Source organism: Serratia sp. JSRIV002 (genome assembly GCF_019968725.1).
GTDB classification, from domain to species: Bacteria; Pseudomonadota; Gammaproteobacteria; order Enterobacterales; family Enterobacteriaceae; genus Chania; species Chania fonticola_B.
Genome location: NZ_CP074143.1, coordinates 1210274 through 1267944, shown reverse-complemented (window position 1 = coordinate 1267944; position 57671 = coordinate 1210274). Strand labels below are relative to the sequence as shown.

Below are 57671 nucleotides of genomic sequence, written 5' to 3'. Positions count from 1 at the left end.
CAGCGCCCCATCACGCAGGATCAGGTTATAAACCAGGTTGTTGACGGGTACCGAGATGCCAAGGACCAGCGTCACGGCGATCCCCAAGCCAAACGAGGTAGAGACCTTCTTCGACACCGCCAGGAAGGTACACATCCCCAGGAAGAACGCCAGCGCCATGTTCTCAACGAACACCGCACGCACAAACAGGCTGATATAGTGAGCCATCGGCGGTTACTCCTTTTCTATCTGCGCTGGCTTGAGGGAACGCAGTCCCCAAATCAGCAGGCCGATGATAAAGAACGCACTCGGCGCCAGCAGGAACAGGCCGTTGGGCTGATACCAGCCGCCGTTCTGCACCGTTTCCAACACCGTAATGCCAAACAGCTTGCCCGAGCCGACCAACTCGCGCAGGAAGCCCACCAGGATCAGGATCACGCCATAGCCCAGCCCGTTGCCGATACCGTCCATAAAGCTCTCAATCGGTGGCGACTTCATGGCGTACGCCTCGGCGCGGCCCATCACGATACAGTTGGTGATGATCAGCCCGACGAACACCGAAAGCTGTTTGGAGATTTCAAACGCATAGGCACGCAGCAACTGATCGACCACGATCACCAGCGAGGCGATGATCGTCATCTGCACGATGATGCGCACGCTGTTGGGGATATGGTGGCGGATCAGCGAAATAAAGAAGCTGGAAAACGCGGTGACCAGGGTGACCGCAATCGTCATCACCACCGCCGTTTCCAGCTTGGTGGTCACCGCCAGCGCCGAACAGACGCCAAGCACCTGCAGCGCGATCGGGTTATTGTCAAACAGCGGCCCCAGCAGGACCCGTTTAACCTCTTTGGAATCAGCCATTTTTCAGCGCTCCTTCACGAACTTTCTGCAGGAATGGGCCAAAGCCGTGCTCGCCCAACCAGAAATCAAACGTATGCTGTACGCCGTTAGCGGTCAGCGTCGCGCCGGACAGGCCATCCACACCGTGGATATCCCCTTGCCGCGCTCCGCCCTTCACAATGCGGATTGCCGGGTTGCCGTTGTCATCAAACAGCTGCTTGCCAATCCACTGTGCACGCCAGTTGGCGTTCTGGATCTCGCCGCCCAGCCCCGGGGTTTCACCATGCTGATAGAAACTCAGCCCGCGCACCGTATTGCCATCAGCATCCAGCGCGACAAAGGCGTACATCATCGACCATAGGCCAGTGCCGTAAACCGGCAACACAATCTTGTCCACCGCTCCGCTTTCGTCGCGCACCAGGTAGATTTCCGCCTGATTGCTACGGCGGCGGATACCGGCCAGATCCTGCTCGGCGGTCAACGCCCGACTCTTGGCATCGCTGCGTAGCGCGGCGGCCAGATCGAAGGTGCCCGCATCGCCAGGCACAAACTCACCGCTGTCCAGATCCAGCAAACGCGGTTCGATGCGCTTGCTAAAGGTGGCTTTCACCTGTTCGCCAGTCATCCCCGGTTGCAGTAAACCGGCTACGTCCAGGATATTGCGCTGCTTATCCAGCAACCGCTGTTCCTGCTGTCTGGATTGCAACCCAACGGCGGAACCCGCGACCACCACAGAACACACCAGACACAGCAGCAGCACTACCAGCAGCGTTTTGCCAATGCTGTCATTTTTAGATTCATTCGCCACGTGCTTTTCTCCGCTTGATGTTGGCCTGCACCACCAGGTAATCGAACAGCGGTGCGAACAGGTTAGCGAACAGGATCGCCAGCATCATGCCTTCCGGATAGGCCGGGTTGACCACCCGTATCAGCACGCACATCACGCCGATCAGGATGCCGTACCACCACTTCCCTTTGTTGGTAAACGAGGCGGAAACCGGGTCGGTAGCCATAAACACCATACCGAAGGCAAAACCGCCCAGTACCAGATGCCAGTACCAAGGCATGGCAAACATCGGGTTGGTGGTTGAGCCAATGGCATTGAACAGATACGCCGTGGCGATCATGCCAATCATCACGCCAGCCACGATGCGCCAGGAAGCGACACGGCCAAACAGGATAATCGCCCCGCCGATCAGGATCATCAGGGTTGAGACTTCCCCGATCGAACCAGGGATGTTACCGATAAAGGCGTCCATCCAACTGATGGATTGTCCGGTGGTGACGTTGGTCAGGCTGTGAGCTCCGCCAGCGCTCCATTGCGCCAACGGTGTCGCACCGGAAAAGCCGTCTGCCGCGGTCCACACCAGATCGCCAGAAATCTGCGCCGGATAGGCAAAGAACAGGAAGGCACGCCCCGCTAAAGCCGGGTTGAGGAAGTTACGCCCGGTGCCGCCGAAGATCTCCTTGGCGACTACCACACCAAAGCTGATGCCCAGCGCGGCCTGCCATAACGGCAGGGTTGGCGGCACAATCAGGGCAAACAGAATGGAGGTGACGAAGAAGCCTTCGTTGATCTCATGTTTGCGTACCATCGCAAACACCACTTCCCAGAAGCCGCCCACCAGGAATACCACGGCGTAGATTGGCACGAAGTAGGTCGCACCGAGCACCATCTTGCTGATCCAGCCCGCATCCGCGCCGAGCGTTGCCCCAAGCATCTGTGCCAACCGGTAATGCCAGTCCCCCGCCAGCACCTGTTGCAGCTGATCGCCACTGTACAGATGGTGCAATGCAGGAATGGTCTGCTGGCCCACGTTATACATGCCCCAGAACATGGCCGGGAACACCGCCAGCCACACCAGGATCATCATGCGTTTCAGATCGATGGCATCACGTACGTGCGAAGCCCCGCGCGTTACCGTGCCGGGGGTGTAGAACACCGTAGCCGTTGCTTCAAACAGCGGGTACCACTTTTCCAGCTTGCCGCCCGGCGTGAAGTGATGCTCAATCTTGTCAAAAAAATTCTTCAGGCCCATCGGTTATCCTTCCTGCTCAATCTTGGTCAGCACTTCGCGCAGCACCGGGCCATATTCATACTTGCCGGGGCAAACGAAGGTACACAACGCCAGATCTTCTTCATCCAGCTCCAGACAGCCCAGCGCCTGGGCACTGTCCGTATCGCCCGCCAGCAGATCGCGCAGCAGATGCGTCGGCAGAATATCCAGCGGCATCACCCGCTCATAATTGCCGATCGGCACCATCGAACGCTCACCGCCGTTGGTGGTGGTCGAGAAAGCGAACAGCTTGTGCTTGAGGAAATGGCCCAGCGTGGTACGAGTGATGGAGAACTTGTCCGATGCCGGAGCAATCCAGCCGAACAGCTCTTTCTCCCGGCCTTCCAGCAACACCGAAACCTGGTTGTGGAAACGGCCAAGCCAGGCACTCGGGCCGCTGGCATGGAAGCCGCTCAGCACCGAGCCGGAAATCACCCGGTTCTCACCGGCCTTCAGGCGGCCCGCCGTCAGTTGATCCAGGCTAGCCCCTAAACGGGTGCGCAGCAGCACCGGCTGTTCCACCTGTGGCCCCGCCAAGGCGACCACGCGCTGGGTATCCAGCTTGCCGGTAGTAAACAGGGTGCCGATGGCGATCACGTCCTGATAACCGATATGCCAAACGGTTTTCTTCAGGCTGACCGGCTCCAGGAAGTGAATATGCGTGCCCACCAACCCCGCAGGGTGCGGGCCAGCAAACTCGTTGTAATCAATCTGCGCGCCGGCAGCCGTATCCAGCCGAGTACCCGCTGCGTGGCAGACGTGCACCTTGCCGTCTGTCAGGCGTGCCAATACCGTCAGCCCGGCATTGAATGCCGCCAATTGCTCGTTGATGATCACCAACGGATCCGCTGCCAGCGGCTGAGTATCGATAGCGCTGACGAAAATAGCGCGCGGTGAAGTGCCAGGCCGGGGGGTTCTGCTAAATGGGCGAGTACGCAGTGCGGTCCACAGGCCACTGGCGATCAGATCGCTTTCAACCTGTTGGCGCTCCAGCATCGGCAAATCGGCCTGCTGATAATAGGCCAGTTCCACCTGCTCTTCGCCGCCGTTGTCGATGTCAATCACCACCGATTGCAGCATGCGGCGTTCGCCGCGATTGATAGCGGCGATCTGCCCGCTGGCCGGTGCCGTGAAGAAAACCCCAGGGATCTTCTTATCTTCAAACAGCGCCTGGCCTTTTTTAACACGATCGCCAACCTGTACCAACATGGAGGGGCGCATACCAACATATTCCTGGCCGAGCAGCGCCACTTGCGTGACCGCTGGGCCATCCTGGATCGCCTGCGAAGGGGCCCCAGCTATTGGCAGATCTAACCCTTTTTTTATTTTGATCATAGGATTTTTACGATGTTTTGAATTTTTACACGCCCAACCAACCCAGAGGCAGGCACAAAGCATGCAGGATGATGAGGTGACCCAAGCCCCCTCCGGATGAACACGATGACCTCATGCCCAACTTGAAATATTCACACTGACCGCCGACATCAAGGTCAATGATTAAGCCAATACTGCAAAATGTTAAAACATTGCTATCAACGATGGTGGAATTGTTGCTATTTCACACAATATCCCCGTACTGATCACCGATTAATAACGCTGCAGCATGGGTAAGATATTAACATTTTCGACGGAATTTTTCCGTGCTATCTAGTGACCTGAGTCGAGGAAATGCAATTAAACAGCTGTTATACCTTGACACTACTCGTTAAAAACGTGGGTTCATTTCACTTTTACCGAAGATTGTAGTTTTTTTATACACTTCGCATATTGCTAAAAAACAACACGCTGGTAATCTGACGGGGTTAAATACGACATCTCGTCAGTGGCATGCTGGCTACGTTCTCTACACCAGCAAATAAATATAAGCAGGATAAATTAAGAATGAGCAAAATCGCGCTGTTGTTTGCGATGCTATTTTGTACGCCGCTGATCACGGCGTGCAGCGCCAGTGAGCCAGCCCCGGCTCCCCAGTCCCCTTTGGTTGCACAGCAGTTATTAGGTTCACCGGTCTATATCCAGATATTCAAAGAAGAACGCAAGCTGGAGTTGTACGCCAAGATGGGTAACGAATTCCGTCTGGTGAATAGCTTTCCTATCTGTAACTTCTCCGGAGGGCTTGGTCCGAAGCGCCGTGAAGGGGATTTTAAAAGCCCCGAAGGCTTTTATAGCGTCGACACCCGCCATCTGAAACCAGACAGCAAATATTATCGCGCCATCAATATCGGTTTCCCGAATGATTACGATAAAGCGCAGGGATATTCCGGTGCCTATCTGATGATCCACGGGGAATGCAAATCGATTGGTTGCTACGCGATGACCAACACCTATATGGACGATATCTATCGTTACGTTGAGGCGGCGTTTGCCCATGGGCAAAGCCGGGTGGACATCAGCATTTATCCGTTCCGCATGACCGAACAGAATCTGCAACGCCACCGTTCTTCAACCTACATCAGCTTCTGGCGTCAGTTGAAACCGGGTTATGACTACTTCGTCAAAAACCGTCAGCCGCCGCTGGTTAGCGTAGCCAACGGCCAATATGTGTTGGCACAGCCGGTGATTGGCAGCGGTCAGCCAACGCAGTACGCCTCAACGATTGAGACCAGCAACAACCCGTTCGCCCGCAGCCAACCGCTCACCGTAGTGAAATAACGCAAACTCGCCTGGTGCAATCTTGTGCCAGGTTTCATTGCCCGTCAGCGGTTGAGTCGCAATGACCGTGACCACGTCATCCGGCGTGGTCTGCCGCTGAAAATCAATCTCTACGTCCTGATCGAGCAAGGTGGCTTTGCCAAACGGTGCTCGCCGGGTGATCCAGTAAAGGTTGGTGGAGCAATAGGCCATCACAAAGCGCCCATCTGACAACAGCATATTAAATACCCCTTTCTCTCTGAGCCGGTCGGCCAATAACGCGATATAGCGAAATACGGCTGGCCAGTTGCTGGGAGTGCGTGGGTATTTCAGTGCCAGCTGGTGTAACAGCCAGCAGAAGGCATATTCACTGTCGGTCTGCCCTACCGGACGGAAGTTGCCGGTCGCCAGTTGGCGATAGCCTTTCAGTTGCCCATTGTGAGCGTAAGTCCAGTTGCGGCCCCACAGCTCACGGGTAAAGGGATGGGTATTTTCCAGCGCCACTTCACCGCGATTAGCCTGGCGGATGTGGGAGACCACGGCACAGGACTTGATCGGGTATTCCTGCACCAGGCGGGCAATAGGTGAATTAAAGCTGGGTTGGGGATCCTTGAATGTGCGACAACCGTTGCCTTCATAGAAGGTAATGCCCCAGCCATCTTTATGTGGCCCGGTTCGGCCACCGCGCTGTACCAGCCCGGTAAAGCTAAAGCAGATGTCGGTTGGTACGTTGGCGCTCATCCCGAGCAGTTCACACATCGATTGCCACCCCTTGAGGACTACTGACATTGGTATAAGGGCGCAGCTTGATACCACGCCCTATATTTAATGCTGATCTCGCCGTTAAGCTTTAACCATCTCTTTTTCGATCAACATGATCAAGATGTGGATCGCTTTGATATGGATTTCCTGGATACGGTCGGCGTAGCCAAAGTGCGGTACGCGGATTTCCACGTCGGCGCTACCGGCCATTTTGCCACCGTCTTTGCCGGTCAGGGTGATCACTTTCATCCCCTTGGCACGGGCTGCTTCAATGGCTTTGATGATGTTGCCAGAGTTGCCGGAGGTGGAGATCCCCAGCAGCACGTCGCCTTCGCGGCCTACGGATTCCACATAGCGGGAAAACACGTATTCATAGCCAAAATCATTGCTGACGCAGGACAGGTGGCTAACGTCAGAAATCGCGATGGCCGGATAGCCCGGGCGATTCTCACGGTAGCGGCCAGTCAGCTCTTCTGCGAAGTGCATCGCATCACAATGCGAGCCACCGTTACCGCAGGAAATCACTTTCCCGCCGGCTTTAAAGGAGTCCGCCAGCAGCACTGCCGCGCGTTGGATAGTATCAATGTTGGCGTCATCGCTGAGGAATTTCGCCAGAGTATCAGCCGCTTCATTCAGTTCACTGCGAATTAAATCGTGGTACATAGAGATCGCCTCAAGTTGTGCGGTGGCATCGTCAATCTTTCGTCTTGCAGTGTAACGGATTGCAGAAAAACCTAGAAGCGTTGCGAAGCAAACAGCGCTAGTGTGAACCGACCCGGCGATTTTTTGACAATTGATGCTGTCAGTTTGTGACTTAAGTTGTAATTAAAGTGTAAATACATTGATAAAAAAATGGGTATGGACTAAAACCATTAGATATACACAACAGGTCAGACCTCTTACTACTTCGGAGCTTCTTATGATGGTTCTTAGTATCGTTGTTCTACTCGCGCTCATTGGTGTGGTGTTTTATCACCGAGTGAACCTGGCTCTCAGCAGTCTGCTGCTGTTGGCCTTTACTGCGGCCATGGGCGCTATCGGCCTCTGGACCTACTGGATGCTGGTACCGCTGGCAATCGTGCTGCTGCCGCTGAACATCGTTTCGCTGCGCCGCTCGCTGCTTTCTGCCCCTGCACTGCGCGCTTTCCGCAAAGTGATGCCGCCAATGTCCACCACGGAAAAAGAAGCCATCGACGCCGGGACCACCTGGTGGGAAGGCGATCTGTTCCGCGGCCAACCGGATTGGAACAAGCTGCACAACTATCCGCAGCCTAAGCTGACGGAAGAAGAGCAAGCCTTTATCGACGGCCCGGTAGAAGAAGCCTGCCGCATGGCCAATGACTTCGAGATCACCCACGAACTGGCCGATCTGCCGCCGGAGCTGTGGGCCTATCTGAAAGAGCACCGCTTCTTTGCGATGATCATCAAGAAAGAGTACGGCGGGCTGGAATTCTCCCCTTATGCTCAGGCCCGCGTCCTGCAAAAACTGGCCGGTGTCTCAGGTATTCTGGCGATCACCGTCGGCGTGCCTAACTCCCTCGGCCCAGGCGAACTGCTGCAACATTACGGCACTGAAGAACAGAAAGATCACTATCTGCCAGGCCTGGCGCGCGGCGACGAAATTCCTTGTTTCGCCCTGACCAGCCCAGAAGCAGGTTCCGACGCTGGGGCCATCCCGGACGTAGGCACCGTGTGCATGGGCGAATGGCAAGGCAAGCAGGTGCTGGGCATGCGCCTGACCTGGAACAAACGCTACATTACCCTGGCGCCGATTGCCACCGTACTGGGGCTGGCCTTCAAGCTGCATGACCCAAGCCGCCTGCTGAGCGATAACGAATCCCCCGGGATCACCTGTGCGTTGATCCCAACCAACACCCCAGGGGTAGAGATCGGTAACCGTCACTTCCCGCTCAACGTGCCGTTCCAGAATGGCCCAACCCGCGGCAACGACGTGTTCGTGCCGATCGATTACATCATTGGCGGGCCAAAAATGGCCGGTCAAGGCTGGCGGATGCTGGTTGAATGCCTGTCGGTTGGCCGTGGTATCACACTGCCGTCCAACTCCACCGGCAGCCTGAAATCGGTGGCTTTGGCGACCGGTGCTTACGCCCATATTCGCCGCCAGTTCAAAATCTCTATCGGTAAGATGGAAGGGATTGAAGAACCACTGGCACGTATTGCCGGTAACACCTACGTAATGGATGCAGCCGCCTCGCTGATCACCTATGCGTTGATGCAGGGCGAAAAACCTGCGGTGCTGTCTGCCATCGTGAAATACCATTGTACCCACCGTGGCCAGCAGGCCATCATTGATGCGATGGATATCACCGGCGGTAAAGGCATCATGCTGGGCGAAGCCAACTTCCTGGCCCGTGCCTACCAGGGCGCGCCAATCGCCATCACGGTAGAAGGTGCCAATATCCTGACCCGTACCATGATGATCTTCGGCCAGGGCGCGATCCGCTGCCATCCTTATGTACTGACCGAAATGGCAGCCGCGCAGAACAACGATCTACACAGCTTCGACCAGGCGCTGTTTGGCCACCTCGGCCACGTCGGCAGCAGCAAAATGCGCAGCCTGTGGCTTGGCCTGACCAATGGCCGCACCAGCAGCACGCCAACCAAAGATGCTACACGCCGCTACTATCAGCAGCTCAACCGTCTGAGCGCCAACCTGGCGTTGCTGTCTGACGTTTCCATGGGCGTGCTGGGCGGTAGCCTGAAGCGCCGCGAGCGTATCTCTGCCCGTCTGGGTGACGTGCTGAGCCAGATGTACCTGGCCTCGGCCACGCTGAAACGTTATGAAGATGAAGGGCGTCAGAAAGAAGATCTGCCATTGGTTCACTGGGGCGTGCAAGACAGCCTGAACCAGGCAGAGCAAGCGCTGGACGATTTGCTGCGCAACTTCCCTAACCGCTTTATCGCCGGGGTGATGCGCCTGGTGGTGTTCCCATTCGGTCGCGTGCATACCGCACCTTCGGATAAGCTGGACCATCAGTTGGCGAAGATTATCCAACAGCCTTCTGCCACCCGTAGCCGCCTTGGCCGTGGCCAATACCTGACGCCAAGCGAGCATAACCCGGTTGGCCTGCTGGAAGCCGCGCTGCTGGACGTGATAGCCGCAGAACCTATCCACCAGCGCCTGTGCAAGCAAGCGGGTAAGAACCTGCCGTTCACCCGTCTGGATCGTCTGGCACAGCGTGCACTGGATGAAGGCAAAATCAGCGCCGACGAAGCCAAGATCCTGGTGAAAGCGGAAGAGAGCCGTCTGCGTTCAATCAACGTTGATGACTTTGCGCCAGACGCGCTGGCGGCGCAGCAGCCGGTAAAGCCCGTAAAGCTGGAAAAACGCCAGAAGCAGACTGAAGCTGCATAACGTTCAGCGGCCGTAAATGCCAAAGGGGCGATACCGTTAAGGATCGTCCCTTTTTCATTGCAGATTCAGATTGGCTCAGCCATGTTGGCGGATACGGGCCAGCAAGGCATCGATGTGTTCTATGTGCGGCGCGTTGACGATCAGCGCGCGGCCCAGATTGAGGGCGTTGCGCTGACATTCGGCACGCATTTCCACATCGGTGATACTGTCCAGATCGGCCACGTGCGCCAGCCCGATAGTACGGCGTATCAGCTCCGTACCGCAGTAACCCACCGCATCCGTCCATACCTGTTGCAGGAACTGCTCGGCATAGCCCGGCAGCGCCAGCGTTGCATCACGACTATGTTGATGGCACAACGCCAGAAAGCGATCGGCAAAGATCAGCCACAGCTCACGCACATCCTGCAACCGCTGCTCACGCCCAGCCGCCGCATCACGCGGGCCAAACAGCCCAGGTAACCCGCAATAGTTCAGCAGCAGGTTGCCCAATGCAGTGCCAATATCAAAACCGATCGGCCCGTAAAAGCCGAACTCGGCGTCGATCGCCTTCAGCTTGCCTTCCGCGACAAAGATCGAACCGCTGTGAATATCACCGTGCAGCAGCGCTTCGGCCTTGCTCAGGAAACGATGTTTCAGCCCGGCCACCGCCAACTTCAGCGCCGCGTCATTGCGTAGCGCCTGCACCTGCGGCAACAGCGCCTCGTCAAACTGATTACGCTCATGATCCTGGTAAGGATCGCTGAAAAACAGATCTTCGGTGATCTGGCACAGCTCCGGGTTGGTGAAACGGCTGACTTCGGCCTTTTTCAGCTGTGCGGTCTGGTAAAAATCAGAGGTGTGGAACAGCGTTTGCGCCAGGTATTCCGCCAGTTGCCCGGCAGCCAGCGGATAGTAACGCCCCTTCACCAGTTCGCTGCGCCAGATGTGATGGTCAGAGAGATCTTCTTGCACCATCACCGCCAGCTCAGGATCGTGATGCAGCACCTGCACCGTGTGGCGCGGGCACAGCGCCCCGTGGATCAGCAGCGTTTCCGCTTCGATACGCGCCCGATCCAGCGTCAACGGCCAGGATTCCCCCACGCAACGCACGTACGGCAGCGCCTGTTTGACAATCACCCGGCTGACGCCGTCAGCATCACGGATTTTAAACACCAGGTTCAGATTGCCATCGCCGATCTCGTCGGCGCTCACCAGCGCCTGTGGATCGGCCAGTTGACCATATTGGCGCGCGTATTCAACGGCATCGGCAGCAGTAAACGTACGATATTGTGACATCCCCCAACCCCTCTGTTCTTTCCCATAGCGATGATTTTTTTATTTTTAGCCGCAAAAGCGTTTGGACGTCTATACATCCGGATGTCATGTTGGCAGAATGGGTTCACAGATGCAATAAGAAACACACAAGGATTTAACCACTGATGCAAGCACTTAACACCACCAGCCTGAGCCTGCAAGACAACCGCCTCCAGATCCTCGACCAGCAAGCTTTGCCGCAGGAAACGTGCTGGCTGCCCTGCGACAGCGTGGACGAATTGGTTGGGCATATCCGCGCCCTGCGGGTGCGTGGCGCACCGTTGATCGGGCTGTCTGCCAGCCTGCTGCTCGCCCTGTTGGCCGAGCGTGGCCTGTCGCAGGCAGAGTTGGAGCAGGCATTACAGACGCTACGCGCCTCACGCCCGACCGCGGTGAACCTGATGAACAATCTGGATCGTATGAAGCAGGCTTTGGCACAACCAGATTGGGTGAGCGCGATGGCCGAAGAGGCGCTACGCCTGGTAGAGGAAGATCGGACCCTGTGCGATCGCATCGCCGATAACGGGGCCGAGTGGGTGAAACCGGGCAGTCGCCTGCTCACCCATTGCAACACCGGGGGACTGGCGACGGCGGGCGTGGGCACGGCGATTGGCGTTCTATTGCGAGCGCATCAGCAAGGCAAGATCGCCCAGGTTTGGGTCGATGAAACTCGTCCGTTGCTGCAAGGGGGCCGCCTTACCGCCTGGGAACTGGGTGAGCTGGGCATTCCTTACCGCTTGATCTGCGATTCCATGGCCGCCAGCCTGATGGCTACGGGCCAGGTCGATGCCGTCTGGGTAGGCGCAGACCGCATTGCGGCCAACGGTGACGTGGCCAATAAAATCGGCACTTACAGCCTGGCGGTGCTGGCCCATTACCACCGTATTCCGTTTTACGTGGCCGCCCCACACACCACGCACGATCCTCATTGCCCGAACGGCGCGGCCATTCCTATCGAACAGCGCGCGGCAGAGGAAGTGACGGGGGTCAGCGGTAGCTTTGGTTCCTGCCAGTGGGCACCGCTCAATGCGCCAACCTACAACCCGGCATTCGATGTCACTCCAGCAGCATTAATCAGCGGCTGGGTGTTGGATAGCGGCGTCATTACGCCAGAGCAGGTTGCCGACGGCATTTTCCAGCGCGCATTGGCATAACCTTTTGCCCCTCAATCTAGCTTTGGATATGCCTCGGCAATCTGGTCGCCGGTGAAATGGGCCACCCAACCTTCCGGATTATCAAATACGCGGATGGCGGTGAAGTTGGGGGCCGAGCCCATATCAAACCAGTGGCGAGTATTGGCCGGCACCGAGATCAGATCGTTTTTCTCGCACAGGATTTGGAAGATTTTGCCTTCGAGATGCAGGCAAAACAGCCCCGCCCCTTCAACAAAGAAGCGCACTTCATCCTCGCCATGAGTATGCTCGGCCAGGAATTTTTCCCGCAGCACTTCACGCTGGGCGTTGTCCGGACGCATGCTGATCACATCCCAGCTCTGGTAGCCCTTTTCCGCCACTAGCCGGTCGATCTCATGCTGATAGGCGGCAATCACCGCTTCTGGCTGTGGGCTCTCGCCCAACTCACGATCGGCCTGCCAACGCTCAAAACGTACGCCAATCTGCGCCAACTGCTGCTGAATAGCCTGTGCATCCTGGCTCTGCCATAACGGCTGCTGCGGCTCTTTATCGCTAAAAATGGTCAATCCACTCATTAGACAAACTCCCCTAACTCGATGTGATCAAAACGGTTAACCTGCCGGTGCTGGCTTTGTGGATCGGCAGCGTCACGGATCAGTTGGCAGGTATGCCAACCTGCCAGCCGCGCCGCGTCCAATTCCTGATGGATATCGGACAGGAACAACAGTTCAGTTGGCTCCAGGCCAATAGCCTTAGCGATATTCTGATACGACTGGTTTTCACGCTTGGCCCCCACGTGCGTATCAAAGTAACCGCTGAACAGCGGTTGCAGATCGCCCGCATCGCTGTAACCAAACAGCAGCTTTTGCGCTTCAACCGAGCCGGAGGAATAGACGAACAGTTTCAATCCTTGCTGCTGCCAAGCGGCCAGCTGTTCGGCCACCTCCGGGTAGAGATGCCCCTGAAAATCGCCGTTCAGGTAACCGCTGCGCCAGATAATGCCCTGCAAGGCCTTCAGCGCGGTCGATTTGCGATCTTCGTCCATAAAGCGATAAAGGGTGGTAATAAGCCGCTCATTATCGGCGTCCGGCTGCGCAATCTCTGCACGCAATGCCACCAGCGGAGCCGCAACTTCGGCGTCGTTGGCATGGCTGCGGATAAACTCCCCCAGCCGCTCACGGGCATAGGGGAACAGCACCTGATGCACAAAGCGGATATCGCTGGTGGTGCCTTCAATATCGGTGACGATGGCGCGGATCATTTAGCCTCCAGTAAACGGCGTTGCAGTTCGCACTGGAACAGGAATTCCAGCCCTTCAAGGTGGCGGCGCGCTTCCTCCACCTGTTTGCCCCAGCAATACAAGCCGTGGCCGCGCACCAGAAAACCGTACTGCAAGGGCGTTACCTCGGCATATGCGGCAACACGCGCAGCCAGCGCCGGAATATCCTGGTCGTTATCAAAAATGGGGATGCTGACGCTGTCGAGATGGCTCTTCTGCCCGCTAAGGGATTTCTGCATTTCATACCCTTGCAGCACCAGCGCTTCACTTTTCTCCACGCGGGAAAGCACGGTGGCATTGACCGAATGGGTATGCAGGATGGCACCGACGGTGGGATAAAGGCGGTAGATCAACGTGTGCAGGCCGGTTTCCGCCGAAGGCGTACGGCCGCTGGGGACATGGTTGTTTGCCGTTTCCACCAGCAATAAATCCTGTTCGCTCAGGCTGCCCTTGTCTTTGCCGGACTCGGTTACCAGGCAATGTTGGGTATCGAGGCGCAGCGACATATTGCCGCCGGTTGCCGGGCACCAGCCTTTCTCACCGATCCAGTGGCAGGCGGCCAATAGGGCAGATAATTGCGGGTTTTCTGTCATTCCGTCTTGTTTCCTGATGGCTACGGACGTCTAAACGTCTTGATTGCTAAACATTAACATCGTGCTATATTATTCGCAACATAAGCGCCAGGAGAAAGAGCCTGAATGAGTACCGCACCTGTCCCAGCCAGCAAGTTACCCGACCTCGGCACCACCATCTTTACCCAGATGAGCGCTCTGGCGCAGCAGCATCAGGCGATTAACCTGTCGCAGGGCTTCCCGGATTTTGATGGCCCGGAGTATTTAAAACAGCGACTGAGCTGGCACGTCAGCCAGGGGGCAAACCAATACGCACCGATGACGGGCGCAGCGCCGCTGCGTGAGGCCATTGCGGAAAAAACCGCTCAGCTCTACGGCTGGCAACCCGATGCCAATAGTGAAGTGACCGTCACTGCGGGTGCAACCGAAGCGTTGTTCGCTGCAATCAGCGCCCTGGTACGCTCCGGCGATGAAGTGATTTGCTTCGACCCAAGCTACGACAGCTATGCGCCGGCGGTACAGCTTTCCGGCGGCGTTCTGAAACGCATTGCCCTGCAACCGCCAGCCTTCAAGGTCGATTGGCAACGGTTTGCCGAACAGCTTTCACCGCGCACGCGACTGGTGATCCTCAACACTCCGCAGAACCCCTCCGCCACGGCCTGGTCGGCAGAGGATATGCAGCAGCTATGGGCCGCCATCGCCGATCGGGAAATCTATATCCTCAGCGATGAGGTTTACGAACATATCTGTTTTGCCAAAGGGGGGCACGCCAGCGTGCTGGCCCATCCGCAACTGCGTCAGCGGGCGATCGCCGTTTCCTCGTTTGGCAAAACCTTCCATATGACCGGCTGGAAAGTGGGTTATTGCGTGGCCCCGGCAACGTTAAGTGCCGAGGTGCGCAAGGTTCACCAGTATCTGACGTTCTCGGTCAACACCCCTGCCCAGTTAGCCTTGGCCGATATGCTGCGCAATGAGCCAGAACACTGGCAGCAGCTACCCGCGTTCTACCGAGCCAAACGCGATCGTTTTGTGCAGGCGTTAGCTAACAGCAGGCTGGAAATTCTGCCCTGTGAAGGCACTTACTTCTTGCTGGCCGATTACAGCACCATTTCCGATCTGGATGACGTCGCCTTCTGCCATTGGCTGACCGAGCACGCAGGCGTGGCGGCGATCCCGCTGTCCGTTTTCTGTGCCGATCCTTTCCCCCATAAACTGATCCGGCTGTGCTTCGCGAAGCAAGATGCCACGCTGGATGCCGCTGCGGAGCGCCTATGTCGACTCTAAAAATTACCCTGTTGCAGCAACCGCTGGTCTGGCGCCAAGGTGAGGCCAATCTGCGCCATTTCGATGCCTTGTTGCCCTCAATGACCGGCCGCGATCTGATTGTACTGCCGGAAATGTTTACTACCGGCTTTGCTATGGATGCCGGGGAAAGCGCATTGCCTGAACAACAGGTGATCGACTGGTTACACACTTGGGCGGTGAAAACCAACGCCTTGGTGGGTGGCAGCGTAGCGTTGAAAACGGCCGAAGGGGCGGTTAACCGTTTCCTGCTGGTGGAGCCCGGCGGCAAGGTGCATGGCTATGATAAACGCCATCTGTTCCGCATGGCCGGTGAACACCAACACTATCAGGCTGGGAAACAGCGCACCATTTTCGAATGGCGCGGCTGGCGTATCCTGCCGCAGATCTGCTATGACCTGCGCTTCCCGGTGTGGTCACGCTATCAGCAGGATTACGATCTGGCCCTGTACGTGGCCAACTGGCCTGCGGCGCGCAGTATGCACTGGCAAACGCTGCTGGCAGCACGGGCGATTGAAAACCAGATTTACGTGGCGGGGTGCAACCGCGTGGGCGAGGACGGTAACGGCCTGAATTATAGCGGTGACAGCCTGATTATCAGCCCGCAAGGGGAACGGTTGGCCAGCGCAGAACCAGGCCAGGCGGCGAGGCTGGATGCCGAGCTTTCGCTGGAAACGCTACAAACCTACCGCAACGCGTTCCCTGCCTGGCGTGATGCGGATGGCTTCCAACTGCATGACTGAGTAGGGGATATCGCGGGCCAATTCGCCACGATTTGGCAATAAGCCTGAACTGCCTGCGCTACGTCGCAGGGGGTTACAGCCTCATCAGGATGATGGCTGATCCCCCCAGCACAACGGACAAACAGCATCCCCACCGGCCAACGGGCGGCGACAGCAATGGCATCATGCCCCGCACCGCTAGGCAACATCGGGCTGCTCCCTTGTACCTGCACTACCGCGTCATACCAACGCTGCTGCAACTGAGGGTCACAAGCGGTAGCCGGTATACGGTAGAACTCCTCGCTGTCGAAGCCGACTCCGCGACGCGCGCCAATGTTCTGCGCATGTGCCAGTAATTCGGCCAGCAACGCGTCTAGCGACACATCCTGCGGGCCACGCACGTCGAGGGATAACCTGACCTGCCCAGGGATCACATTAACAGCCCCCGGTAAGCTTTCGATCTGACCGACCGTGGCAACCACATGCGGATCGTATTCCATGGTGTGCCGCTCAACCGTGACCATCCATTCAGCGGCGGCAGCCAGCGCATCCTGGCGCTGCCCCATCGGCACGGTCCCTGCATGACCAGAATGTCCGGTAAAAGTACAGTTGAGGCGGCGCGCACCGTTAATCGCCGTGACCACTCCCAGAGCCTGACCGGCGGCCTCAAGACAAGGCCCTTGCTCAATATGCAGTTCGAGATAGGCGCAGATCGAGTCTTGTGCACGCTCGGCAGAACCCACAGCCGCAGGATCAAGGCCCACCTCACGCATAGCCTCGGCCACGCTGATGCCCTCAGCATCGGTACATGCCAGCCAATCCTCTGCCCACTGACCGGTGATCCCTTTACTGCCGAGCAAGGTAATGCCAAAACGGGTGCCCTCCTCGTCGGCAAAACCGATCACCTCGATCGCCTGTGGCAAACGCCGATTACGGCTATGCAACAAGGCGACAACTTCGAGCGCGGTCAAAACCCCCAGCATGCCATCGTAGCGCCCCGCGTTGCGCACCGTATCCAGATGAGAGCCCAGCAGCAGCGCCGGTGCGGCCGGTTGCAGCCCTTCGTAACGTCCGCAGATATTGCCCACGCCGTCTTGCCAGACCTCCATCCCCAGCTCACGCATCCATTTCCCAACCAGCTGGTTGGCGCGTAAATGTTCTGGGGAGAGATAAACCCGCGTCAGTTGGCCTGGCGTGCTGCTGATGGCCGCCAATTCGTCGCAGCGAGCCATCACTCTGGCCGCGGCTCGTTCCGCTTCCAGAGGGGTCAGCAGCATTGCCATCAGTTGTGCTCGGCCTCGTAAATGTTCCATGCTGCCTGCATAGCTTCACCCTGCGGGCTAACAAAACCGAGACGGTGCAGTACCGCTTCCAGCGCGGCCAACGTTTGCAGCACGCAGTCTTTCCGCGCGTTATACCCCATGGTGCCAATCCGCCAGATCTTGCCCTGCAACGGGCCAAACGAGGTGCCGATTTCAATGGCGAAATCATTGAGCATCATCTGGCGTACCTGCTCGCCATGGATGCCCTGCGGGATCACTACGCCCAGCACGTTGTTCATCTTGTTGGCGATATCGCCAAAGACCTCCAGCCCCATTCCCTGGATCCCGGCCAACATCGCCGCGCCATTCAATTTATGGCGGGCAATAGCGTTATCCAGCCCTTCCTCCAGGATCACCCGTGCACATTCACGTGCAGCAAACAGCATGCTGGTGGCTTCCGTATGGTGATTCAGGCGCTCCGGCCCCCAATAATCCATGATCATGCCGAGATCGAAATAGTTGGAGTAGATCATCTCGTCGTCCCCGTCTGCATGATCGACGGTACGGATCCCTTCTTCAACGCACTTACGGCGGCGCACGATCTCTTCAAACTGCGGGCTAAGGGTGATTGGAGAACTGCCGGAAGGACCACCGAGGCATTTTTGCAGCCCTGCTGACACCGCATCTAAACCCCAGGCATCGGTTTCCAACTCGTTACCGGCGAACGAGGCGGTAGCATCGGTATAGAACAGGACGCCGTGGCGGCGGCAGATATCCCCTAATTCTGCCAGCGGTTGCAGCATGGTGGTGGAGGTATCTCCTTGCACCGTCAGTAATAGGCGTGGCCGTGCTTTTTTGATCGCATCCTCGATCCGATCGGCACTGAATACTTCACCCCAAGGCGCTTCGATGGTGTGCACTTCGGCACGGCAGCGGCGGGCGATTTCACACAACAGATGGCCAAAACGGCCAAATACCGGCACCAGCACTTTATCGCCAGGCCGAATGGCAGAGACCAGCATCGCCTCGATACCGGCACGCGAAGTCCCGTCTATCAGCATCGTCCAGCGGTTCTGCGTGCGGAACAGGGCGCGATACAGCTCCATCACCTGATTCATATAGCCGGTCATGGCCGGATCGTATTGGCCAATCAACTGGCTGGACATGGCACGCAGCACACGCGGATCGGCATTGATCGGCCCTGGGCCCATCAGTAGGCGGTGCGGTGGATTGATTTGATCGAATTGGTTGATAGCTAGCATGTTCATTCCTTGTCAACTTAATAACTTAGCCTGGAGATTGCTACGTCTGCGACCGGCCGGTTTTTTGTTATTGCTAGATTATCGTCAAGCGAGAAAGGATGAAACAAAAGATTCTTAAATTATTTATCTGCAACTAAAGAATCAATAGACGCAGCATGCAGCACCCGTTTAGCCGCGTGAAAACCAACGCTTCAGCGCTGCTCCAACTCCTCCAGATCGCTGAACAGATTGGCGACCTGATGAATACGCTGCCGCCCTTGCGACAACCTGTCATGCAGCAACGCATTGCTCAGCAGGCTCGCCAGGCTCATGGCGCTAGAGTAACTGTCAAACGCCGAGACGCTATCGAGCGGCGTCATCAAATGCCAGCTAGCCAACGGGATCAGCGCCTGGGCCTGTGGTTCGCAGATCAATAACGTTGGCACCTGCTTGATCTGCAACTGTTGCAATATCTCTCGCGCCAGGCGTGGACGGCGGCGAAACGCGACTACCACCACCATATCCTGTGGCCCCAGATCCACCAGATCTTCGGCCAAGGTCTGGCCCGGCTGCGGTATTAACAAAACCTGCTCACGTACCTGCATCAGTTGCTGGCGCAAATGCATCGCGACGGGATAACTGTTGCGCATCCCCAACAGCAGCAGCCGCCGGGATTGCCCCATGGCCGCGATCACCGCGCCAAACTGTGCCGCATCAATCTGCTGCACCCAGTGCGTCAGATTGGCCATTTCCTGCTGGTAATGGCGAGCCAGCAAGGTATTGCCCTGCACCGCGTCACGGTTCTCGGTCAATGGCATACCGCTTTGGCGCAGGGTGCGCAGCTCGTCACGCATTGCGCGATAGCTGGCATAGCCCAGGCGTTTGAACAAACGGCTGACCGTGGCCTTGGACACCCCGCTCAGGCGCGCCAACTCGGTGCTGTTATAGCTAATCAGGTCGTCAAAGTGATCGAAGATAAAGTCGGCCACCCGCTGCTCTTGAGGGGCCAATTGCGGATATTCGCTGCGCAAGCGCTCATCAATCTGTTTCATTGCCATGTTCCGCTGTAACTTTTGTTTCAGCGGAACATAGCACAGCAGCCAAAGCGGCTGCCAGCGTTGAAATTTGGATAGTCATGCATGCTCAAAAACTAGACAATGGAGTATAAAAGAATTTATAGTAGCCAAAGGTATTACCTTTCACGACTGAGGACGACTTATGGCTACCGCGACGTCAATTAAAATCGATGAAGAACTTAAGCTACGTGTGCAGCAAATTGCCCTAGCACGCCAGCGTACAGCTCATTGGATTATGCGTGAAGCGATCCGGGAATATGTCGAGCGTGAAGAAAAACGCGAAGCGCTACGCAATGATGCATTGCGAGCATGGGAAACCTATCAAGCTGATGGTAAACATCTAACCCAGGAAGAAGCCGATAACTGGCTGGCTAATCTGGAAAAAGGCGATGATACGGAGATCCCGGAGTGTCACAATTAAAATGGTCACCAGCGGCATTAGCTGATGTGCAACGGCTATACCTTTTTTTGGCAGAAAAGGATAGCGACACGGCAAAGCGCGCTATCAGCAAGATCCGCCGTAGCGTAAAAATTCTGGCTCTACAACCACAGGTAGGTCGTCCGGTGGAGGAGATGCCTCACCAATACCGCGAATGGCCTATTGAATTTGGCAGCAGCGGCTACGTGGTACTGTATCACTTTGATGGCACAGTCGCCGTGCTCTTGGCGGTGCGCCATCAGCTTGAAGCGGGTTACTAGCACCAGTACGCCATAAAGTTCACCGTGGAACGGTCCAGATCGCGTTCGCCAATCAGGTAACGTCGCAACGTTTTCACCACCGAAGACTCAGCAGCCACCCAGGCGTAAAAGGTCTTAGCCCCTTCGGCACGCTCCCACAGCAAATCCCCGCCGAGGCTGTTTTCAGCCAGAGACTGCGCTTCAGCCCGTGCCGAGGCAGGGATGTTAACTCGCTGACGCACCGCCTCCACCAGCAGCGTGCCATGCAGTTGCTGATGCCCAACGTCCCGTGGCAGCCAGTAAACCTCGGCAAACGGGAAGTGCGCCATATCGAGGCAGTCCCCCGCTACCGGCACTTCGAAGAAAGCCTGCACACGCGGCGGGTTAACCTGCTGCGCCAACTGCTCGAGGATACCCATCGCCGCCGGCAGTGCCGTTTCATCGGCGATCAGCAGCGCCTGCCGGGTTTGCGCCGGAGGGGCCCACTCATAGCCGCCGCTGTCCTCAGCAAAATCGGCATTCGGCGCTACAGCCTGCAGTTTATCTCCCGCAACGGCATGCGTTGCCCAGGCAGAGGCCGGGCCATTAATGCCATGGAGCACGAACTCCACGTCCATTTCATTCTCAGCAGCACGCAATGCCCGCAACGTGTAGGTACGCATCACGGGCCGTTGCTCCTTCGGTATCGCCATGTAGTTACGGTACCAATCGTCGCTATTCGCCAACGGCTGGATCGGCCCTTCCGCTACCGGGAACAACAGCTTGATCCGCTGATCCGGGGCTTCCAACTTCATGCGCTGGACCTCTGGGCCGGTAAACACGCAGCGCAGCAGCGAGGGGGAAACGTTTTCCTTGTGCTTCAAGGTAAGATCAAAGATGCGATAGCTTGCGGACATATCACTCACTCTCCCGTGCAATGTCTGCCATTCGATGCTGGCACCATAGCCAGCTGCTAATGCCGCCCAACAGGACGGCGGCTACCAGTGCCGCCGCCACCAACTGCGACTCACCGTAAAATTTACTCACCACCGGCACCATCAGCGCGCTCGCGCCGTAGCCCAGCGTATGGCTGGTGGCGATCGCTCCCGCCCCTTTGCCGGTGGATAACTTATCGTTCAGCATCAGTTGATAGCCCGGCGTCGCCATCGCGGCCCCAAACGAAGCCAGCGCACAGCCAAGATAAAACAGCGCCAGCGGAGCGGTACACATCAGCCCCAAGCCAGCGATCATCAACCAAGCGGCAACCATCAGTAGCTGCGGCGGAGTAAGGCGCTGCGGTCGCACCACCAAAAACTGCGCCAACAACGTGCAACCTGCCGCCACGCTGAGCAATACCGCCACATGGTGGCTGACGGTCGTCGCCGAATGACTGAACAGCTGCTGCAAATGCGGAGCCAAGCCCAACTGCATCAGGCTGACACAGCCCGCCAGCAGCAACGCACACAATAAATAGGGCATCATCGTCAGCCGCAGGCGGTTTTGCTGATGTGCCACAGCAGGCAGCGGAGGATCGTTATGCTGGCGGCAGATCACCAACAGCGCGATCAACGGCGCAATCGCCATCAACCACAGCGGAGCCATCGGGTGCAAAGACAGCGCCAGGGCCGCACACAGCGGGCCAAGCAACCGGCCACAGCTCAGGCCGGAACTGATAGTGGCCAACGCCGCCATACGTTGTTCATACCCAGCGCGTTGCAGCGCCCAAGTCTGGCTGGCGGGCACCATGCCCGATACCGTCAGGCCGTAGATAATGCGCGCCACAATCAAGCCAGCCAGCCCCGCCATTTCAGGCAGCCAGCCAGCAGCCAGCCCCCACACGGCCAAGGCCAATAACACAAAGCTGAGCAGGTAACCCGCCAGGGCCATAAGCACCACGTATTTACAGCCGCGAATTTCTGCCTGTCGCCCCCACCAGGGAGAGCCGACCAGAAATAACATCGATCCCAGCGTCAGCAAGCCAGCCCACACCGACAGCGAGAGCTGGGTCAGGCTGACCAACACGGGTAATGCGACCAGCAAGCCATTTTGCCCAATGCCCAATAGCCCGGCACAAAACGCCAGCGGCCAGTTTGAAGGAGAATCATTACCAATTGCAACGATTTTTGAACCCGAAAATAAGCGCATTAAGTAAAATAACCGTTAAAAAAATGATGTTTTTATGTGTAATTAATCAAAAAATTGTATCATGCGGTGATTGATAATAATAAGAACTATTGATATAAGAATCATTCTCAATCGCTCCAGAGTGACAAGGGTCATGACCATCCAGTTAGCAAGCGCAGCAACCGATGTGGCAGCGCAATGTTTCCTCAACGCACTAATGCGTGAAACCCGGGACTGGCACATCGTTCCGGCAACCGATAGCCAACAACCTCAGCTACATCTCCCACTTTCGGATAGCCAGTTCATTCGCATTCCATTACGGCACATCTCGCCAACCCAACATCATCAATATCAGTTCCCCGCCAGCCTGAATGGCAACGGTGAAGCGCTGAGTTTTGAGCGGTTGGTTACGTTGTTGCTGGCCAAACCGTCGATAAAAGGCCATCTGAGTGAGGAGGTTTTGGCACGCTTTCGCCAGCGAGTGCTGGAAAGTCATGACAATACCCAACAGGCGATCGCCATCCGGCTGGACTGGCCAAAGCTACGTGACCAGCCGCTGAATTTTGCCCAGGCAGAACAGGGGTTATTAGCTGGCCATGCCTTCCACCCGGCTCCGAAATCCCATGAGCCCTTCGATCAGAAGCAGGCACAGCGCTATCTGCCAGATTTCGCAGGCAGCTTCCCCCTACGCTGGTTTGCGGTAGATAAACACCACCTGTGTGGTGACAGCCTGGATCTAACGTTACAGCAGCGCCTGCAGCGCTTTGCCGCAGAAAGCGCGCCGCAGTTGTTAGGCCATTTTACCGATGACGTCTGGCTGCTGCCGATGCATCCGTGGCAGGCCGATTATCTGCTGGCACAAAGCTGGTGCCGCGAGTTGGTCGAACAGCACAAGCTGAGCGATCTGGGTGAGGCCGGTGAGCGTTGGCTGCCAACCAGCTCTTCACGTTCGCTGTATCACGCGGGCAGCCGCGACATGATCAAGTTTTCCCTTAGCGTACGGCTAACCAACTCGGTGCGTACCCTGTCGGTCAAAGAAGTGAAGCGTGGCATGCGTCTGGCACGCCTGGCACAGACCTCCCGCTGGCAGGAGTTGCAAGCTCGTTATCCAACGATGCGTGTGATGCAGGAAGATGGCTGGGCCGGGTTACGTTCCGCAGACGGCACGATCCAGGAAGAGAGCCTGATGGCGCTGCGCGATAACCTGCTGTTCGGCCAGGCACAGAACCAGACCAACGTGTTGGTTACCCTGACACAGGCAGCGCCAGACGGTGGCGATAGCCTATTAGCTGCGGCAGTGCGCCGCCTGGCTGCCCGCCTGAACTTACCGTTGCAGCAGGCCGCCCATTGCTGGCTGGATGCTTACTGCCAGCAGGTGCTGCTACCGCTGTTCAGCGCCGAAGCCGACTACGGCCTGGTGTTGCTGGCCCATCAGCAAAACATTCTGGTGGAAATGCAGCAAGACTTGCCGGTGGGCATGCTGTACCGCGATTGCCAGGGCAGCGGCTTTACCCGCGATGCCACGCCTTGGTTGGATGAAATCGGCGAAGCCGAAGCGGAGAACCGCTTTAGCGAGCAGCAGCTGTTGCGCTACTTCCCTTACTACCTGCTGGTGAACTCTACGTTGGCCGTGACCGCCGCAATGGCGGCAGCAGGGTTCGACAGTGAAGAGAGCCTGATGAGACGAGTACGGGATGCGTTAATCACGCTGCGTAACACGGCGAAAAATACCCGCTGCCTGGACTATGTGCTCGACAGCCAACATTGGAACTGCAAGGGCAACTTCTTCTGCTATCTGCACGATCACAATGAGAACACCATTGTCGATCCGGCGGTGATCTACTTTGATTTCACCAATCCGCTGCGCGTGGAGGCCGCCCAATGATGCCCGTTGCCAAGATTGTTCACGCCACCAGCGGATTCCGCTGCGAACTGCTGGGGAAAAACCTGTCCCTTAGCCTGGGATTGGACGGCAGCGCTGCGTTGCATTATCCAGGCTCACTACCGGCAGGCTGGTTGATCCAGGCATTGGATCAGTTGCTGATCGCGGCTCCACAGCTGAGCGGCATTGCCCTGCCCTATGCCGAATGGCGCGAGGAACCACAGGCTCTGGCACTGTTCGCCCAGGCCTGCGGTGATTACCTGGCCCGTGAAACCTTCTATCAGTTGCCGCTGTGGCTGATCGCTGAACGCCAAACCGCTGGCGGCCAGATGCAATACGACGCCGAGCGCGAGCTGTGGTTCCCGCAGCGCCCTGCCAGACCCAGCGGTGAGGTTTATCGCCGCTACGATCCACAAATCAAACGCAGCTTGAGTTTCCGTTTGCCAGAGGTGGAGCGCGACGCCGAGCAGTTCACCCGTTGGATGAACTCCCCCCGTGTTGACGCCTTCTGGGAAATGAGCGGTCCGCTCGAGGTTCAGGCCGCCTATTTACAGCGCCAGCTAGATTCCAGCTATTGCTACCCGCTGCTGGGCTGCTTTGACGACCAGCCGTTTGGCTATTTCGAAGTTTACTGGGCACCCGAAGATCGCATTGGCCGCCACTATCGCTGGCAGCCGTTCGATCGCGGCCTGCACATGCTGGTCGGTGAAGAGGACTGGCGTGGCGCGCAGTACATCCGCAGCTGGCTACGTGGCCTGACCCACTATTTATACCTGGATGAACCCCGCACCACTCGCGTCGTGGCCGAGCCACGCGCAGACAATCAGCGGCTGTTCCGCCATCTGCCCACTGCTGGCTACCACACGCTGAAAGAGTTTGATTTCCCCCATAAGCGTTCACGGCTGATCGTGAACCAGCGTGATGACTTCTTCCGTGAGGGACAGGTATGAGCCGCCACGATTACGCCGATTGGCAACGCGTTAACCTGCAGATGACCGCAAAAATCCTGGCGGAACTGGAGTACGAGCGCACCTTGCAGGCCGAGGAACACGGCGGCCAATGGCAAATAGCCCTCGGTGACGCGACTTACAGCTTTAACGCCAAACGCGGGATCTGGGGTTGGTTGCACATCGACGCCAACAGCCTGAGTTGCGATCGCCTGCCGCTGGCCGCCGATCAAACGCTGCGGCAACTGGCGCAGGTGCTGAAGATGGGCGACGCGCAGATCGCCGAACATTTGGAAGATTTGTATGCCACGCTACGCGGTGACATGCAGTTACTCACCGCTCGCCACGGGATGAGCGCCAACGATCTGATTGCGCTGGATGCCGACGCGCTGCAATGCCTGCTGGCAGGCCACCCGAAGTTCGTCTTCAACAAGGGGCGTCGTGGCTGGGGGCTGACGGCGCTGCAACAATATGCGCCAGAATATCAGGGCCAGTTCCAGCTGCACTGGGTGGCCGCCAAACGCAGCAGCTTTGTCTGGTGCATTGACGAGGACTTCCCGCTAGAAAACTTGCTCAACAGCGCGATGGACAGCGTGGAACGCCAGCGCTTTGACCGCCGTTGGCACGACCTGAAGTTGAACAACGACTGGCTGCCGGTGCCGCTGCACCCATGGCAATGGCAGCAAAAAATTGCGCTGCATTTCCTGCCACAACTGGCCAGCGGTGAACTGGTTGAGCTGGGCGAGTTTGGCGATCGCTATCTGGCTCAGCAGTCCCTGCGCACTTTGACCAATACCAGCCGCCGGGTGCCCTTCGATATCAAGCTGCCGCTGACCATTTACAACACCTCCTGCTATCGCGGCATTCCGGGCAAGTACATCAGCGCCGGGCCTGCGGCTTCACGCTGGTTACAGCAGATTTTCGCCAGTGACAGCACCTTGCAGGCCAGCGGCGCCCAGATCCTGGGTGAACCGGCGGCCGGCTATCTGGCCCACCCAACCTACGGCGCGCTGCCCAAGGCCCCGTACCGTTATCAGGAAATGCTCGGGGTGATCTGGCGTGAAAACCCGTCCTGTTATCTGCAACCGGGCGAACAGGCGATCCTGATGGCAACGCTGATGGAAACCGACAATCAGGGTGAACCACTGATCGCCGCCTACATCGCCCGTTCTGGCCTGAGCGCAGAGGCGTGGCTAGCGCAGATGTTCCAGGCGGTAGTGCTGCCGATGTACCACCTGATGTGCTGCTACGGGGTGGCGCTGATCGCCCACGGCCAGAACATCACATTAGTGATGAAAGACCATGTGCCGCAACGCGTGCTGCTAAAAGATTTCCAGGGCGATATGCGCCTGGTAGATCAGGACTTCCCACAGGCCTCTTCACTGCCGCAGGTGGTAAAAGACGTCACGGTGCGCCTGCCTGCCGACTATCTGATCCATGACCTGCAAACCGGGCACTTCGTCACCGTGCTGCGTTTCATTTCGCCGCTGATGAGCGGCTGCGGCATAAGCGAACCGCGTTTCTATCAAGTGCTGGCACAGGTGCTGGAGCGCTATATGGCGCAGCATCCGCAGCTGGCCGACCGCTTTGCCCTGTTCGACCTTTTCAAACCACAGATTATTCGCGTGGTACTCAACCCGGTGAAACTCACCTATTCAGAGCAGGATGGCGGCAGCCGCATGTTGCCGAACTATCTGCAAGATCTGGATAACCCTCTTTATTTGGTCTCCAAGGAGTTTGCCCAATGAATCAGCCTCTGGATTTCATCGGCATCGGCGTCGGCCCATTCAATCTGAGCATTGCCGCACTTGGCAGTGAGGTTACCGGCTTTAACAGCAAGTTTTTCGAACGCAAACCGCACTTCTCCTGGCACCCGGGCATGATGGTGCCGGACTGCCATATGCAGACCAGTTTCCTCAAGGATCTGGTCAGCGCGGTTTCGCCGACCAACCCGTACAGTTTTCTCAACTACCTGGTGAAAAGGAAGAAGTTCTACCGCTTCCTGACCACCGAGCAGCGCACGGTCTCCCGCGAAGAGTTCGCCGACTATCTCGATTGGGCGGCTAACGGGCTGGAGACGCTCGAGTTCAGCCAAGATATCCGCAGCGTGGATTTTGACGACCAGCAACGCCAATTTGTTGTCTCCACCCAGCGTGATGTCTACCGGGCTCGCCATATCTGCTTGGGGATAGGCAAACGCCCCAAGCTGCCGGACTGCGTCAGCGAGCAGAACGATCGCTGCTTCCATGCCAGCGAAATGAGCCTGCGTAACCCGGATCTTACCGGCAAACGCGTCACCGTTATCGGCGGCGGCCAAAGCGGTGCCGATCTGTTTTTGAATATTTTCCGCGCCGAGTGGGGCCAGCCCAAGCAGTTGAACTGGATCTCGCGCCGCAACAATTACAACGCGCTGGATGAGGCCGCCTTCGCCAATGAATACTTCACGCCAGAATATGTAGAAAGCTTCTACACCCTGAGCGACAGCGCCAAACAGCGCATGCTGACCGAGCAGAAAATGACGTCGGACGGCATCACCAGCGGATCGCTGCTGGCGATTTACCGGGCGATGTATCACCGCTTTGAAGTGTTACGTGAAAAGCCTTGGGCCCACCTGCTGCCTAGCCGTTCATTGGCCGCGATGCACGCATCCGGCAATGGCTATCAGTTGGTCACCCATCACCATCTCGATCAGGGCAAGGAAACCTTCGACTGCGACGTGGTGATCTTCGCCACCGGTTATCAGCAAGACCGCCCGGCGTTTCTCGCACCGCTAGCCAATCGCCTGTTGACCACGGCGAACGATGAGTATCGCATCACGCCGGATTTCACCCTGGAATGGCAGGGTCCGAGCGAAAACTGTCTGTTTGCCGTCAACGCCGGCATGCACAGTCATGGCATTGCCGAACCCCAGCTCAGCCTGATGGCCTGGCGTTCGGCCCGTATTCTCAACCGGGCATTAGGACGCGACCAGTTCGACTTAACGTCCACCCCGGCTGTGATCCAATGGCGTAGCCAGCAGGCAGCGGTCACCGCCCAAACTGCACACGACGCCATCTTTAACTTTAACTAACCATGGAAACGTTTGAACAACAATGAAACGCAGACACCTCTGGGTACTAAACCCTTGCCTGTTGGCCATGCTCGCACCAACAGCCTGGGCAGAAGAACAAAAAAATGATGACCAACTGGTGGTTTCCGCCAGCCGCTCTCACCGCAGCGTAGCGGAAATGGCCCAGACCACCTGGGTGATCGAAGGCCAGGAAATTGAGCAGCAGGTGCAGGGCGGTAAAGAGATCAAGGATGTGCTGTCGCAGCTGATCCCGGGCATGGACGTCAGCAGCCAGGGCCGTACCAACTACGGCATGAACCTGCGTGGCCGCTCGATGATGGTGATGATCGACGGCGTGCGCCTGAACTCATCGCGCAGCGACAGCCGCCAGCTAGATTCAATCGATCCGTTCAACATCGCCCATATTGAGGTGATTTCCGGGGCTACCTCGCTGTACGGCGGCGGCAGCACCGGTGGCCTGGTCAACATTGTGACCAAGAAGGGCCAGGAAGAAAAACAGGTTGAGCTGCAGCTTGGCGGTAAAACCGGCTTTAACAGCAGCAGCGATCACGATGAAAACGTGGCGGCAGCGGTCAGCGGCGGCACCGATAAGGCTTTCGGGCGCCTGTCGGTTTCCTATCAGCGTTACGGCGGCTGGTATGACGGCAAAGGCGACGAGGTGCTGATCGACAACACCCAAACCGGCCTGCAATATTCCGATCGTATTGACCTGATGGGCACCGGCACCATCAACATCGACGATCACCAGCAGTTGCAGCTGACCACGCAATATTTCAACAGTGAGTCAGACGGTAAGCACGGCCTGTATCTGGGGCAAAACTTCTCGGCGGTGACCGGCAAGGGGCAAGCCTACAACAGCGGCAATCTGGATTCGGATCGCATTCCAGGCACCGAGCGCCATCTGATCAACCTGCAATACTCCAACACCGATTTCTGGGGCCAGGATCTGGTGGCGCAGGTGTATTATCGTGATGAATCGCTGACCTTCTATCCGTTCCCGACCCTGAGTGGCGGCAAGGTAACCAGCATCGGCGCTTCGCAACAGAAAACCGACTTCTACGGCGGCAAGCTGACCCTGAACAGCAAACCGATCGATAGCCTGACGCTGACCTACGGCTTTGATGCCGACCATGAAAGCTTCAATGCCAACCAGCAGTTCTTCAATCTGGCGCAGGCCCAGCAGTCTGGCGGTATGACGCTGCAAAATGCCTACAACGTCGGCCGCTATCCGAGCTATACCACTACCAATCTGGCACCGTTCATGCAGGCCAGCTACGACATCGATCCGATGTTTACCCTGAGCGGCGGCGTGCGCTACCAGTACACCGAAAACAAGGTGGATGATTTTGTTGGCTACGCACAGCAACAAGGGATCGCCAACGGCCTGGCGACCTCTGCCGATGCCGTGCCGGGCGGTAAAACCGACTACAATAACGCGCTGTTCAACGCCGGTTTGCTGGCCCATCTGACAGAACGCCAGCAGACCTGGTTCAACTTCTCACAAGGGTTTGAGATCCCGGATCTGGCCAAGTATTACGGCTCCGGCACCTATAAGCTGGTGAATGGCCACTATCAGCTGCAAAAAAGTGTCAACGTCAATGACTCCAAGCTGGACGGCATCAAGGTTGACTCCTACGAGCTGGGCTGGCGCTACAATGGCGACAATCTGCGTACCCAGGTTGCGGCCTACTATTCTCTGTCAGACAAGACCATCACCATCAACAAAACCGACATGACCATCAACATGAACGCTGACAAACGTCGGATTTATGGCATGGAAGGCGCGGTGGACTACTTCTTCGACGACAGCGAATGGAGCACCGGTGCCACCTTCAACCTGATCAAGTCCGAAACCAAGACCGATGGCAAATGGGAGAAGTTGACCGTCGACACCGCCAGCCCGTCGAAAGCCACCGCCTACGTCAACTGGGCACCGGGTGACTGGACGGTGCGCGTGCAGTCGCAGCAGACCTTCGACGTTTCCGACAGTCAGGGCCGCAAGCTCGACGGCTATAACACCATTGACGTCCTCAGCAGCTATGCCCTGCCGGTCGGCAAGGTCAGCTTCAGCGTAGAGAACCTGTTGGACAAAGACTACACCACCGTGTGGGGCCAACGTGCGCCAATCCTGTATAGCCCAACCTACGGCGCGCCGGAGTTGTACAGCTATAAAGGCCGTGGCCGCACCTTTGGTTTGAACTACTCAGTGCTGTTCTAAGACCTCTCCGATATCACCAGGCCGAATTCCTCTATTCGGCCTGCTTCTCATCCGTACAAAGGCTGCAAGCCCCTTCAATACTAAAATCATAAATAAAAAAACATAGATATGTTCAACATCTATACACACCTGTTATTATTGCGATTTATCCTACTTGCGAATGGCAAGAATAAAATATAAGATAAAAAGTCATTAGGATTCCTCCGAATACAAAATCCGTCAGTTTCGCAGACTATTTCAACTTGACTTCACTCCGCGACTTTTAAAAGAAAAAACAAAAACAATAGGCAATAACGCCACCAAAACAGCATATTATGCTTATGCATTAAATTCCCTACAGTAATAACATTAAATATCAAAATACAACCAATAAACAGACAAAAACAAACGAAAATATCAAAAAAAAGCCAATAAAAAGATTTAAATTCTTTTTATTTCGGTTATTTTTTTATTCTTATGAATTGACATTAAGTCTTCAGGCAATAATATATAAAGCCAATGTGTGGAAATGACAGTTCCAATTAACGAAGTCAGAGCCAGACAGTTTTAGCAGCGGATGCGGCGGAGTTGATAATGGATGATACGATTCAAATTAAATATGTAGCAACCCCAATCACCAAGACGAGTGAGAGTGGGTTATTACTTTTTGGCTACATCATCAATGATGAGTATCTGGTAGATATCAAATCGGGTTCCGTAATCAAACTCTATAACACGATAGAGTACCATCAGCATGATGACGACCGATTTACCAACTATCTAAAACTGCGTGAAACAATGCTGCGCTTACTGATATATCTATTGGCACACGCCAACTGTGGCTATGTTTCCAACCAGGAGTTACTGGTACAGGTTTGGGAGAATTATAACCTCTCCTCCTCAACCACCAGATTGACCCAAGTTATTTCCGAGCTTAGGGCGAGGTTAAGTAAAATTGGTATCGCCGATGACTTTATTAAAAGCTCGCGAGGAAAAGGATATACCTTACGTGGGGCGTCTGTAACTCCGCTGTATATAAAAAAAATATGATTTGATTGTTTATCACCGCCAAAAAAGGGAACAGTATTTTCACTGCCATAGTGAAATGACGGCTCTGTTGTTACTCCATGTAACGTTCAGAGTATTTTAAGGATAATTAACAAGGATCATATGCAATGAAAAAAACCACATTAGTAGTGGCTCTCTCACTGGCTATCGGCGGCTTTGCCGCAGTTCCGGCTTCTGCCGCCATCACCGTAGCGGGTGGTAATATCAATTTCACCGGCGAAGTCACTGACGCAACCTGCCTGATCAACGACCAGACGCCAAATGGTGCTGTCGATCTGAACGTGCCTTTGGAAACGGTCAGTGCCAGTGAATTAAGCTTTGCCGGTGCCACAGCCAAGCCTGCGCCGTTTACCATCAGACTGGGCGGCCCTTCTGATTTAAACTGCACCGACGGCAAGATTGCTTCAGTGTATTTTGAGCCAACCAGCCCGGCTATCGATAATGCGACTGGTTGGTTGAAAAATACTTCAGCAACCGATCCTGCGGCCAATGTTCAGGTACAAATTCTGAACGGCGAAACCAACAGCCCGATCAACCTGGTATCCGGCAATAACAACCATGCGCCGAAAACCATCGTCAATCAAACTGCCGAATATACCTACTTTGGCCAGTATGTTGCTGTGGGTGGCGCGGCAGGCCCAGGCCAAGTTGCCTCTACGGTTAAATACAGCATCGTTTATCAATAAAACCTGACTGAATAGGTTATGGCTCTGTTACCACAGGGCCATATTTGCCACGTCTATACTGACGAGATTGTTATGCGCTTGATTAAAAAATATTGGCTACTGCTATCGCTGTTAAGCGGATTTTTTTCCTCCTCCTTGCATGCCGGTATCGTCATATCTGGTACGCGCGTGATCTACCCAAGTGATGCCAAAGAAGTCACCCTGAAGCTGGAAAATAAAAGCCGTTTTCCGCTATTGGTTCAATCCTGGATAGATGCAGGCGATGCGAATTCAGCCCCTGAGGACAGCGATGTTCCTTTTATAATCATGCCACCGGTTTCACGAGTTGAGCCCGCCAAGACGCAAACCTTACGTATTACCTCAACGCCGTTGGTAAGCCACGCCACCGACCGCGAGACGCTATATTGGATCAACGTACTTGAAGTCCCTCCCCAGTCGAAAGGGGATCAGAATTACCTCTCCATCGCCTATCGCAACCGCCTGAAGGTATTTTACCGCCCTTCCACGTTGCCAGGGCTGTCACTGGAAACCATGGATAAGGTGAGTTGGCAACGGCAAGGGGAAAAATTGTTCGCTAAAAACCCCACGCCATACCATATCAGCTATGCCTCCGTGCAATTATCTGGGTATGGCATCGCCTCGGTAGCCGGCACTGATGGCGGCATGATCGCCCCCTTCTCTGAGCAAACCTTTCAACTAAAACGCGATAACAAGGTTATTGCGGCGCCACCAAATAGCGTAATCACCAAGGCGATTAATGACTATGGGGCTTTTATTGAAAAAACATACCCGTTAGGCCGCTGACATCACCCTTTTTCAGAAGTATTGGCTTATCTGAGTCATCAAGGATGCTATGACTAGGTGTAAACCGACAATAAAAACCGTGCTGAAGTGGTTTCTTTCATGTGCCATGGTTTCAGCCACTTCCAGCTATGCGGCAGACACGCCGGAAGAAGTGACATTCGACCCCAGTTTTTTCCCTGGCGGTAAGGTCGGAACATTCGATCCGGCCCAATTCAGCCGCAGTAACGTCGTTGTTCCTGGTATCTACACCGTGGCGATCGAGCTTAATGGCCAGCGGATCGGCAATGAAAAAATCCAGTTTAAGGCCCAGCCGGGCAATAACCTGCAAACCCTTCCCTGCTATCCGGGCAGTTTCTTCTCGTTGCTCAATTTGAGCGCAGAGAAACTATTGGCTCAGATCCCTGCCGTGCAATTGGCGCCATTAGTGCAAGAGGGCTATTGCGGTTCACTCAGTGAACTCCTGCCCGGGGCCACCGTTAGCTTTGATGTCGGCGAACAAAAGCTGACGTTGACGATACCGCAGTTGCTGCTCACCAAGACACCGCGTGGCTATGTCAATCCCGAGCTGTGGGAGGATGGCTTAACCGCCTTGATAGTGAACTACAACGCCAACGTTTATCAGTCAAGACAGCGGGAAAACAGCAACACCTACGGCTATCTCGGGCTGCGTAACGGTCTGAACGTCGGCCCTTGGCGCGTGCGAAATAACGGCAGCGTCAATTGGTCCTCGGGAAAGAGTGGCGGGGATTACAAAAGCACATCTTCCTATATCAGCCGCGATGTTACCGCGCTGCAATCTCAATTGATCCTGGGTGACGCCTTTACCAGTGGCGAACTGTTTGACGGCATACGTTTCCGAGGGGTCAGACTTTATTCTGATGACCGCATGCTACCTGACGCTCTACGTGGCTACGCCCCCGTAGTACGTGGCATAGCCAATACCAACGCCAGAGTGATCATTACTCAGAATGGTTACACGCTCTATACCACTACGGTATCTCCAGGGCCTTTCGAGATCGACGATCTCTACCCCACCAGCTATGGAGGGGAATTGACCGTACAAGTAGAAGAGGCCAATGGCCAATTGAGATCCTTCACGGTTCCCTATGCTTCAGTGACTCAAATGTTGCGGCCAGGGATAAGCCGCTACGAAGTGGCTGCAGGTAAAGTGAATAATGATGGGTTGGCAAACAAGCCTGAATTTGGCAGCCTGACCTACCAGTTGGGCCTGAGTAATTTCATTACCGGCTACACCGGCGCCACCGCCAGCAAAGGGTACCTCTCGGCCTTATTGGGTGGCGCTATGAACACGTTTATCGGCGCACTCTCATTCGATGTCACCCAGGCGAAAACCCGGTTGCCCGGCCAGCACCCGCGTTCAGGGCAAAGCTATCGTATCGGCTTCAGCCAGATGTATCCAGAAACACAAACCAGCTTCTCAGTGGCCGCTTATCGTTACTCAACCGACGGTTTCCTGAGCTTGAATGACGCTGTGCAGCTGCGCGATCTGGCCTTGCGTAATGGAAATGTCGATGCCTATGGACGTCAACGCAGCCTGTTTACGCTTTCGGTCAACCAGCAACTGGGAGAAGGCTGGGGAAGCCTATATGCCACCGGCAATCATACCTCTTACTGGAACCAGAGTCGTTCGCAACAGAGCCTACAGCTAGGCTATAGCAATTTCTGGCACAATCTCAGCTATACCCTCTCGGTCAACCGAACGCTAAGCGGGCAACTCACAGGAAATACAGAAGAGAGAACGCCGGATCGGCGGGAAACCCAATACGCGTTGACGCTCTCGTTACCGCTAGGCTCGAACCTCCATGCGCCAACGCTCAATGCTACCGGCACTACCGACGATAAGGGGAACACTGGCCTGATTGGCCTGTCGGGCAATATGGGTGAACAGAATCAGTTTAACTATGTCGTCAGCACCAGCCGGAATACCGAAGGCAATAGCAACTTTTTCAACGGTGGCATTGGCTACCGCTCAACCCTTGCCCATATGGGCGCAAACTATAGCTATGGGCAGGGAAACCGGCAGGTTTCAGCAAGCATGGATGGTGCCCTGGTGGCCCACCGTGGCGGTATCACTTTAGGGCAATCACTTGGCGAAACAGGCGGTCTGGTGCGGGCGCCTGGTGCTGAAGGCGCTCTCGTTACCAGCGCTCCGGGCGTTCAGATCGACCGTTTTGGCTATGCCATCGTCCCTTACCTGCGGCCCTATTATCTCAATCAGGTCGATATCGATCCCAAGGGCAGTTCACAGGACGTAGAGTTGCTGTCTACCCGCAATACCACGGCCCCCCGCGCCGGTGCCGTGGTCCTGCTTGATTATGAAACCAAACGCGGCAAGGTGACCTACATCAGAGCCAAGCGACCGGACGGTAGCCCACTGCCCTTCGCTGCCAACGTCTATGATGCGCAGAACAACGCCGTGGGGGTTGTCGGCCAGGCCAGCCTGGTGGTGGCTCGCGATCTCGACCTGAAAGGCGTGTTGCAAGTGAGATGGGGGGATAGTCAGGCGGAACATTGCAGCATCCATTATTCGCTGCAGCCAAGCACCGCTGAAGACAGCAGACAGTTGATCCAAGGAGTCTGCCAATGACAAACTGCCCACACGAATTGAGAAACAACATGAAAAGAATATTCGCCTCAGCAATAGCGATATCACTGATGCTCTGCGGCGCCCTGTATGCTCAGAATGCGCTCGCAGCAAGTGCGGGTTGTGATTGGGATAGTTCCTCTGCTGTCAAAGCTCCGCTTGATACCCGATTGACCATCGGCGGCTATGTTACCGTGGGGGAGGATCTTCCCATCGGCAGTGTCATCTATTCCCAACGTATCCAGACCAATGGCAACGGTGCCAGTCTGCTGTGCCGCGCGGGGGTTTATGATCTGGTTAACACCGTCATCAGTGCCCCCCATGGCCAATCCAGTTACCGTGACGCGACGTTTCCCACCGTGTTCAATACCAATATTTCTGGCGTCGGGGTAGCCCTGTGGCAAGGTACCCCCGATGGTAACAACGGCGCCCATCTACAGCTCCCTGGTCGGCTTACTGCCTTCTTTTCACCCACCAGCGACAGCGTTTTCAACTTTACCGGTCAGGACGATGCCGCAGTCAGTTTTAATATTGCAATGATTAAAATCGCCGCCAACATCGGCAGCGGAACTATTAGCAGTAGCGATCTCCCCAGGTTCAAAACCTCATTCGACGGCAATGGTGAGAGCTTTGTCTATCAACAAGCGAGGATAGTGGGCAACCTGACGGCAATCCCGGCAACCTGCAACGTTGGCAACAATTATTATCTGCCGCTCGGGGAGCACTATCCTGATGAGTTCAACGGTATCGGCAGCACGGCAGGCAGCGCCGAGACTCAGATTGTGCTATCGGGTTGCCCCGCTTTCTATGGTTCAACCTCTTACGGCGTGTTCAAGCCCAATGTTATCAGCCTCAAGCTGACGCCGCGCAACGGATTTATTGATGCCGAACGCGGGATCTCGAAACTGAACACCACCGCCAGTGACGCAGCCTCAGGGGTAGGTGTCCAACTGAGCTTGAGGCAGGAAAATGGCAACTACCAATGGGCCAAATTCAACCAGAGCATCAATCTGGCAAATTACATTACCTTCCTTGAGGACCGCGGCAGCGATTACAGCCTGGGCGTCAAGGCGACTTATGTTCAAACCTCAACCCCCATCCGGGCGGGCAGGGCTGATGCCCAAATAGAGTTTATGATCACTTACCAATAACCGGGAGTGGAGAATGAAGATAACGAATACGCAGAGAATACTGTCTCTGCTGGTGCTGATTTGCTGCGGCAACAGCGTTGAAGCCGCCTCTACTGGCATACTGAACGTTACTGGCTCCATCAAGCTCGCGACCTGTTATTTTGACAGCGTCGAGGGGCAAGAACACAAGGACTACGACTGGATGATGCCGCAGGTCTCGGCGGGGAGCCTACGCGCAGCCGGTATGACTCATGGCCGTTCGCTAGGCAGTATCCATATCGGCGGGGTGCATTGTACCAATGGCTACACGCCCTATATTACGCTGGGAAATGGGCCGACGGTCAGTTCGGATACCGGCAATCTGGTCAATACGCTGAACGGCGAGGCCGAAAACGTCGAAATCAGGCTGCTGATGAATGACAAGCCGCTGGATTTACGCACTGCCCCACGCGTTGGCTGTGCCGTTATTACCGATAACCGCAGCCAATGTGATATCGGCTATGAGTATTATGCCACCGGGCGCGCAACCCCCGGAAAAGTGAAGAGTGCGGTACTGTTTAATATCAGCTATGACTGATTTCTTCAGTGCACCAAGCAAATTGATGCCTGCGCTTGTCCGTTAGCAGGCATCCCCCCGTCTACGGCATATTTCGTCCAGAGTAAATCTCCTGCATCTCTTTACACAACAGCTTGCTGATCTCCAGTTGTCGGGCCTCGCTGAGGCTGTGCAACCTGGTACTGAACAGGTAATCATGCAAATCGAACGCTTTTAGCAACATCTTGGTATGGAAGATATTTTCCTGATAAACGTTCACATCCACCAGCTGGTATAGCGACTTTATCTCTGGCGAAATGAAGTTTTGGATCGAAGTGATCTCATGATCGATGTAATGTTTCACCCCATACACATCCCGGGTAAAACCTCTGACCCGGTAATCGATCGTCACAATATCTGACTCCAACTGCTGGATCAGGTAGTTGAGGGCTTTCAGCGGCGAAATCACCCCACAGGTCGAGACGTCGATATCGGCACGAAAGGTGCAAACCCCACACCCAGGGTGACTTTCCGGGTAGGTATGAACACAGATATGGCTTTTGTCCAAATGCGCCACGACGGACTCTGGCTGGGGAAGCTTGACGCCATTTGGCTTGACCGGCTCCTCACTGGCGAGAATAGTCACGCTGGCACCTTGCGGCTCATAGTCCTGGCGGGCAACGCTCAGCACGTTGGCCCCAATCAGCGAACAGGTTTCCACCAGGATCTCGGTCAGACGGCTGGCATTATATTGCTCGTCTATATAAGCGATATAGCCGTCGCGCTCGGCTACCGTCTCGGCGTAACAAATATCGTAGATACAAAAACTCAGACTCTTGGTCAGATTATTGAATCCATGCAGCTTGAGCCTTGGCAATTGACTTCACCTCCCTTATCCCTTCACCTGCGGCCACTACCACAATGGCATACGGGCAACACATTCCGGCAGCCCGGCCTTAATCATGGTTTCATCATTTTTGACGGTGATAAACAGGCACTGCTTATCCTCACCAAACGCCAGGCTGTTGGGATGCGGAGCCATAGGTAGGGTCTGCAGCAGGCAATAGCGGGCTGTATCAAATACCGTTAGCGTGCCTTCGCCAATATCCACGCGAATTCCTTTGCGATTGGCGACGTACAGCCTTTGCCGCTCGCTATCCCATGCCAGGCCGATAGGCACTTCATCCGTTGCCATACATGCGATAACGTCGCCATTGTCGGCGTTCAGAACGAAGACCTGATGACCCGCGCTACGGGCAACATATTCACGTTCCAGATGATTGTTACGCCAATCGCTGCGGTCAATGCCCTGATCGACACCGAAGATCCGGTTTTGCTGTGGGTCATAGACCATATTAAGCAGTTGATCGACTTCAATCTCCCATTGGGAAACAACCGCCAAGCTGTCTGGGTCCACCACAAACAGCTGACCTTGCATGTTAGAAACGAAGACGCGGCGCCCCGTTTCATCCAGCGTGATGCCCACCACGTTATAGCCGAAACCGTGAATAATCTTCTCCAGCTGACGCTTGCGGGTATCCACCACAAACAGCACGCTATCGATACCCAGCCCCAGCCCTGGCAAGAACAGGCGCTCACTACGTGGATCGAAAACCAGCTCCCGCAGCTTCCATGGGAAGCCTTCACTCACGCCAAAGCGCGCCAATTCCCGTAATAAAAAAGCCTGACGCTCGCCGACAATCCCCTCCCGTTGATACAGCTGATGGAAAGCAATCTCCTGCATCAACGCAATGGTGGCGATCGACCGATTGGTGGCAATATCCACTACGGCGACGGTGCCGTTAAACCCCTGTGAGAGGTAAAGATGCCCGCGGCGATCGTCCAGCGCCACGCCAAACCCTTTGACCTGTAACGGGATCTCCTTCTCAACGGCCAGGGTTTGCGGATTTATCCGCAGTACACGGGATTGCCGCTCATCCTCCCAATCGGGAGAGCTGACAAACAAAGCCTGCTGTGAGGCGCTATAAACCAGCTCTACCAGGGTTTTGGCCGGATAGATGCGCTGAATATCGTCCAACGGTTCCTGCTTCATAATCCCCCCCTGTTATGGCGTAGCGCATCAAGCCGTAGCGCCGGTTGACCGACGGAATCGGCCATAGCGGCAAACACCTGACGTGTCGTTTGGACGATCTGCTGGACCTGATCGCATGAATAGCGGTCAGAGCGGTAGCTCAACATGACGCGCACAGAAGGCTCGCCGTCGATTTGCTCTTCCATCACCTCAAACTGCAACCCCAGCACCGATTCTGATTTCTCAGGATCGATCTGGCGAAAGCGGATCTGCTGGCCCGCGCCCAAGCTAAACGCTCCGTTAAGCTTATTTTTGGCATGAAGCTGAATGAAGACCTCAAACATATGGCTACCGTGCGGCGCCCGATCGCCAAACAGCCCTTCTTCGACCAGATCGATCGGGATGTCGCTGAAAGGCAGTGAATCATTTATCTGCCGCTTTACGTCATCGATCAGCGCGTTCAGCGTGATGCCGTCGGCAAAACCGATCCGATGGGCGACGACGGTGGTGAAGTAACCGATGGTATCGAAAAATTGCGCGTCGTTACGGCCAGATGCCGAGGTGCCAATGACCAGATCTTTCGCACCACCCAGCAGATGGAGCGCCGCAGCAATTCCGCTGTATACCACGTTAAACAGTGAGGCGCCCTGCTGTTTCGCCAGGCGGTAAAGCCCGGTGGAGACAGCGTGCTCCAACTTGAACTCAACCCAGTTGCCGGAGTGAGAAGCCGCATCGGCCTGTTGCGCTTCGCTGGCGAAAATCGACGCCCCAGACGGCGCATGGTGCAAACGTTCCAGCCAGAACTGCAGATGTCGATCGTTGACCCCGGCCTGTTGCTGTTGGATTGCGAACGCGTGGAACGGTGCCGGTGTCTGCGGCCACTCCGGTGCCGATCCGGCGGAACGGCTTGCCATCGCCAGAGCCAATTCATCCATCAGGATATTCACCGACCATTCGTCCAACACAATATGGTGGAACAAGAGCGAAACCACCTGTTGACCATTTTCCTCATCCCGCAGGAAAGTGATTCGTACCGGTAACTCATCGTCGAGCTCAAAGTGGTGGCTGGCTGCGCGCTGTAGTGCCTGATCCAGCGGCACATCCTGAGACTGCGAATGCCAAAACCATTCGTACTGAGACAGCATCTCCGGCGGAACGATCTGCTGAAAAACCTCGCCGGAAATGTCGACAAACAGGGTGCGCAAAGCCGGATGACGCAGCAAAATATCCTGGAAGGCCTGGAAGAAAAGCCCTTCATCAATCGGGTCGAGAAAGCGCAGCGCAAAGGGAATATTGAAAGCCTCGCCGCAGCCTAACGCCTGATAGATTTTCCACAATGACCGTTGTGCCAGCGATAACGGAGCCTGCGGGCTTAGCGAGGCCAAATTCTCCGCTTGCTTACCCGGCGAAGCGGCCACGTTATTAGCGATATAGGCATAGCGCGCCAGTTGAGCCGCGCTGGGATAGCTGAAGAGATCGTTGATATTGATTTCAAGATGCTGCTGGCTCTTCAAGCGGCCAATAATTCGCGTGGCAATCAGCGAGTGCCCGCCGAAATCGAAGAAATCATCATGTTCCCCCATCGTGGGCACGGCGAGCGCCTCGCGGAAGGCTTGCAGGATATGTTGCCGTATTGCCGCATCAGATCCCTGCGTGACAGGGGAATCCACCTCCCTCGCCAAGACCTCCACCGAGGTCTGCCGAGCGGAACAATCTGGCAGCGGCAATTGCTCCATAATGAATGGCTCAGATGAGGGCGAGGCAACTTGTTGCTGGCACAGTGCACTGACCTTTTGCGGTATATCCTGCCACTCCAGTGATGCTGACAGAATCTGATGCACCACCATCCCCAGCATGCCGCCCCTGTCGCCGGAAAACAGCATAAAGCGCAGCGGCGGAGCCTGCTCCAGGTCAAAAGGTATCGCTTTGGCGCTTAACAGGGCGTCAATAGCTTCCTGGGGATGGCGGATCGTTTGGATGGTCACCGCAGGCGGTGAACACGGATTGTTGCTGCGCATCAGCCCGTTCTCACCATAAACGTAACGGACGTTGATACCTGGCAACTGCCGTTGGGTTTCTTCCAGCACCCTGACCAAGCGACCATAATCCACAGCCCCGGTTAACTGCCAGGCCCACACCTGTTGGCCTTCCCCATGTAGCTGTTGCTGGTGTTCGAACCAGGCCTGCTGCTCAAACTCGCTGGCGGCTTCTTCACCGCTGAACTCGCTAAAACTAGTGTTCACATTTTCCTCCCAGACAAAAAACTGCTGCACCTTTGATTGGCGATAGATGGCCTTAGAAATCCAGTTGGACGACGGCACCAACCAGGCGTGGCCGCTGAATAACCGCGGTAGAAACGTCGTTATTCATCACCATGACGCGTTTATCAGAATCAAACAGGTTTTGTGCAAACACGCTGACGCGCCCCTGCTTGAAGGTGTAAGCCAACTGCATATTGGCAATCACTCTGGAAGGGATTTTCCCGCGTGGATCGTTGTCGTACTGGGAATAATAGGTATCGGAAAGCGTCACATTACCGCTTAACTCCAACCCCGGCATAAGATTATATTTCGCCCCCATATTGGCGGTGACAGCCGGAGCGCGCGGTAATTCATGACCATCGATTCTGCTGTCGGAGAATTTCTTGATTTTGGTTTTTAATAACCCTACTGAGCTATTCAGCTCAAAATTCCCCGTCGGTTTCCAGATAGCCCCAAGTTCAGCGCCATAGGTTTCGACCTTATCTGCATTGCGGATCATCATTGAGTTCATAGTGGAATCCAGATAATACGGCAGCTGCATGTCTTTATAGTCGTTATAAAACAGGTTGGTGATCACCTCGAGATCAAGATCTTCAATGCCATGGCGGCTATACAGCTCATAGTTCCAGACATATTCAGGATCGTAGGTATAGTTGATCAAGGGGGCGGAAAACGTCATCCCAGCACCGCCGCCGTTATAGCCGCGAGCCACCTTGGCACCAAAGGTTTGCCGCGATGAAGGCTTCCACGCAACATCCAGCTTGGGCAGGAACACATCCCAGGTTTCATCAAAATCGACCTTACGCGCCTTGCCACCCTTACGTTGACGGTGCTCTCTTTCCACCCGGCTGGCGGCGGTAATATCGATATGTGGCAACACGGCCCAGGTCAATTCGCCAAAGGCGGCGTAGGTATCTGTTTTATCCTTGAACGGGCTACCGCCAGGGAAAAGATTCACAAACTCATCCTGCGACGCATGGAAGTAACGCGCACCCACCAGGCCACGCCAACGATCGTTTGGTGTGCCGAAAAGCACCAGCGGCTCCATTTGGAACTCTTTACCTTCAATGTCGGCCCACGGCAGCGCTTCTGCGGTACGGCGATGGTTACTGAAATCGGTATAAATAAACTTGTTCTGGACGCTTAACTGCTCCGACGGTTCCCAGGCAATATCCCAAATGCCACTGGTGGATTGGGTCTCAACGACTGGGCGACGCCGGTCAAAACGGGAACTGGCGTGGTTGGCCGGGCTTAGCGCTTCATTTTGCGGTGCCTGACTTTCATAGTGATTTATCGACAGTTTAGTGGTGAGATCGCGTAGCCCGGCAGGGTTAAACAACAGCTTCCCACGGATGTTGGTCACTTCGATTTCGCGCGGGTTACCCACCGGCTCGTAGGAAATCAGATCGACAAAACTCTCCCGCCGCTGGCGGTCGGCACTCAGGCGAAACGCCAATTGGTCCTCAACAATCGGCCCCGATAACATGGCAGAGGCCTGGGTAGAATCCTGATTTCCGCCCCCGGCCCTGACCGCCGAAGTCCAATCAAACGTCGGATCCTTGCTGCTCATCACCACCGCACCGGCAATCGCATTACGCCCCTGAATGTAGTTTTGCGGCCCCCGGTATACTTCGACCCGTTGCATATCCCACAGGGATTGCGGCCCGACGGCCAGTTCGTTATAGGTTAAGGAACGCCCATCGAGCGAGAGGTTCATGCGTGGCCGTGTACCGCTAAGGAAGGCATTGGCGCCATTGGCTGGCCCTGAACCATCAATACCGCGAATGGTGGGAATATCGTTACCAATGCCCGTATCCAGGACGTTGGCCGTCATTTTTAGTAAATCGGATACCTGCGTTGCACCGGGCAGTGAATCGATCCGTGCATCGTCAAACACCTCAATACTGGATCCGGTATCGTAAATAGTGCGTCTTACCTTTTCCCCGGTAACAATAATGGTTTCAGGCTCATTATTCTCATTGCGTATTGGGGCATCATCGGCAGCAATAGCATCCGCTGCGGCGAAAACACATAACCCCAGAATAACGGAGGGCATATGATATTTTTCAGAAATGCGTTGGGGCCCATTACATAATGAAATCGGGCGTTTTTTATCACCCTTTAGTTCGCTCATTGATATCTCCTTTGCCAAATGCACACTGAATTATTAGTTTTTCAACTGAGCGACAAAGAACACACTGCTTAATAACTGGTCTTTACGACCTTATGATTAGTTTTCCACTTAATAACTGCGTGTAATACCGCGCCCCCCCAAAGCTTGAAATAGGGGAGTCATTACAGCAAGCTAGCCAATAGCCACAAACGATAATCATTTACAATGTTGAATGCAAATCAATTTGATCACATTTGCGACAGCCATCCCTTAGCCTTAGCGACAGCCGCCACGCAGTAACAGAGCCAGCAAGTACCCGCCACCTATCACTCCTGTCATTAATCCTACCGGCATCATCAGCCCTGATGGCTGTATCTGGGCGACAATATCGGCCCCTAACAACAGGCAGCCGCCCACCAGACCCGCACTGACCACCGGCAGGTTTGGACTGCGTGTCAGGCGTATTGCCAACTGTGGTGCCATAAGTGCGATAAAGGCAATCGGCCCCGCCGCGCTAGTTGCTACCGCAGCCAAAATCACGCCGCAGAACGTCATAATCTTGCGGGTGAGTTCGACACGGACACCCAGTTGGTGGGCTACCTCATCCCCCATGGTCATGATGTTCTGCTCCCTGGCACACATCAGCACCACCGGCAATAACAACGCGATGCTGCTGGCCACCGGGATAACGTGCAGCCAGTTGCGCCCCTGTGTGGTTCCCGCCAGCCATAAAGTGGCCATCACGGCGTTATCAATATCACCTTTAACCAGCAGCAAACCATTGAGGGCACTGAGTACCGCACCGACGCCAATGCCCATCAATATCAGGCGGTATCCCTTCACCACGCCGTGATGATGGGCTAACCAATAGACCAGCAGCGACGTCGCCAGCCCCCCGGCTATGGCCGACAGCACGATCGCTACGGTGTTACCGTTGAGCAGGACAATCTGCACAATCGCACCGGTTGCCGCACCGGTGGTAAAGCCAATGACGTCTGGCGATCCAAGCGCATTGCGCGATACGGACTGAAAAATCGCCCCGGAGATGCCCAAGGCGCCCCCGACTAAAACCGCCGTCAACACGCGTGGCAGGCGGATCGCCCTGACAATTTGCTGCGCCATGGGATCCCCTTCCCCCACAATGGCTTGCAGCACGCTCGATACCGGCAACGTAAAGCGCCCCACCGTCAGAGCGAAAGCGGCAGCAACCAGCAGCAAAGAGGCCAAAACCAGGCATACCAGCACCGTCCTGTTAACGCTCATACCCGCCCCCCCTGCCAACGTTTCACCAGCAACACAAAACAGGGGCCACCGATCAACGCCACCATGACGCCAACGCTGACTTCACCGGGATAGCCAACGATACGCCCCAGAATATCGGCCAACAACACCAGCATGGCGGAAAACAGCATGGCCCAGGGCAATAGCGCGCGATGCTGCAATCCGGCAACGGCACGGGCAAAATGCGGTGCGGTCAGGCCAACAAAAACGATTGGCCCAGCCGCCGCCGTGGCTGCACCGGCCAGTATCACGATAATCAGAGCGGACATCACCACCAGCCAGCGCGGATTAACGCCGAGCGCCAGGCCGGCATCCGAGCCGAGTGCCGCAATATCCAGCATTTTGCTGCTGGCCAGCGCCAGCAACAGCCCCACGCCCACCAGCATGGCAACCGGGAGCAGTACGTCGAACCCTCTTCCCTGTAACGATCCAATCACCCAGTGCCGGAAGCGATCGAACGCTTCTGGTTCACTATTGACGATGACGAGCTGAGTCAGGCTAAGCAGCACAATGGCCAACGCAGCCCCGGCTAGCACAATCCTTACCGGGTTATTGCCATCAATGCCGCCAACCAGCAACACCGCAACGCTGACTATCGCCGCACCGGCCACGCCAAACCACATAGTGCTAAAGACATCCGCCACATTAAACACCGCGATCGACAGGACGATCGCCAACGTGGCTCCGGCATTCACACCGAGCAGGCCGGGATCCGCCAGAGGATTACGGGTGAGCGTCTGCATGATGACGCCAGCCGCGCCAAGAGCCGCTCCAACCACCACGGCCAATAAGGTGCGCGGCAGCCGTAGATAACAGACCAGTAAATGCTCGCTATTGTGCGGATCAAACTGCGTGAGCGCCTGCCAAATCACCGCTGGAGGAATGGGGCGAGCACCGAAATAAAGGCTGAAGCAACCGAGAGTCAGCAGTAAAAACAGGCCAGGGATCAGGCCAGCCAGTCGCCAGACACGCATTTCACCGCTCCTGCGTTGGGCTACCGGCAAAATGGCGGACAATGTCTGCCACCATCTCACTGGCACTGTAGTAATCCACCCGGAACGCATGCGCGCCAAGGCTGTAAACCCGGTGTTGTTGTACCGAAGGTAAGCGCTGAAGCAGCGGGTCATGCAGAAACTCGTTAATCCTGACGTCGCCTGAGCTCAACAGAAACGTAGTGCCCGCCGTTAACTGCGTCAGATTCTCATATTCAGCCCAGATAAAGTCGCCGGAGCGGGTGAGATTGCTTTGCCAGGCCGGGTTTGGTGCTTCGATAGAAAACCCTAATGACTCGAGTAAACGGGCATGCACGCTGGCCGGTGTCGCCACGGGATTGACCGTTCCCGGGCCGTTAAAATTGATAATATTGGCTTGTCCGTCAGGCAGGTGGATTTGCTGACGGGCGTTGGTCAGCAGCGCGTCAAAACCGCCGATCCGCTGTTCAACCTGAGCCTCAAGCCCCAGTGCGGCTCCCAGCTCACGGGCAAGAGTTTGCCAGGTCTGATTGCCATAATTCACGATAATGACCGGCGCAATGGCCCGTAGCTCAGCCAAATAGGCGCGCGATGAGTCTGCGCCATTGATTGAGACGACGATCAAATCGGGGGCCATGGCATAGGCCAGTTCAAGATCGATACTGCCCGCGGGCCAGACTTTAGCGATGTGGCGCTGCTCGGCCACCTTGTCCCATTGCCCAAAGAACTGGCCGTTCACCGCCGTCGCGCTGGCGACAACCGGAGCATCGATCGCCAGTAGCGTTCCGGTGACGCTGACGGAGGTAGAGAGAATGCGGCCAGGAGGGGCCGGGATCTGAGTGACGGAGCCATCCGCGTTGTGAAACGCCCTGGGCCAACCTTGGGCCAAACCATGTCCGCTGCCCATCAGCAAGGCAAGTAATAATAAAAACCCCAACACGGGATGACGACGTTTACCCGGTAACAACCTCATCTTCTGCTTGCTCCCTATGCATAACCCCGAGGTGCCATCTCAGTGGCCACGGAGTGAACTTATGTGCCTCGCATAACCTTACCCTGCTCAATGTATCGCCAACAACATAAAAAAGAATAATTTTCATTCGCATTAAGCTCTGTTATATAGTTAGGCGGCTTCCGTTGGCCAATCAGGAACGATATGCGATGAAATCATTGACTCCAATGCAGGCAGCTTCATGGGTAGGCAGGCACTCAGCGCAGGCATTAGGCGGCGTTGCCGCGCATTTGTACGCAGAATTCGATGGCACCATCACCGATATCCCCCGCTTTCGGCAGGCTGTGGACGCGCTATATCGCGCGCACCCAATGCTGCGTCTTCATGTCACCGCAGAGGGGCTACAGCATGTAGTTGCCAGTCATCCACCACTGGATATCGATGATTTTTGTCATTACCCACCAGCCGAGGTACAACGATTACTGGCTGGCAAGCGGCGGCGCATGGAGAACCAGCAGTTGCTGCGCGATCAAGGCTACCCTTGCGAAATCAGCCTGACGATATTGCCAGGGCAGGCCAGCCGGCTGCATATCGATCTGGATATGATCGCCGCGGACGCCCTCTCCTTTCGTATCGTGGTGGAAGATCTCGCCCGCTTCTACCAACAACCACCGCCGCAGTGCACCCCAGTGATGGAGGTCGCCTGGTTTCGCTATCTGGCGCAGCGTACCCACGATCCGCTGCTGCTTAGCGCCAGAGAGCGAGATCGCGCCTGGTGGCGGCAACGTTTAGCGGATATTTCCCCTGCTCCCGCCATTCCCTATACGGACAGGCAGTGTCAAACCCGCAGAATGGCAATCCAGCTTAATCCCCAAATCAGCCATGCCTTGCAGCGCTGCGCACGTCACCACCATCTGACGTTAAGCTCGCTTTTCCTTGCTTTGTTCAGCCTGACGATGATGGAAGGTTTCAGGCAGCCCGCGTTGCGCATCAACGTACCGACCTTTTTCCGCACTCCCGAGATTGCGGGTGTTAACGAGATCGTTGGTGATTTTTCCGATCTGTTGTTGTTCAGCGCCGAGCTGCGCCCCAATGAAACGCTGCTGCATTATTGCCAACGCACCATGACGCAGCTGCACGAAATCCTTGGCCACGGCGGCTATTCAGGGGTGAGCGTGATGCGCGGCCTTTCGCGCCTGCGGGGCCAGCTGCAGTACTCCCCCATCGTCTTTACCGCCGGGTTCGGTATCTCCGGTGGCGTGCTGTTCTCTGAGCGGGTCGGCGGGCAATTGGGTGAACTGGCATGGGTCATCTCTCAGGGGCCGCAGGTCGCGTTGGACGCACAGGTAGCCTGGATTGGCGATGAAATTCTGATCAACTGGGATGTGCGTGAAGATGCGTTCCCCCCCGGCCAACTGCATCAGCTCTTTACGCGTTTTCACACGCTCGCCGAACGCCTGGCAGCGGCACCGCAACACATTGATGACAGCGTTTCCGGCTGGTTGGCACCGCCAGCGGCAGTACGGCAAAAGGAGAAGCGAATGGGGAAACCATTAACGTCGCTCCAGCAGGCTTATCTGCTGGGAAGCGGCGAGCAATGGCCGCTCGGTGGCGTTGCCATGCACGATTTCAGGACCTTTAGGGGGGTCATCGATCCTGCGCACTTCCGCCGTCGGCTGGCAGAGTTGGTTAATCACTTCGCCGCGTTACGCACCTGGATCGACGAGGAAACACAGCAGCAGCACATTCTGCCTGAGCTGGAACCTCACCTGGAAGAGATCGACCTGCGCGATGCCAGTGAAGCAGACGCGGCTAAAAAAGTGCAACAGCTGCGGCAGCATTACCAACAGAGCCGCCACGATCCGTCGTCACCTCCTTGGCGGATCATTCTGATTACCTTGCCTGGCGCCACCGAGTACCAGATTTTCACCAGCTTTGATGCGCTGATCCTCGACGGCCAAGGGATCTCGCATATCGTCGCCCGGCTATTTGATGAACAGCCGCTTGCCGCACTTGAACATGACGCAACACCGAACGAAGCAGATGAAAAAGAACGGGAACGGGCAAAAGCCTGGTGGCAAGACAAGCTGGCGCAGGTCGTTACCCCTTCCCGGCTTCCCTGGCAGCAACCTTTGGGCGAGATCGTGCATCCCCGCTGGCGGCGTGAACAACAAATTCTGGATGCCAGCCACCTGAAGCAGCTCACCCGCCTTGGCACATCTCGGGGACTGTTTGCCAACACCACTCTGTCGGCTATCGTGCTCGACACGTTGGCGCTCTGGTCGGAAGATGAAGCGCTCACGGTAGGCATCCCCGTTGCCTTCGCGGCCAAAGAGGGGCAACCCACCAATCGTTCGACATTTATTGCCATTCACTACGTCCGACATTGTCGGCCGTTAGGCGAGAATGCCCAACGTCTGCAGGAAGACATTCTTGGCGGATTGCAAAACCTTGCCTGGTCAGGTGTGGATCTGGCTCGCCAGTTGTCACCGCGAACCGCGCGTGCCCCCGCGCTGCCGGTGATCCTGACCAACTGCCTGGGCTGGGAAACGCTACCGGCCAACGCGCCAATCCGTGCCGAAAGCGGTCTGACCCAAACGCCGCAGGTCGCGTTGGATATTCGCCTAATGTACGATGAGCAGCGCAATTTACTGATGATTGCCGACTATGTTGAGCAGGCTCTCGCGCCCGAACAGGTCAGCGCTATATTGAGCGCAATCTACCAGCGCATGCAGCATATAGTCTCTCAGGGCTCGCTGGATATCCCCGTCCACGAAACGATGAATTACCCGCATTACCGGGCAAACACTCCCGCCAGCGCCGCCGTGAGCAACGATTTTCTGGGCCACATCGCAAAAAATCTGTTTTCCGGCTCTCGTGATGGGGTGGCCGTTATCTGCGGCGAACAACAATTGCGCTGGCAGGCGCTGGGTGAGCTCGTCGCCAGCATGGCCAACGGACTGCTCGAGCGCCAGTTGGAGCCGGGGAGCGTGGTGGCCATTTATCTTCCACGCAACCTGGAGCATATCGCTATCTCACTAGCCTGCTCCCTGTTAGGGATTATCCGGGTGCCGATAGATATTAATTCTCCTACGGCACGGACGGCGTATTTACTGGAAAATTGCCAACCCAAGCTGGTGATATGCGATGAAGACGCCGTAATCCCAGGCTCGGTCACGCCTGATGCGCTCAAATCCATCAACGTCAGCCCACCTCGTTTTGACGCTCGAAGCGACAGCTCCCACCCCGCCTATTATCTATATACCTCCGGCACCACGGGCAAACCGAAATGCGTCGTGCTGAATAATCGGGCAACGGCCAACGTGATTGGGCAAACCCTAGCTCACTGGCAGATCACCGAGCGAGATGTCTTTATCTCGGTGACGCCGCTGCACCACGATATGTCGGTGTTTGACGTGTTTGCCTCACTCAGCGTGGGCGCAACGCTGGTGCTGCCAGCCAGGCATGAGGAAAAAGACGCCATCAGTTGGGGCCGTCTGGTGGCACAACACCGGATCACGCTGTGGTGCTCTGTGCCAGCGATCCTGGAAATGTTGCTGGACTGCGCAACGCCAGAACAGCTCTCCTCCCTGCGGCTAGTGGCCCAGGGCGGCGATTACATTAAGCCCGCCACCATCCGGTTATTGCGTTCAAGGCATCCTCAACTGCGGTTGATATCACTCGGCGGCCCGACGGAAACGACTATCTGGAGCATCTGGCACGAGATCACCACTAGCGACACGGCGCAAATTCCCTATGGTAAGCCGCTGGCGGGCACTCAGTATTTTATCTGTCATGACAGCGGTGAACATTGCCCTAGCGGCGTTGCTGGGCGCATCCACACTGCCGGGGCCAATCTGGCCTGTGGCTATCTGGAACATGGGGCGTTGGTGCAGCACGACTTTGTTGACGTGATGACTCCAGATGGCCTTAGCGAGCGAACGTTCCGTACCGGAGACATTGGCTATTACCGGCCTGACGGCGTCATCATGTTTGCCAACCGCATTAATGGCTACGTTAAAATTCGCGGCGTACGGGTTTCACTGCCGGAAATCGAGGAGGCGTTGCGCCAGCATCCAGCCATCGAGGATATTGTGGTGCTCGACTACGCGGTGGACGATACGCCAGAAAAGTCGCTGGGTGCGGTCTATCTGTCCGCTAATCAAGTCCCGCCGAGCACGTCGGAGCTGCGTATCTTCGCGCAGCGCTATTTGCCCTGTACTCACATTCCTGGCCGCTTCATAGTGCAAACCCGCTTCCCCCTCTCAGCTAATGGCAAAATCGATCGCCATGCGCTGCGTACCGAGCTGGAGCAATCTCATTCGGCAACGCTCGCCGCCCCGGTGACACCTCAACAAACGGTGCTGGCAATCTACTGCGCCGTAATGGGTCAGCCGCTGCGGCCTGAATGGCATCCGCAGACCCCGTTTCTTGCCATGGGTCTGAAACTCAGCCATATGCCAACGCTGAGGGAGAGGATAAGCGTGGAACTCGGCGTTTCACTGCCAGCAGCGGCCTTGATTAAGTGCAAAAACGCCGAAGAGGTTTGCTCTCTGCTGCAATAAAAAGTCAATCTCCGCCAGCGGGCCAGCCCGTTGGCGGAAGATCTTACTGGTTTAGCAGTGGGTAAACCGGCTGCTGCCACGCTTCGGGCATCATCGCCCTACTCAGGAAGCTGTGCAGGTGGGTGAACATCTCCTCGACATTCAGGGAAGCATACATCGCAGGATCGGCGTCAATATCGATATGCAGTTCGCTAGCATCCGTTCGGCCACGCCAGGTAATGTTAAAGCCATCCCCTGGGCCGCTCGCCATGACTTCGCGCTCTGCTTCACAGCCTGCAAACAGCGGAGGATCGAAGGGAAGTACGTTGATCAACGGAGAGAAAAAGTAACGAGTTCCTTTTCCCAACCCTTGATCGGCGGCCAGGGTCTCAATGCGATAACGCCCGTGAGCACGCAGGTCGCGTAACGTTTTCGCGGTGCGTTTGACGTAGTCCACAACCTTCTCCTGTGGTTCGACATGAACAAACAACGGCAGAATATTCACCGCCAACGCCGGGACGCTGGCGGCCACCCTGCCACGGCGGTTCATGACGGGCACCCAGATTGGCTGTATTTCAGCCTTATTCTCCCCATAAAGCCGAAACGTCAGCCAGGCAGCGGAAAGTGCCAATAGCAAATCCGGCCAACCTGTACCGCAGCGCTCGGAAAAGGCGCTCAACTGCTGGCTAAAATGTTCAGGCAGTACCGCTTCGCTGTGCAGACACTCCGCACCGTAGTCCTCCCCTCCCTTTTGCAGAACCGGGAGCGAAGGCCCATCGGTAACATACCGGCGCCAATACTCGGCATCCTGCCGCGATTTTTCGCTACTGGCGTAGTGCTGCTCTTCAGCCAGAAAATCATAAAATGCATGGAAAGGTTGGCTAGCGGTGGTTTTTTGCAGGCGGGCGCGATAAAGCTCAGCGAGGCGATGTTCGATCAGCGCCATACCGAAACCATCAATAATGATGTGATGCGCCCGAATATAAACGGTGTAATGCGAAGGTGAAAAGCGGATCAACCAGACGACCGCCAAAGGCTGGCTCAGTAAATTGAGCTGGCGCTCGATGTCGGCCTGCATTATCGATTCGGCAACGTCGGTCTGTTGTAACTCAATCAGGTGTACCCGAGGACGCCGTTGGGGATTGCAGCGCTGCAACGGTAGCTCGTCATTGTCAGCCAGTTGAAACTGGATGGTAAAAACATCGGTTTCAGCAACAACCTGCTCCAACGCCGCCAACAACGCAGGTTCATCAAGCTCGCCGCGTAGCGTGATGCGGTGGGCGACGGTAGAGACGGGCTGATGCGGATGAAAGCTAAACTCCTCCCAAAAATCAAACTGTGCCGGTGTCAGCGGCAACCAACGGACTGACTGAACGGTTTCCAACATGTTCCATCCCTTTTCAGTTTTTCAGTGTTGTGAAACAGCGACGTTGTATTCACCACCCGGTGAACGCCCTGCTTCATCCCAGAGAACAATGTGTGGCTCACGACATGCTCAGCACTGAAAATAAAAAGAAGAATTTGCTCGATCTGACAGGATGAGTAGCCCATCCATTAATGGAAATATTAATCATTATCAATAAAAAATGAAATATCTTTGCTGTATTTTCAGCAAAAGCCAACGAGGGGAGGAAGGAATGAAGATGGCACAATAGAAGAGACGAAGCCCTGAGTTATTGCTAACTCAGGGCTTCTGAATGTTGGCGGAACGGACGGGGCTCGAACCCGCGACCCCCTGCGTGACAGGCAGGTATTCTAACCAACTGAACTACCGCTCCGCAACGTTCCCTCTTGCGGGGGAACGAGCCGAATATTACGGTTGCCTCGCCATTCCGTCAACGTCTTTTCTTATAAAAAGAGTCGTTTGCACAGTTTTTCAACGAACACGCGATGATTATGCCACTTAACCGCCATTTCTATCCTGCGAGGCCGTTATTCGGCTGCTGCGCCACCACGCCACAGACAGCTACCGCCCTTTTTTTGCACCAGATCCAGACGTAATTCGTGAGCCTGCAATTCTGCGTCACTGGCATAGATCACTTTCATCGCCGTTGCCGGGCGTTGGATGCGCTGGATATCCTGGGCAGAATCCGTCTGCTGGGTGTCCCCTTCCATCTGGAAAGCCATCGAGGTCTGGCCACCGGTCATCGCCAGATAGACTTCCGCCAGGATCTCGGCATCGAGCAAAGCACCGTGCAGCGTTCGCTTGGTGTTGTCTATCTCGTAGCGGTTGCACAGCGCATCGAGGTTGTTACGCTTGCCTGGGAACAGGCGGCGCGCCATCAACAGGCTGTCGGTGATGGTACAGAAGGTCTCCGTCTTCGGAATATCTCGCTGCAACATGCGGAACTCGTGATCCATAAAGCCGATATCAAACGCTGCGTTATGAATAACTAATTCGCCACCACGGATAAAGTCGATAAATTCAGCGGCGATCTGATCGAAAGTAGGCTTATCCGCCAGGAACTCATCGCTGATACCGTGTACGCCGTAGGCTTCCGGATCCACCAGCCGATCCGGCTTGACGTAAACGTGGAAGTGGCGCCCGGTCAGGCGGCGGTTGATCACCTCAACGGCCCCGATCTCAATGATGCGGTGACCTTCGTAGTGAACCCCTAGCTTGTTCATACCGGTGGTTTCGGTATCGAGAACGATCTGTCTGGTTGGTGTAGAGATCATAATGCTGTGCTCATGGCGCTGGTTTATGTCAGACTTGGTTTTTATAAAACTGATAGGAAGAGTCTACCAGAGATGCTTAAACAGGTAGAAATTTTCACCGACGGCTCTTGCCTTGGTAATCCTGGCCCCGGCGGTTACGGCGCAATTTTGCGTTATAAACAGCACGAGAAACTGTTCAGCGCGGGTTATTACCTGACGACCAATAACCGCATGGAGCTGATGGCCGCCATTGTGGCGCTCGAAGCCTTGACCACCCCCTGCGAAGTGGTGTTGAGCACCGATAGCCAATACGTACGCCAGGGGATCACCAGTTGGATCCACAACTGGAAAAAGCGCGGCTGGAAAACCGCCGACAAAAAACCGGTGAAAAACGTCGATCTCTGGCAGCGCCTGGATCTGGCGATTGCCCGCCACACCATTCGTTGGGAATGGGTCAAAGGCCATGCCGGGCATCCGGAAAACGAACGTTGCGACGTGCTGGCACGCGATGCAGCTGGCAGCCCGACGCAGGACGACGTTGGCTACAAGCCCGAAGCTTAAGGCAGTTTGCGATAACTCTTGGTCGCGCCCACTGCGCGGCTGAGAGAGTGTTTTCTCGCCCCCACTTTCATCGGCGTTGGCGTCAGCGGCAAGGTTCGCTTGCGGGCTACAATCACGCTCATACAGCCAAGCGCCGGTAAATGCGTACTCAAGAAAGTCCCTCCCTTGCGCTGCCAAGGCAACACGTGGAAGCGCGTCTGATCCAACACCTCATAATTGAGCAGGCTGAGCCAGTCCAGCAGGCGCATCTGGGTAAACATCCGGCTGACGTAAGGCTGGCGTTTGCGCAACCTGGGGATCAGCTTCCCCAAGCCTAGCAGGCTAAAAGGGTTGAAACTGCTGATCACCAACCAACCATCGTCAATCATGACGCGATCGACCTCACGCAGCAAACGGTGTGGGTCATCGGCATAAGAGAGCGTATGGGCCAATAGACAGGCATCGACGGACTTGGCCGCAAAGGGCAACTGATAAGGATCGGCCTGCACATGCAGGTTATCCCCGGCCAATCCCACGTTAACCTGATGCGAGATGGCGCACTTTTCGCTATCCAACTCGGCGCTGAGATTGCCGATCTTCAACAGATGGAAACCAAACATCTTGGGCCACCAGGGCTGCAACTGCTGCTCCAACGCTTCACGATAGTATTCCCCCCACGGCAACCCGGCCCAGGAGTAGGGGCTAGTGAGCTTTTCTAGAGTCTGGGCTGGTTTCATGGTTTAGTATCTCTTTCAAGCCGTTGCCAACGAGAGGTGTTCCATGAATCTTATCAGCATTCCCGCTTTTCAGGACAATTACATTTGGTTATTGGCTAACCAGCAAGGGCGCTGCGTGATCGTCGATCCCGGCGAAGCTGGCCCGGTATTGGCGGCGTTGTCCCAACGGCAACTCACCCCCGAGGCCATATTATTAACCCACCACCACCACGATCACGTCGGCGGCGTAGCGGAAATCGTTGCGCAATATCCGGATCTGCCGGTGTATGGCCCTCAGGAAACCGCTAATAAGGGAGCAAATCGGTTGGTTCAGGATGGCGATATCCTGGAAATTGGCGGGCGTAGCTACACCACCATCGCAGTTCCCGGGCATACCCTAGGTCACGTGGCATTCTACAGTGCACCTTATCTTTTCTGTGGGGATACGCTTTTTTCTGCGGGCTGCGGACGGCTTTTTGAAGGGACGGCAGAGCAAATGTACCACTCATTTCAACGGCTCGCGCAACTTCCCGACGAAACCCTAATTTGTTGCGCACACGAGTACACGCTCTCAAACCTTAAGTTTGCCAGGACAATTTTGCCGCAAGACCGCCAAATTGAAACATATCAGCAACAAATTGAGCAATCAAGGGCAAAAGGAGTGCCTAGCCTGCCCACAACGTTGCAATTAGAGCGTAAAATTAATCTATTTTTACGCTGCCATGACACTGATTTACAAAAGAAAATAGGCTTTAACTCACCACCGAGCCAGCTTCATTCGGTTTTTTCCGAATTACGCCTGCGCAAGGATGCCTTCTAAGCTTTTAGTTGTGTTTTTTGGCGAAGCAAAGTATCCTTGCTCGTCTTTTAAGCAACTATATTGACACACACATGAAGGCTAAAGCGATACTTCTCGCCTCGGTCTTGCTGGTAGGTTGCCAGTCATCCTGGAAGGATGCACCGGCCCCAAAGCAGCATGCACAGAGTCTGTCTTCGGCAGGTCAAGAAAGTGAAGCAGGAGAGTACACAGCGAGTTCGGCACGGTGGCTAGACAGTAACAGTAGCGCCGCTCAGCAGAACCTGTGGAACTTCATTAGCGACGAGCTGAAGATGGAGGTTCCGGAAAACGACCGGATCCGTGAACAGAAAAGAAAATATTTAAAAAGTAAGAGCTATCTCCACGATGTAACACTACGGGCAGAGCCGTACATGTACTGGATAGTCGGGCAGATTAAGAAACGCAATATGCCGATGGAACTGGTACTGCTACCCATAGTGGAGAGCGCTTTTGACCCTCACGCCACGTCAAGTGCCAATGCCGCAGGGCTATGGCAGATCGTGCCGCAAACGGGTCGCAATTATGGTTTGAAAAACAATCAGTGGTATGACGGGCGCCGTGATGTTGTGGCCTCGACGACCGCTGCGCTTAACATGATGGAGCGTTTGAACCGCATGTTTGACGGTGACTGGTTATTGACCATCGCCGCCTATAACAGTGGTGAAGGCCGAGTCATGCAAGCGGTTAAGGCGAATAAACGTCAGGGTAAGTCCACTGAGTTCTGGGCATTGTCGCTTCCGCGTGAAACGTCAATCTATGTCCCGAAAATGCTGGCACTGAGCGATATCATCAAGCACAGCAAAAAGTACGGCGTCAAGTTGCCAAAAACTGACGAAACCCGTGCACTGGCGCGTATTGATGTCGGGCAGCAGATCCAGCTGACTCAGGCGGCAGAGATGTCTGGGCTTTCTCTCACCAAGATGAAGGCTTATAACCCTGGCTACAAGAAAGGCGTTACGGCACCTAATGGGCCCCATTACATCATGGTTCCCAAAAAGAATGCCGCACAGTTGAAAGACTCGTTGGCCGACGGACAGATAGCTGCAACATTACCAACCACCCAGTTGGCAAAGAACAGCGGCCTGTCAGGCGGAAGTGCGTATAAGGTTCGTTCCGGCGATACGTTATCCACCATCGCCAAACGGCTGAACGTTAAGACCAGCGATTTGCAGAGTTGGAACAATTTGCGTGGCAAGAGCACGCTGAAAGTTGGGCAAACCCTGCAAGTGGCCAGCAATGCCAGAGATAACAGCAGCATCACCTACCAAGTGCGTAAAGGTGATTCGCTTTCCAGCATTGCACGTCGTCACGGCGTCGAAATTAACGACGTGATGCGTTGGAACTCAACGCTCGGCAAAGCCAGCAGTTTGCAACCTGGTGTGAAGTTGACGCTGTTTGTCAGCAACAAATCGTCGCCGGAAACCTAAGTTTTCGCTACAAAAAAAGCATCCATCGGGATGCTTTTTTATTGGCCAAATTTCGCTACCAGACCGGTTGATCGGTTTGCGAATGGAACTCCACCAGCAGCGGAT

The 57671-nt window shown here is 55.6% G+C and carries 48 protein-coding genes, 1 tRNA gene and 1 pseudogene (2 of these 50 running past the window's edge); 22 read left to right on the top strand and 28 right to left on the bottom strand.

Annotated features, from left to right (window positions below; all coding sequences use genetic code 11):
• The 5 genes in view from nqrE to KGP26_RS05725 are tightly spaced (at most 6 nt apart) and all read right to left on the bottom strand, a layout consistent with a single transcriptional unit that may run on beyond the window.
• A protein-coding gene (gene nqrE, locus KGP26_RS05745) for an NADH:ubiquinone reductase (Na(+)-transporting) subunit E (protein ID WP_021181925.1) crosses the window boundary here: on the bottom strand, positions 1–207 show its start. The gene continues 390 nt to the left of window position 1, outside the view; the window shows 207 of its 597 coding nt (coding positions 1–207); the start codon lies at positions 205–207; its stop codon lies off the left edge, out of view.
• 6 nt (positions 208–213) lie between these two features.
• Positions 214–843 carry an NADH:ubiquinone reductase (Na(+)-transporting) subunit D gene (locus tag KGP26_RS05740; protein WP_021181926.1) on the bottom strand — a complete coding sequence of 210 codons (630 nt, stop codon included), beginning with the start codon at positions 841–843 and terminating at the stop codon, positions 214–216.
• Positions 836–1630 carry a Na(+)-translocating NADH-quinone reductase subunit C gene (locus KGP26_RS05735; protein ID WP_223498971.1) on the bottom strand — a complete coding sequence of 265 codons (795 nt, stop codon included), beginning with the start codon at positions 1628–1630 and terminating at the stop codon, positions 836–838. The genes KGP26_RS05740 and KGP26_RS05735 overlap by 8 nt, the downstream gene beginning before the upstream one ends.
• A complete protein-coding gene (locus tag KGP26_RS05730; RefSeq protein WP_021181928.1) occupies positions 1620–2861 on the bottom strand; it encodes an NADH:ubiquinone reductase (Na(+)-transporting) subunit B in 1242 nt (413 codons plus the stop codon). The genes KGP26_RS05735 and KGP26_RS05730 overlap by 11 nt, the downstream gene beginning before the upstream one ends.
• A gap of 3 nt (positions 2862–2864) precedes the next feature.
• On the bottom strand, positions 2865–4214 hold the full coding sequence (locus tag KGP26_RS05725; RefSeq protein ID WP_021805597.1) for a Na(+)-translocating NADH-quinone reductase subunit A: 1350 nt from the start codon (positions 4212–4214) through the stop codon (positions 2865–2867).
• A 546-nt stretch (positions 4215–4760) separates the two neighbouring features.
• On the opposite strand from KGP26_RS05725, the gene dpaA reads away from it, so the two are divergent.
• Positions 4761–5531, top strand: coding sequence for a peptidoglycan meso-diaminopimelic acid protein amidase (gene dpaA / locus KGP26_RS05720; RefSeq protein WP_021805598.1), 771 nt, complete (start codon positions 4761–4763; stop codon positions 5529–5531).
• On the opposite strand, the gene KGP26_RS05715 is transcribed toward dpaA, so the two are convergent.
• On the bottom strand, positions 5469–6269 hold the full coding sequence (locus KGP26_RS05715; RefSeq protein WP_024483642.1) for a class II glutamine amidotransferase: 801 nt from the start codon (positions 6267–6269) through the stop codon (positions 5469–5471). The genes dpaA and KGP26_RS05715 overlap by 63 nt on opposite strands.
• A gap of 84 nt (positions 6270–6353) precedes the next feature.
• Positions 6354–6935, bottom strand: a complete 582-nt coding sequence (gene lpcA, locus KGP26_RS05710) for a D-sedoheptulose 7-phosphate isomerase (RefSeq protein ID WP_223665140.1) — start codon at positions 6933–6935, stop codon at positions 6354–6356.
• 256 nt (positions 6936–7191) lie between these two features.
• On the opposite strand from lpcA, the gene fadE reads away from it, so the two are divergent.
• Positions 7192–9648: an acyl-CoA dehydrogenase FadE gene (gene fadE, locus KGP26_RS05705; RefSeq protein ID WP_223665139.1), complete on the top strand. Its 2457-nt coding sequence runs from the start codon at positions 7192–7194 to the stop codon at positions 9646–9648.
• Positions 9649–9723: 75 nt separating this feature from the next.
• Here the strand turns inward: fadE and mtnK are convergent, their stop codons facing one another.
• Complete coding sequence (gene mtnK / locus KGP26_RS05700; RefSeq protein ID WP_021805600.1) at positions 9724–10923, bottom strand: S-methyl-5-thioribose kinase; 1200 nt, start codon at positions 10921–10923, stop codon at positions 9724–9726.
• A 143-nt stretch (positions 10924–11066) separates the two neighbouring features.
• On the opposite strand from mtnK, the gene mtnA reads away from it, so the two are divergent.
• The gene (gene mtnA / locus KGP26_RS05695; RefSeq protein WP_059199925.1) at positions 11067–12095 is read left to right on the top strand and encodes an S-methyl-5-thioribose-1-phosphate isomerase; all 1029 of its coding nucleotides are present in this window, start codon (positions 11067–11069) and stop codon (positions 12093–12095) included.
• An 11-nt stretch (positions 12096–12106) separates the two neighbouring features.
• Here mtnA and KGP26_RS05690 read toward each other — a convergent pair whose 3' ends face one another.
• The 3 genes from KGP26_RS05690 to KGP26_RS05680 are packed head-to-tail and all read right to left on the bottom strand — an operon-like array spanning position 12107 to position 13946.
• Positions 12107–12649, bottom strand: coding sequence for an acireductone dioxygenase (locus KGP26_RS05690; RefSeq protein WP_021805602.1), 543 nt, complete (start codon positions 12647–12649; stop codon positions 12107–12109).
• The gene (mtnC, locus tag KGP26_RS05685; protein WP_223500928.1) at positions 12649–13335 is read right to left on the bottom strand and encodes an acireductone synthase; all 687 of its coding nucleotides are present in this window, start codon (positions 13333–13335) and stop codon (positions 12649–12651) included. The genes KGP26_RS05690 and mtnC overlap by 1 nt, the downstream gene beginning before the upstream one ends.
• A complete protein-coding gene (locus tag KGP26_RS05680; protein ID WP_021805604.1) occupies positions 13332–13946 on the bottom strand; it encodes a methylthioribulose 1-phosphate dehydratase in 615 nt (204 codons plus the stop codon). Before KGP26_RS05680 ends, mtnC begins: the two co-directional genes overlap by 4 nt.
• A gap of 105 nt (positions 13947–14051) precedes the next feature.
• Here KGP26_RS05680 and KGP26_RS05675 point away from each other — a divergent pair, with 105 nt between their 5' ends.
• Positions 14052–15209 (top strand): pyridoxal phosphate-dependent aminotransferase, encoded by a 1158-nt coding sequence (locus tag KGP26_RS05675; protein ID WP_223665138.1) that lies wholly within the window; start codon positions 14052–14054, stop codon positions 15207–15209.
• Positions 15197–15970: an amidohydrolase gene (locus KGP26_RS05670; RefSeq protein WP_021805606.1), complete on the top strand. Its 774-nt coding sequence runs from the start codon at positions 15197–15199 to the stop codon at positions 15968–15970. The genes KGP26_RS05675 and KGP26_RS05670 overlap by 13 nt, the downstream gene beginning before the upstream one ends.
• Here KGP26_RS05670 and hpxK read toward each other — a convergent pair.
• From hpxK to KGP26_RS05655, 3 genes are all read right to left on the bottom strand, one after another.
• Positions 15913–17232: an allantoate amidohydrolase gene (hpxK, locus tag KGP26_RS05665; RefSeq protein ID WP_094983022.1), complete on the bottom strand. Its 1320-nt coding sequence runs from the start codon at positions 17230–17232 to the stop codon at positions 15913–15915. The genes KGP26_RS05670 and hpxK overlap by 58 nt on opposite strands.
• Positions 17232–18473 carry an alanine--glyoxylate aminotransferase family protein gene (locus tag KGP26_RS05660; RefSeq protein WP_223665137.1) on the bottom strand — a complete coding sequence of 414 codons (1242 nt, stop codon included), beginning with the start codon at positions 18471–18473 and terminating at the stop codon, positions 17232–17234. Before KGP26_RS05660 ends, hpxK begins: the two co-directional genes overlap by 1 nt.
• 191 nt (positions 18474–18664) lie before the next feature.
• Positions 18665–19504, bottom strand: coding sequence for a MurR/RpiR family transcriptional regulator (locus KGP26_RS05655; RefSeq protein ID WP_021181942.1), 840 nt, complete (start codon positions 19502–19504; stop codon positions 18665–18667).
• Between the two features lie 166 nt (positions 19505–19670).
• Here KGP26_RS05655 and KGP26_RS05650 point away from each other — a divergent pair, with 166 nt between their 5' ends.
• Together KGP26_RS05650 and KGP26_RS05645 are read left to right on the top strand one after the other, a co-directional pair.
• Positions 19671–19949, top strand: a complete 279-nt coding sequence (locus KGP26_RS05650) for a CopG family ribbon-helix-helix protein (RefSeq protein ID WP_021181943.1) — start codon at positions 19671–19673, stop codon at positions 19947–19949.
• Positions 19937–20227: a type II toxin-antitoxin system RelE/ParE family toxin gene (locus KGP26_RS05645; protein WP_021805609.1), complete on the top strand. Its 291-nt coding sequence runs from the start codon at positions 19937–19939 to the stop codon at positions 20225–20227. Before KGP26_RS05650 ends, KGP26_RS05645 begins: the two co-directional genes overlap by 13 nt.
• Here KGP26_RS05645 and KGP26_RS05640 read toward each other — a convergent pair.
• Positions 20224–21102 (bottom strand): siderophore-interacting protein, encoded by an 879-nt coding sequence (locus KGP26_RS05640; RefSeq protein ID WP_179249125.1) that lies wholly within the window; start codon positions 21100–21102, stop codon positions 20224–20226. The genes KGP26_RS05645 and KGP26_RS05640 overlap by 4 nt on opposite strands.
• 1 nt (position 21103) lies before the next feature.
• Entirely contained in the window at positions 21104–22330 is a 1227-nt protein-coding gene (locus KGP26_RS05635) for an MFS transporter (RefSeq protein ID WP_094983019.1), read from the bottom strand.
• Positions 22331–22463: 133 nt separating this feature from the next.
• Here KGP26_RS05635 and KGP26_RS05630 point away from each other — a divergent pair, with 133 nt between their 5' ends.
• From KGP26_RS05630 to KGP26_RS05580, 11 genes are all read left to right on the top strand, one after another.
• Positions 22464–24194 (top strand): IucA/IucC family siderophore biosynthesis protein, encoded by a 1731-nt coding sequence (locus KGP26_RS05630; protein WP_094983018.1) that lies wholly within the window; start codon positions 22464–22466, stop codon positions 24192–24194.
• A complete protein-coding gene (locus KGP26_RS05625; protein ID WP_094983017.1) occupies positions 24191–25141 on the top strand; it encodes a GNAT family N-acetyltransferase in 951 nt (316 codons plus the stop codon). Before KGP26_RS05630 ends, KGP26_RS05625 begins: the two co-directional genes overlap by 4 nt.
• A complete protein-coding gene (gene iucC, locus KGP26_RS05620) occupies positions 25138–26886 on the top strand; it encodes an aerobactin synthase IucC (protein WP_223665136.1) in 1749 nt (582 codons plus the stop codon). The genes KGP26_RS05625 and iucC overlap by 4 nt, the downstream gene beginning before the upstream one ends.
• Entirely contained in the window at positions 26883–28208 is a 1326-nt protein-coding gene (locus KGP26_RS05615) for a lysine N(6)-hydroxylase/L-ornithine N(5)-oxygenase family protein (protein WP_223665135.1), read from the top strand. Before iucC ends, KGP26_RS05615 begins: the two co-directional genes overlap by 4 nt.
• A gap of 22 nt (positions 28209–28230) precedes the next feature.
• The gene (locus KGP26_RS05610) at positions 28231–30426 is read left to right on the top strand and encodes a TonB-dependent siderophore receptor (protein ID WP_166734218.1); all 2196 of its coding nucleotides are present in this window, start codon (positions 28231–28233) and stop codon (positions 30424–30426) included.
• A 573-nt stretch (positions 30427–30999) separates the two neighbouring features.
• The gene (locus KGP26_RS05605; protein WP_223665134.1) at positions 31000–31455 is read left to right on the top strand and encodes a winged helix-turn-helix domain-containing protein; all 456 of its coding nucleotides are present in this window, start codon (positions 31000–31002) and stop codon (positions 31453–31455) included.
• 125 nt (positions 31456–31580) lie between these two features.
• Positions 31581–32159: a fimbrial protein gene (locus tag KGP26_RS05600; RefSeq protein ID WP_094983013.1), complete on the top strand. Its 579-nt coding sequence runs from the start codon at positions 31581–31583 to the stop codon at positions 32157–32159.
• A 72-nt stretch (positions 32160–32231) separates the two neighbouring features.
• Positions 32232–32963, top strand: a complete 732-nt coding sequence (locus KGP26_RS05595) for a molecular chaperone (protein ID WP_209523803.1) — start codon at positions 32232–32234, stop codon at positions 32961–32963.
• A gap of 49 nt (positions 32964–33012) precedes the next feature.
• Entirely contained in the window at positions 33013–35571 is a 2559-nt protein-coding gene (locus KGP26_RS05590) for a fimbria/pilus outer membrane usher protein (RefSeq protein ID WP_223665133.1), read from the top strand.
• Between the two features lie 29 nt (positions 35572–35600).
• Positions 35601–36719, top strand: a complete 1119-nt coding sequence (locus KGP26_RS05585; RefSeq protein WP_223665132.1) for a fimbrial protein — start codon at positions 35601–35603, stop codon at positions 36717–36719.
• A 13-nt stretch (positions 36720–36732) separates the two neighbouring features.
• Positions 36733–37275, top strand: a complete 543-nt coding sequence (locus KGP26_RS05580; protein WP_021181956.1) for a fimbrial protein — start codon at positions 36733–36735, stop codon at positions 37273–37275.
• 61 nt (positions 37276–37336) lie between these two features.
• Here KGP26_RS05580 and speD read toward each other — a convergent pair whose 3' ends face one another.
• From speD to fepB, 7 genes are all read right to left on the bottom strand, one after another.
• Positions 37337–38110 carry an adenosylmethionine decarboxylase gene (speD, locus tag KGP26_RS05575; RefSeq protein WP_094983009.1) on the bottom strand — a complete coding sequence of 258 codons (774 nt, stop codon included), beginning with the start codon at positions 38108–38110 and terminating at the stop codon, positions 37337–37339.
• A 36-nt stretch (positions 38111–38146) separates the two neighbouring features.
• On the bottom strand, positions 38147–39286 hold the full coding sequence (locus tag KGP26_RS05570) for a YncE family protein (protein WP_094983008.1): 1140 nt from the start codon (positions 39284–39286) through the stop codon (positions 38147–38149).
• Entirely contained in the window at positions 39283–41508 is a 2226-nt protein-coding gene (locus tag KGP26_RS05565; protein ID WP_223665131.1) for a condensation domain-containing protein, read from the bottom strand. The genes KGP26_RS05570 and KGP26_RS05565 overlap by 4 nt, the downstream gene beginning before the upstream one ends.
• A gap of 52 nt (positions 41509–41560) precedes the next feature.
• Positions 41561–43582 (bottom strand): TonB-dependent receptor, encoded by a 2022-nt coding sequence (locus tag KGP26_RS05560; RefSeq protein ID WP_371824947.1) that lies wholly within the window; start codon positions 43580–43582, stop codon positions 41561–41563.
• A gap of 333 nt (positions 43583–43915) precedes the next feature.
• Positions 43916–44902, bottom strand: a complete 987-nt coding sequence (locus tag KGP26_RS05555; RefSeq protein WP_223665129.1) for an iron chelate uptake ABC transporter family permease subunit — start codon at positions 44900–44902, stop codon at positions 43916–43918.
• Positions 44899–45894 (bottom strand): iron ABC transporter permease, encoded by a 996-nt coding sequence (locus KGP26_RS05550; protein ID WP_223665128.1) that lies wholly within the window; start codon positions 45892–45894, stop codon positions 44899–44901. Before KGP26_RS05550 ends, KGP26_RS05555 begins: the two co-directional genes overlap by 4 nt.
• Position 45895: 1 nt before the next feature.
• Entirely contained in the window at positions 45896–46864 is a 969-nt protein-coding gene (gene fepB, locus KGP26_RS05545; protein ID WP_223665127.1) for a Fe2+-enterobactin ABC transporter substrate-binding protein, read from the bottom strand.
• Between the two features lie 188 nt (positions 46865–47052).
• Between fepB and KGP26_RS05540 the strand changes: the two genes are divergently transcribed.
• Positions 47053–51408, top strand: coding sequence for an amino acid adenylation domain-containing protein (locus KGP26_RS05540; RefSeq protein WP_223665126.1), 4356 nt, complete (start codon positions 47053–47055; stop codon positions 51406–51408).
• A 43-nt stretch (positions 51409–51451) separates the two neighbouring features.
• On the opposite strand, the gene KGP26_RS05535 is transcribed toward KGP26_RS05540, so the two are convergent.
• The 3 genes from KGP26_RS05535 to dnaQ all read right to left on the bottom strand — a co-directional run bounded on the left by KGP26_RS05535 (position 51452) and on the right by dnaQ (position 54066).
• Complete coding sequence (locus KGP26_RS05535) at positions 51452–52774, bottom strand: condensation domain-containing protein (protein ID WP_223498953.1); 1323 nt, start codon at positions 52772–52774, stop codon at positions 51452–51454.
• 314 nt (positions 52775–53088) lie between these two features.
• Positions 53089–53165 (bottom strand) — tRNA-Asp (locus KGP26_RS05530).
• A gap of 154 nt (positions 53166–53319) precedes the next feature.
• Positions 53320–54066: a DNA polymerase III subunit epsilon gene (gene dnaQ, locus KGP26_RS05525; RefSeq protein ID WP_371824935.1), complete on the bottom strand. Its 747-nt coding sequence runs from the start codon at positions 54064–54066 to the stop codon at positions 53320–53322.
• Here dnaQ and rnhA point away from each other — a divergent pair.
• Positions 54020–54606: pseudogene (rnhA, locus tag KGP26_RS05520) on the top strand (ribonuclease HI). The gene dnaQ and the pseudogene rnhA sit on opposite strands and share 47 nt — an antisense overlap.
• On the opposite strand, the gene KGP26_RS05515 reads toward rnhA, so the two are convergent.
• On the bottom strand, positions 54603–55322 hold the full coding sequence (locus KGP26_RS05515; RefSeq protein ID WP_094983000.1) for a class I SAM-dependent methyltransferase: 720 nt from the start codon (positions 55320–55322) through the stop codon (positions 54603–54605). The pseudogene rnhA and the gene KGP26_RS05515 sit on opposite strands and share 4 nt — an antisense overlap.
• Before the next feature lie 43 nt (positions 55323–55365).
• Between KGP26_RS05515 and gloB the strand changes: the two genes are divergently transcribed.
• Positions 55366–56121: a hydroxyacylglutathione hydrolase gene (gene gloB, locus KGP26_RS05510; protein WP_021805639.1), complete on the top strand. Its 756-nt coding sequence runs from the start codon at positions 55366–55368 to the stop codon at positions 56119–56121.
• Positions 56122–56192: 71 nt separating this feature from the next.
• Positions 56193–57566 (top strand): murein transglycosylase D, encoded by a 1374-nt coding sequence (mltD, locus tag KGP26_RS05505; protein WP_115158538.1) that lies wholly within the window; start codon positions 56193–56195, stop codon positions 57564–57566.
• A gap of 55 nt (positions 57567–57621) precedes the next feature.
• Here mltD and KGP26_RS05500 read toward each other — a convergent pair whose 3' ends face one another.
• On the bottom strand, positions 57622–57671 hold the 3' end of the coding sequence (locus tag KGP26_RS05500) for an endonuclease/exonuclease/phosphatase family protein (RefSeq protein WP_021181971.1). Its footprint extends 724 nt past the window's final position; the window shows 50 of its 774 coding nt (coding positions 725–774); the start codon falls outside the window, past its right edge; its stop codon occupies positions 57622–57624.

Excerpts from the sequence above, each read along its gene's own strand:
- KGP26_RS05740 (WP_021181926.1), bottom strand. The coding sequence starts at position 843 with ATGGCTGATTCCAAAGAGGTTAAACGGGTCCTGCTGGGGCCGCTGTTT.
- KGP26_RS05730 (WP_021181928.1), bottom strand. The coding sequence starts at position 2,861 with ATGGGCCTGAAGAATTTTTTTGACAAGATTGAGCATCACTTCACGCCG.
- KGP26_RS05725 (WP_021805597.1), bottom strand. The coding sequence starts at position 4,214 with ATGATCAAAATAAAAAAAGGGTTAGATCTGCCAATAGCTGGGGCCCCT.
- dpaA (WP_021805598.1), top strand. The coding sequence starts at position 4,761 with ATGAGCAAAATCGCGCTGTTGTTTGCGATGCTATTTTGTACGCCGCTG.
- KGP26_RS05715 (WP_024483642.1), bottom strand. The coding sequence starts at position 6,269 with ATGTGTGAACTGCTCGGGATGAGCGCCAACGTACCAACCGACATCTGC.
- lpcA (WP_223665140.1), bottom strand. The coding sequence starts at position 6,935 with ATGTACCACGATTTAATTCGCAGTGAACTGAATGAAGCGGCTGATACT.
- fadE (WP_223665139.1), top strand. The coding sequence starts at position 7,192 with ATGATGGTTCTTAGTATCGTTGTTCTACTCGCGCTCATTGGTGTGGTG.
- mtnK (WP_021805600.1), bottom strand. The coding sequence starts at position 10,923 with ATGTCACAATATCGTACGTTTACTGCTGCCGATGCCGTTGAATACGCG.
- mtnA (WP_059199925.1), top strand. The coding sequence starts at position 11,067 with ATGCAAGCACTTAACACCACCAGCCTGAGCCTGCAAGACAACCGCCTC.
- KGP26_RS05690 (WP_021805602.1), bottom strand. The coding sequence starts at position 12,649 with ATGAGTGGATTGACCATTTTTAGCGATAAAGAGCCGCAGCAGCCGTTA.
- mtnC (WP_223500928.1), bottom strand. The coding sequence starts at position 13,335 with ATGATCCGCGCCATCGTCACCGATATTGAAGGCACCACCAGCGATATC.
- KGP26_RS05680 (WP_021805604.1), bottom strand. The coding sequence starts at position 13,946 with ATGACAGAAAACCCGCAATTATCTGCCCTATTGGCCGCCTGCCACTGG.
- KGP26_RS05675 (WP_223665138.1), top strand. The coding sequence starts at position 14,052 with ATGAGTACCGCACCTGTCCCAGCCAGCAAGTTACCCGACCTCGGCACC.
- KGP26_RS05670 (WP_021805606.1), top strand. The coding sequence starts at position 15,197 with ATGTCGACTCTAAAAATTACCCTGTTGCAGCAACCGCTGGTCTGGCGC.
- hpxK (WP_094983022.1), bottom strand. The coding sequence starts at position 17,232 with ATGGCAATGCTGCTGACCCCTCTGGAAGCGGAACGAGCCGCGGCCAGA.
- KGP26_RS05660 (WP_223665137.1), bottom strand. The coding sequence starts at position 18,473 with ATGCTAGCTATCAACCAATTCGATCAAATCAATCCACCGCACCGCCTA.
- KGP26_RS05655 (WP_021181942.1), bottom strand. The coding sequence starts at position 19,504 with ATGAAACAGATTGATGAGCGCTTGCGCAGCGAATATCCGCAATTGGCC.
- KGP26_RS05650 (WP_021181943.1), top strand. The coding sequence starts at position 19,671 with ATGGCTACCGCGACGTCAATTAAAATCGATGAAGAACTTAAGCTACGT.
- KGP26_RS05640 (WP_179249125.1), bottom strand. The coding sequence starts at position 21,102 with ATGTCCGCAAGCTATCGCATCTTTGATCTTACCTTGAAGCACAAGGAA.
- KGP26_RS05635 (WP_094983019.1), bottom strand. The coding sequence starts at position 22,330 with ATGCGCTTATTTTCGGGTTCAAAAATCGTTGCAATTGGTAATGATTCT.
- KGP26_RS05630 (WP_094983018.1), top strand. The coding sequence starts at position 22,464 with ATGACCATCCAGTTAGCAAGCGCAGCAACCGATGTGGCAGCGCAATGT.
- KGP26_RS05625 (WP_094983017.1), top strand. The coding sequence starts at position 24,191 with ATGATGCCCGTTGCCAAGATTGTTCACGCCACCAGCGGATTCCGCTGC.
- iucC (WP_223665136.1), top strand. The coding sequence starts at position 25,138 with ATGAGCCGCCACGATTACGCCGATTGGCAACGCGTTAACCTGCAGATG.
- KGP26_RS05615 (WP_223665135.1), top strand. The coding sequence starts at position 26,883 with ATGAATCAGCCTCTGGATTTCATCGGCATCGGCGTCGGCCCATTCAAT.
- KGP26_RS05610 (WP_166734218.1), top strand. The coding sequence starts at position 28,231 with ATGAAACGCAGACACCTCTGGGTACTAAACCCTTGCCTGTTGGCCATG.
- KGP26_RS05605 (WP_223665134.1), top strand. The coding sequence starts at position 31,000 with ATGGATGATACGATTCAAATTAAATATGTAGCAACCCCAATCACCAAG.
- KGP26_RS05600 (WP_094983013.1), top strand. The coding sequence starts at position 31,581 with ATGAAAAAAACCACATTAGTAGTGGCTCTCTCACTGGCTATCGGCGGC.
- KGP26_RS05595 (WP_209523803.1), top strand. The coding sequence starts at position 32,232 with ATGCGCTTGATTAAAAAATATTGGCTACTGCTATCGCTGTTAAGCGGA.
- KGP26_RS05590 (WP_223665133.1), top strand. The coding sequence starts at position 33,013 with ATGACTAGGTGTAAACCGACAATAAAAACCGTGCTGAAGTGGTTTCTT.
- KGP26_RS05585 (WP_223665132.1), top strand. The coding sequence starts at position 35,601 with ATGAAAAGAATATTCGCCTCAGCAATAGCGATATCACTGATGCTCTGC.
- KGP26_RS05580 (WP_021181956.1), top strand. The coding sequence starts at position 36,733 with ATGAAGATAACGAATACGCAGAGAATACTGTCTCTGCTGGTGCTGATT.
- KGP26_RS05570 (WP_094983008.1), bottom strand. The coding sequence starts at position 39,286 with ATGAAGCAGGAACCGTTGGACGATATTCAGCGCATCTATCCGGCCAAA.
- KGP26_RS05560 (WP_371824947.1), bottom strand. The coding sequence starts at position 43,582 with ATGCCCTCCGTTATTCTGGGGTTATGTGTTTTCGCCGCAGCGGATGCT.
- KGP26_RS05555 (WP_223665129.1), bottom strand. The coding sequence starts at position 44,902 with ATGAGCGTTAACAGGACGGTGCTGGTATGCCTGGTTTTGGCCTCTTTG.
- KGP26_RS05550 (WP_223665128.1), bottom strand. The coding sequence starts at position 45,894 with ATGCGTGTCTGGCGACTGGCTGGCCTGATCCCTGGCCTGTTTTTACTG.
- fepB (WP_223665127.1), bottom strand. The coding sequence starts at position 46,864 with ATGAGGTTGTTACCGGGTAAACGTCGTCATCCCGTGTTGGGGTTTTTA.
- KGP26_RS05540 (WP_223665126.1), top strand. The coding sequence starts at position 47,053 with ATGAAATCATTGACTCCAATGCAGGCAGCTTCATGGGTAGGCAGGCAC.
- KGP26_RS05535 (WP_223498953.1), bottom strand. The coding sequence starts at position 52,774 with ATGTTGGAAACCGTTCAGTCAGTCCGTTGGTTGCCGCTGACACCGGCA.
- dnaQ (WP_371824935.1), bottom strand. The coding sequence starts at position 54,066 with ATGATCTCTACACCAACCAGACAGATCGTTCTCGATACCGAAACCACC.
- KGP26_RS05515 (WP_094983000.1), bottom strand. The coding sequence starts at position 55,322 with ATGAAACCAGCCCAGACTCTAGAAAAGCTCACTAGCCCCTACTCCTGG.
- gloB (WP_021805639.1), top strand. The coding sequence starts at position 55,366 with ATGAATCTTATCAGCATTCCCGCTTTTCAGGACAATTACATTTGGTTA.
- mltD (WP_115158538.1), top strand. The coding sequence starts at position 56,193 with ATGAAGGCTAAAGCGATACTTCTCGCCTCGGTCTTGCTGGTAGGTTGC.